Genomic DNA, 54,924 nt, shown 5'->3' with positions numbered 1-54,924 from the left:
GAGCTACCGACAACCAAGGGACTGTCACCACCAGCGCCCCGGTGAGCGTCACAGTTGTCAATACGCCCCCCACAGTCAGTTTGACCGCGCCAACCGAAGGAGCGAGTTTCACAAGCCCGGCGACCGTGGCCCTTGCAGCGACAGCCGCAGACTCCGATGGCGCCATCGCAAGCGTCAGGTTCTACAGAGGCACGACGCTGTTGGCCACGGACACCACGGCGCCTTACAGCTACAGCTGGACCAACGCAGCGCCGGGCACGTACAGCATCACCGCTCAGGCCACCGACAACTTGGGGGTCGTCACCACCAGCGCCCCGGTGAGTGTCACCGTTGTCAATACGCCACCCACAGTCAGCCTGACCTCGCCCGTCGCTGGAACCATTTTTACCGCTCATTCCACGGTGGCCATTGCAGCCAACGCGGTGGATGCCAATGGAACTGTCACTCAAGTGCAGTTCTTTAACGGCACGACCCTGCTGGGTACCGACACGACGGCCCCGTACAGCTACAGCTGGACAAACGTCGCCGCAGGCACCTACATCGTCACTGCGCAGGCGACCGACAACCAAGGTGCAGTCGCTACCAGTGGCGGGGTATCAATTCAAGTTGGTTCTGGATCAGGAGATGGTCCCAAGCTAAGTCTGACCGCTCAAGGCGGTACTTTAAGTTTTCACGAGTCAGTTGGGCTCAAGACCTTAGGGGTCATGTTTGAAATAGGTGTGCTTGACGCAAGTGTTCAGAATATTCAACAGGTCGAGGTATTGAAGAATGGCTCGCTGCAGGGCGTTGCCACGCGTCCGTATTCGTTACTAAACCGTTGGGACTATCGATGGGCTGATGTTCGGCCGCCGGGAAGTTATGTCTTTATCGCTCGAGGAACGGATTCTGAAGGCCGGATTTTCTACAGCGCACCTGTGACCATCACGGTATTGCCAGCTGTTGAGGTTGATTTTAAGCTGCGGCTTCCTGCCAATCTTGCTGCCAGTGGTCAACCGATGGTATCCAATGCCGGTGCTCCAATTGCATTTGCGATTGAAGCCTATCCAGGGGATGATCGGATTTCAAGCGTTCTGCTGGAGCTTAATGATCAACCAATGGGGAGCATGCGGAAAGATGCTGCACCATTGGCCAATGGTGCGGGCATGTGGCGGTTTGATTGGGCCTCGCCAGCAGCAGGTTCCTATCAGGTTCATGCGTCTTTCACGAAAAGCAATGGTGTGGTTGAGCGGTATTGGCTTGGTCGCATCAATGTGTTTGCCCCTTCATCGGTACCGGAGATACAGTTCATTTCGCCTGAATCAGGCAATGTGTCCAGTGCTGTAAATCTTCCCATTGTGTTTGAGCTACAGGGTACCGCTGCAGCTCAAATTCAAGGCAACACTACTCTGATCATTGATGGATCTGTTTATTCGGGAAATGTTCCGTGTCGGGGGAAGTTGTATCCGGAAGATCGAGTGCGCCTGTGCAGTGTCGATTACCGCATGCCTGCTGTTGGTGCTCACTCCCTTGAGGTGACAGCCAATTACTTTGATGTGATTGAAGGCGTCGTCAAGACCTTGCAGAAGACGCTGAGCATCAATGTCGTTCAGGCGCCGACCCCTTTGGAGATTTCGTCACCTTCTTTCGGAAGTCGCCATTTCGCGGGCACCGTGGTTCCTGTCACAGTGCGGGCTCCTGCGGGGCAATCGTTCAGTCGTGTGGAGATTTTCAACAAGGGCAGGACGAAGCTGGGCGATGCAGTGCAGCTGGCTCCGGGGTCACCGGATTGGCAGCTCAATTGGCGCGCGCCTGCACGGGGAGAATTCGTACTGGTGGCTATTGCAACCGATTCACAGGGCGCTACTCTTGTCTCTGCTCCGGTCGGTGTCATTGTCGATTCTCAATACGGAGGGTTGATCTCTGACTTAACGCTTGATGTTCAGCCTGGAGATTATTCTCAAGGGTACTACTCTCGCCAGGCTTTCGTTCGATTTCAGATTCAGACTGGCTACGGATCGGAAGCTCCTTCCAGCGTTCGCTACTTTGCGGACGGAGTATTGATTGGATCTGTCATCCCGACAGACGGGTACATTCCGCCCTTCGAGTGGACGCTTCCGAGCGCAAGCAACCCTCCGATGGTTTGGGTAGAGGCCACTGATTCTTCTGGGTTTGTGCATTTTTCTGCTTTCTCAGAGTTGCCTCGGCAGTGGCTTGGTCTTTCGTGGCCTGTTCGCATTGTCCAGCCGACGGGTACGCAAGGTCGTCCCCCGGGCATGCTTGATGTTGTGCTCGATATTTCAGAAGAGCTGGGAAGGGTTGTTCGAACTTCCGTCGGCCTTAGGCATGCCGATTATTGGAGTCAGAGTCAAAATTATTCGGTCACTTTTCCAGGCAAAAACACGCTGACGGAAATTCCATTGACGCCCGGTTCGGGTCCGTGGCTTTTGGGTGCTGGCGTGGAGACAGAGTACGGTGACTCATATTCTGCTATGGAGGATGTGAGAGTCAGCGTTGCATACCCCTACGCCAGATGGCTTTTGCCTGCCAACTACAGTGCCTTCGCGGTTGGACAGTCTGTGGATATGCAATGGCAATTGGAGAACTGCAACCGCTGTACGGTTGAGAGTGTCAATTATCTTAGCGAGCATGTGGATGGGTATGAGTACCTGATCGCTCCCGACCTTGTGTCCGGCGACCCGTTTCGGGCAACTTGGAACAATCCCTCCATCGGCAGGCATATCCTCAAGGTGCGCCCTACGGTCATGGGGCGTCCGGTGCTTCCGTTGGGTGAGAGCCCAACCATCAGCGTTGCCAACAACCCTCCGAGTGTGAGCATCACCTCTCCTGTTGCAGGAGCCACTTTTGCACCGGGAAGTACGCTGTCTATCGCTGCTACCGCTGTTGATCCAGACGGGGGGGGCAGAATCGCCAATGTGAGCTTCTTTGCCAGCGGCCGCCTGCTCGGTACACGCTCCATCGCGCCCTATGTTTTCAACTGGTTCAACGCACCAGAAGGTAGCCATGTGTTGACGGCGGTGGCTACCGACGAGCTCGGTGCCTCCGGTACCAGTGCCCCTGTGGCCGTTGCCATTGTGGGCAACCCCCGCGAGTCCATCACCTACATCCACACCGACATCAGCGGCAGTCCGCTCGTGGGCACCAACGCCGCGGGCAATGTCTTGTGGAAAGAGAACTACAGCGCTTTCGGCTCAAGACAGATGCAGTTGCCCGGCACCGAAGGGCAGCGCCAGTGGTTCCACGGCAAGGAAGTGGATGCGGAGACCGGGCTGCAGAACTTCGGCGCGCGCCACTACGACGCCGTGCTCGGGCGTTTCATCAGCATCGACCCGGTGGGCTTCCAGGAAGACAACCTGCACAGCTTCAACCGCTATGCGTATGGGAACAACAATCCGGTGAGGTATCTGGATCCGGATGGGATGGAGCCGGTTGCAAATGCTGTGAGTTTTTACAATCCCAATGACGTTCGGGGAGGCTTCACGAGCGATGGCAACAGCTTGGTGTATCACCCTAACGGGTATAACCCGAGTGAGGCATCGCGCCTTTTGGTGTTGGGCGGGTTTGAAATTGCGTCAACGGTCAGTGGGATTTCTTCGATAACAAAGTCAGTCCAGGTTGCAAAGGGGGCATTTGCTACGGAAGCAAAGCTGCTGAGCCACTTCAAGAGTCACGGGTCTGAGTTTGGCGCAAAGAATGCGGGTGAGTACCTGCAGGTGGGGCGCAACATCATGCAGAACGGAACGAAGGTGCAGTATCTGTACAAGGGAGAGGCCAGAACTGGGTACGTCCAGTTCATGGGCAACACAAGCAAAGGCAACGCAAAATTTGGCTTTGTTGGGACGAATGCCGATGGGGCCATCACCACAATCCACACCGAAAGCGGGAAGAGTTTTTGGAAGATGCTGAATGGCAACTCTTCTGTTCGGACTATTACACCAGCGCCATGATTTACCAAGCACGTGTCCTTGCACTGAGCGATGATGTTGAGGAGGAAGTGAATCTCCAGATCAACGATGTGCGGCTTAACTGTTTTGCAGGTGTTTGCCCTTATCCAATTCAAGAAGGCGGAACCTATCCCGTTTGCTTGGAATTGGTTGTCTTTGATGACTACGAGGTGGCGGAGTCATCTGGTAATGCGCTCCCGGCCTTCTCAAAAATGGGGAATAGCTTTGGCTATCTTGTTCATGGAAGGCTCAATGGCACATGCTTGGAGGCGGGCGGCTTGGTCTTTGAAGACGAAGTACTGCAAAGGGACTTCGGATACCTTGATGGAAGATGTGTCACCATGAAAGTAGACCGCATAGATGTCGAGTTTTTGACCCGGTGACCTGCTCCCCTGTAGACGTACCAATCGGAAGTGGAAGCTCGGACTCGACTTTCGATGGTCCATCTAAAACCGCTCCGATTTGTTCCCGTTCGGCCCGATTCTTGAGAGGTAAGAAGTTGAATTGCATCTTCGAATACTGATGGCAGTCAATGCGTGTATCTGTGTGGTAGCGTCAGACTGAGTTTTAAAAGGGGGGGTCATGAATTTTCAGAAAAAGGTGGTTTGGAAAATGACGGCGGCGTTTCGCCCTTGTGTCCGCAGTATTTGGTTAGTAGCGTTGTCGATGCTGGTGACACAATGGGCTGTTGCACAAAACGACACCTCCAGCCTGCCCAGCATTCCGGACGCCTTTCAGGAGGGTGGCATCTCCCGGGTGAAAAGCTACGAAAGCCAGTCGCACAATGAAGTGATCGACACCTTCACCGGCAAGCTGCAGTACCACTTCACGGATCTGGTCATTCCTGGCAACGGTGGCATGGATCTGGCCATCCGGCGCAGTTACAACAGCATCGATGACCCGCTGGTGACTTTCACACCGTGGAATACATTTGAGCAAAATCCTCTCGGGCTGGGGTGGACGATGCACATGGGGCGGGTGTTGCGCGGTGCCGCGCAAGGCATCTGCTCCAGTTCCTGGGCAACCTCCAGCAACAACCCGGTGCTGGAACTGCCGGACGGGCAGCGCCAGGTGCTGTACGAGCGCGGTGACGGCACCTGGTGGACCAAGGACTTCTGGCGAGCCTCCTGCCCCAATGGCTTTCCTGTGGTGCAGTCCCCCGACGGAACGAGTTATGAGATGTCCGCGCAGGGGGGCATCTTTGGCGAAACGGGCAAGCAACAGATCGCCTACTACGCAGGGCGCATCGTGGACCGCAACGGCAACTGGTTCAACCTGACCTACCAGTTTCTGCCCAACGGGGTGTATGCCTTGCAGCAGATCACCACCAACGATGGCCGTGGGGTCACTTTTGCCTACAACGGTTCCAGCCTTTCCACCATCACCGACAACACGGGCCGAGTCTGGCGGTACACGGTGACCGCCGGGGTCGGGGGGCACAACTACCTGGATCAGGTCCAGCGGCCCGATGGGCGTTCATGGAGATACGCCTACCAAGCGGCGTCGCCGGGCACTGGCTCAATGCGCAGAATTGAATATCCCACTGGGGGCAGCATCGACTATGAGTATGGTCATGTGAACTTCCTGATCGGTATCTTGATTGGCACCGCCAATGGCAGGGAAAGCACTGTGGTGGTGCGTAAAACGGCCGCCACCAACACGCCGGATGGTTCGAACGGTGTGTGGACGTTTTCGTACACGGTGGCTTCCCAGGCTTTGCCGTATGAGATGACCAACCATTGCGTCTATTACCAATACTCCATCCCCCCCAATCCCAATCAAGTCAACACCACCACGGTGCTGGATCCACTTGGCCACACCACCAAACACTACCATCTGGGAGTCCACTCGGCGAGGGACTATCCCATCCACGTGGGCCGCAAGATCGGGCGTGAAGTGGTGGGCCATGAACGGGAGATGTTTACCTATCGCGACGTTCGCATTTCAGGACAAACCGATGTTCCGGCCTTGTATCTTTCGCCCTTGCCGCGTGGGGTTGAAGCGCCGGTGCTAGAGATACATTTCCGTAAACGGTTGGATGAAAGAAGCACTGAGGATGAAATATACGAGGTTGCAAGATTGGATTTGGATGGTTTCGGAAACCCGGCCATCGTCGTTGAAAATGCAATTGGTGGTGGATTGACCCACACCAGGCAGCGGAATCTGACCTATGCCATTGATCGGAGCAAATGGTTGCTTCGGAATGTGGCGTCCGAGGTGGTCAGCATCGGTGGGCCAAACAACACCATTGCTGAAAGCTATTCGATTGCGCGTACTTTTGATGGGTCCGGGAATATGCGAACCCAGACAGACGCCGGCGTGCAAACCAGCTTCACCTATCATCCGACTGGCGATGTGGCTTCCACCACCGACCCCAACGGCAATGTGACGAGCTTCAGCAACTACAAGCGGGGTGTGGCGCAGACTGAGAGTCAACCAGAAGGTGTGTCGATCACACGCACGGTGGACGATGCCGGGAACGTGGCTTCGGAAACCAACGGGAGAGGTTTCACCACACATTTTTCGTACGACGCCTTGGGGCGCGTCACTCGGATCGACAAGCTGGCCTCGAACAGCGTCACCGTTGAGTATGGAGACAACACGAAAACCGCGTCGCGTGGGGGCATGACGGAGGTGTTGACCACCGACGGATTGGGGCGCCCTGTCAGGCGACTCGTCACGGGAAGTGCAGGAGAGTCCATTGCGGTGGACTATGGTCACGACGCGCTGGGACGGAAAGTCTTCGAGTCCTATCCCAACAGTTCAAAGGGCACAGGGACTAAGTACGATGCCTTGGGAAGAGTTATTGGTCTGCTTCATGCGTCATCCCCTGATCTCTTGAATTCAGAAGCCGATGAGGGTGTCACGTACTCTGGCTTGATGGAGTACCGCACAGATGCCAACAGGAACGTACATGTTCTCAGGTATCGGATGTTTGGGATTTCTGAGCAGAAAGAGCTTATTGGGAAAGTGGTTCGTTCGCCTGTGGGAGACACATTACTCAGCGCGACCATTGCGAGAAACGCAAAAGGCCAAATGGTCAGGGCCACCATGGGGGGGCTGACCAGGGAGTACGGTTATGACTCACGGTATTACCTGACATCCATTTCAGAACCAGAGGTGGGCTCAGCTTCAGGTGAGTCGGGTGCATTGCGGCCAACGATTTTCGGGCGCGATGCCAATGGGAACATGATCTCCAGGCAGGTGGGTACACAACCGGCTGTGACATTCACCTACGACGGAAGAAATCGTGTGAGGACCATAGGCTATCCAGCCTCAGAGAACCCCGCGGTGCCTCGTGCTGCAGACGTGGTGAATACCTACAACAGAAATGACCAGATTGAGTCCGTGGTGGCGGGGGATGTGTCGAGGACATACGAATACGACAACGAGGACCGATTGGTGAGGGAGTCGATGACGGTTGATGGCAGGGAGTTCGCCATTGCATACGGCTACAACGAGAACGATGCACTGACCCGGATCACCTATCCCTCGGGGCGTGAGGTTTCTTATCAACCAGATTCCCTGGGTCGGGCGGGCGCCGTCCTCCCATACGCTACCCAGGTTACTTACCACGCCAGTGGGGTCCCGGAAGCGGTTCACTATGCCAATGGAACCGTCGCGTCAACGACGCTCAATAACAGACAGTTCCCTTCTCGTTTGCGTCTTTCCAGATCGACCGGGTCTGACGTTTCTGACAGTTCGTTTTCATATGACGGCCTTGGCAACCTGAAAAGCATTCTTGATTCGATCGATCCTGCCTATTCGAGAAGCTATGTGTATGACAGCGCATCCCGAATTGAGCGCGAGCAACTTTCTACTGGTGTGGTCAAGGAATTTAAATACAGCAGTCGCGGTGATTTGACGGAAGTCAGGAGTGCGGCGAATTCGACGGACTCAATCGAGTTTCTGTTTGAAGATTCGACTGGTCGGATGACTTCGGTCAGAACTGCCGGCAACGCGATTCGCAGCTTGAGCTACGATCAGTCTGGAAACATGATTGGAGGGTGGGGGCGTCCCCTGGGGTTTGATCGTTCCAACCGAATCCGTTGTGTGGATTGCGGTGTGGCCGGGCAACAGGTTGACTATCTTTATGATGGGATTGGAAGCCGGGTGAAGTCGGTCGTTGGTGGGCAGACAACCTATTCTGTGTATGCGAAATCCGGAAACCTGCTGGTTCGAGAGACGCCTGGGCAGCAACGGAGGGAATATGTCTATCTGGGGCGTAGACAAGTTGCCGAGCACATGCTGCGACTGGACTGAGTTATGCGGCTTTTGAGGGTTTGACCTATTGCCTTTGATGCCAGCGCTCGGGTTCGCGTCCGGGGGCCGTGTGTGCAGTTGGACCGATGGTCATGCGATGCAAGAGTTGCATACACGGACAAGCTGAGCCGCTCCGCATAAACTGGACACTGTTCGGTGTTGTTCGACTCAACGGTGTCCCGGCTCTTGCGTTGAGTTCGACCATTTCCTCCTCTAAAGACACCCATTGATGTTGCAATGCACCTGCTGAAACCATCCGACATACCGGATGGTTTTTCGGCCTCCGAAGCCAAGGGTCGTGGGTTCGATCCCCGCCAGCCGCGCCACCTCCATGACTTGCGTGGGTTCTTCATGACCCGCGGCCCGATGAGTGGCCTTCCCACATGAGCCAGCTCAGTTTCGAATTCGAGCCGCCGCAGGGGCGCAACGCCCCGCCCGCCGTGGCCGACGCGGCCCGGCTGCTCACCCCCGAAGACATGGCCCGGCAGCTGGAGCAGCACCCCGACTTCAAGGTGCTGCGCCGTCTGGTGCCGGTGCTGGACCACGGACCGCTTGATCCAGCGGGAATCGACGCCGCTGCGCACGCCACTGTGCGAGTGCTCGTCCTTGACACCGAAACCACCGGCCTGTCGCACGCCAGCGACCGGATCATCGAACTGGCCCTGCTGCTGGTGCAGGTGGACGCAGCCACCGGCCGGCCCTTTGGTCCGGTGGAGACCTTCGAGGGTTTTGAAGATCCGGGCATGCCCATTCCGGAGGTGGCAAAACAGGTCACGGGCATCGACGACGACATGGTGCGCGGCCAGCGCCTGGACGACGACCGCGTGCAGGCACTGATCGACAGCGCCGACCTGGTGATCGCCCACAACGCCGGTTTCGACCGGCCCTTTGTCGAGGCCCGCTTTCCGGGTTTTGCCCACAAGCCCTGGGCCTGCTCATTCGCCGACATCGACTGGAAGGCGCTGGGCGCCGAATCGGCCAAGCTCAGCGCGCTGGCGCAGGACCGGGGCTGGTTTTACGACGCGCACCGGGCCCTGGTGGACTGCCACGCGCTGCTGCAGGTGCTTGCCAGCCCGCAGGCCGATGGTGGCGGCACGGGACTGGGTCGTCTGATCGCTGCCGCCGGGCAACCGAGCTACCGGCTGCGGGCCGTGGCTGCACCGTTCGAGAGCAAGGATCTGCTCAAGGCCCGCAACTACCGCTGGGACGCGGCGGCGCGGGTGTGGTCTTGTACCTTGCGGAGCGACGAGGCGCTGGAGGCGGAACAGTCGTGGCTGCAGGCGGAAGTCTATGGGTCGAGGCGTGCGAAGGCGGAGGTGGAGGTGCTGGACGCGCTGACGCGCTACTCGCTGCGACCTGGGCGGTTGGAGAGCCGCACGCTCTTGAGCGGCTGACAACCAGACCAACCAATCATTTCCGGCAGGCAACAGGCCGGGGTCGTGTAGGGAAATCTCGCTGCGCGCTGGGCCGAATTCGTGACACCATCGTTGGGTGTTATTCCTCACTTGCACCAGCGCATTTCTGCGCGCGGCAGCCGTCCATGCGCTTTGAACGATTCGATTTGAACCTGCTGGTCATCCTGGACACCCTGCTGGAGGAGCGAAACGTCACCAAGGCCAGCGAACGGCTGCACATTGGCCAGTCCGGTGCCAGCGCGGCGCTCAAGCGCCTGCGGGAACACTTTGGCGATGAGTTGCTGGTGCCGGTCGGACGGCGGATGACGCTGACCCCGCTGGCGCAGACCCTGGTCGAGCCCGTGCGCGAGGCCCTCCTGCAGGTGCGCGCAGCGCTCTCACGCCGGCCGGCGTTCGACCCACAGACCGAACACCGAAGGTTCACGCTGTGTGCCTCGGACTACGTGACCACGGTGCTCATGGCGGACGTGATTCGGCACATCGCCGAACAGGCGCCCCATGTGTCGATCGAGTTGCGCAGACCTCCCAGGGACTTCGCCGAGGTGTTCGATCGTGGGGAGCTTGACCTGATCGTGATGCCGGAGCCGTATCTGACCCAGTTCACCCATCCCAGCACACCGCTGTTCAGGGACACCCATGTCTGCCTGGTGTGGTCCGGTCATCCCTCGGTGGGTGAGTCGCTCACGTTCGAACAGTACATGGCGCTGGGGCATGTGGTCGTGCGACTGGGGGAGGACGCCAGAGCCGTGATGTTCGAGGAGTGGTTCCAGCCTCGCTATGGCCGACAGCGCCGCATCGAATGCTCGGTCGACAACTTCAGCACGTTGCCGCTGCTGGTGGTGGGAACCCAGCGCGTGGCCACTTTGCACCGGCGGCTGGCGGAGCACGCGGTGCGGCACCTGCCGCTGCGCATGCTGGAGGTGCCGGTGGATGTTCCTCCGCTGGTCGAGACCATGGCCTGGCCGCGCCACCTGCAGAACGACCCTGCGCACGCGTGGTTGCGTGAACAGGTTCAGATGGTGGCCGCGCGGCTGGACCACCGCTCAATCCCGGACGGTTCCTTCACGGGCTGAGCTGGCTTCACGGGCTGAGCTGGCGCGCCCGGGTCAGCCGGGTTGCAGTCCCGCCGATGTGACACCCGCCATGCAGATTTCCTCGTCTTCGTCGCCGGTCCCACCGCTGGCGCCGACCGCACCGAGCACTGCACCGTTGTCGTCCTTGATCAGCACCGCGCCGGTTTGCGGGATGAATTTGCCCTGGCCGGTGGCAGCCAAGGCACCGAAGAAGGCGGGCATGTCGGTCGCGCGCTTGGTGAGCACGCGGGAAGAGGCGCCCATGGCCACGGCCGCCCAGGCCTTGCCAGTGGCGATGTCCACACGGAACATGCTGGCACCGTCCTGCCGCTGAGCCGCCTTGAGGTGACCGCTGTCGTCCAGAACGACCACGGCCATCGGCCGGTAGCCTTTCTGCGCAGAGAGTGCCAGTGCGGCGTGAATGATCTGGTTGGTCTGGTTCAGGGTCAGGGGCATGGTGCGTGCTCGTTGGTCAGGTAGAAAAAGGCGGTGTCATTCGGGCAGGACGCCGATCTCCTTGGCGAGCGCGCCCCAGCGGGCATGCTCCTCCTGCAGGAAGGTCCCGAGTTGGTCCGGCGACCAGCCCGGCACGGCGACAGGGCCCAGCGCCGCCATGCGCTGAACCACGTCGGTGTCGCTCAGGACCACGTTCAGGTCCTTGCCCACCCGTTCGATGACCGGTCGGGGCGTGCCTGCGGGCGCCACCAGCGCAAACCAGCCCACCAGATCAAGCCCCGGGTACTGGCTGGCCAGCATGGGGACCGATTCGAAACCGGGGACCGGCTGGGGAGAGGTGACCGCAAGCATGCGCAGCCGTCCCTGCTTCACCAGCGCTGCGGTGGACGCCACATCGGCCACGATGGCCTGCACATGGCCACCCAGCAGGTCCTGAACGGACGCGCCGTTGGAGGCGTACGAGACCAGGTTGGCGCCGGCCTTGGAGCGCGCGTTGAAAAGCCGGGCGATCATGCCGCCGAAGGTGCGGGCGCCTTCGTTGCCCAGGGTGTACTGACCGCCCATGTCCCTGGAGCGGGCCACCAGTTCATCGACCGTGCGCACCGGTGAATCCGACCTCACCAGAATCGCGAACGGACTGCGTGCGACGAAGGTCACTGGCACAAAGTCCTTCTGCGGGTCGTAGGGCAGCTGCTTGAACAGGTAGCTGTTGGTGACCAGCGCAGCGGTGGTGGCGAAGTAGAAGTTGTGCCCGTCGGCGGGCGCCTTGGCGGCGGCCTGCGCACCGATGGTGTTCTGACCGCCCGGCTTGTTGTCGATGACGACGGACTGTCCCCATTGTTTGCCCAGGCGTTCGCCCAGCAGTCTCGCCACGTTGTCGGGGCCCGATCCCGCCGGCTGCGACAGGATGAACTTCACGGGTTTGTCGGGCCAGGGGCTTTGTGCCCACGCCGCCGGCGTGGCGAGCAGGACCATCAATGAGGCGAGGAAGGTTCTTTTCAGCATGGTGTTTGTCTCCGAGTCGTTGTTCAGTCATTCCAGGCAAAGGGGGATGGTCAGAAAGCGCTATGTCAGTCGTGCCCTCCATTCGTTCAGCAGGCTGTCGAGTTGCGCTGCGTCTTTCGCGGCGCCGAAGACGCAGTGGTCGGGCCGCACCAGAACGGCTGCGCACTGGTGACGCTGCATCCAGTCCTGGAGCACGCCCTCGGTTTCCTTCAGGCCGTCGTCCACGCGGATGAGCGTGAGTCCATGGTGAGCGGCCGGCGGAGGCACATCGGCCCGCAGCGCAAGGCGCCAGCCGGTGCCGGTGATGTGATCGAGCAGCACCGGCTGCCCGTCGCGCAACACCCGGGGCTGCGGAAACAGCGTGCCGACCACCGGGTGAGGCGTGCCCGACAGCAGGCCGCCAGCGAGTGGGGGGATCACGTCCTGGCGCGGGGTGTCCTTGACCATGCCGCCGGCATCGGCCAGCAGCTTCGCGTCGCGCTGTCGCGCCCGCTCCAGGTCGCGTTCGCAGATCACAGCGCCGATGCCTTTGATGCGTGAGGTCAGTTCCCTCACATGGGCCTTGCGTTCTTCGCCGTAGCTGTCCAGCAGCGCTTCAGCGGCCTGACCTTTCACATCGCCCCGGAGCACCGCGGCCAGCTTCCAGCAGAGGTTGGCCACATCGCGCACGCCCTGGCACATGCCCTGTCCCAGGAAGGGGGGTTGCTGGTGCGCAGCGTCCCCGGCAACGAACACGCGCCCCACGCGCCAGCGCTCGGCGACCAGCGCGTGAAAGCGGTAGCTTGCCTGGCGCCACAGCTCGCCGTCCTGCGGACCGATCCAGGGCGCGAGCAGCCGCCAGGTGCCCTCTGGGGTGGCGACCTCCCTGGGGTCCTCGCCCGGTTTGAGCGAGATCTCCCAGCGCCGGTGGTTGTGGGGGCCGATGACCAGAGACGTGGGACGCTCGGGGTTGCAGTACTGGACACTGGTCGTGGGCAACTTCTTGAGCCCAGACTCGTTGACGAGCACATCGACCACCAGCCAGGGTTCGTCGAACACCAGGTCTTCCAGGGCGATGTCGACCAGCCGGCGCACCGTGCTGGAGGCGCCGTCGCAGCCAATGACACAGCGGGCACGAACGCCCGCGGACGAGCCATCCTCCCGCTGAAGCTGCAGCGTGACACCGTCGCTGTCCTGCGCGAGGTCGTTCACCTCCACGCCCAGCTCCACGACGACGTTGGACAGGCTGGCCACTCGCTCGCGCAGCGCGGCCTCCACCGGAGGCTGTGTGAACACGTTCGACGGCGTGTAGCCCAGCGGATAGGGTGGGTCGATCATGGTCATGCGCTTGATGAGCTGGCCGTCCACGCCGTAGTACTCGGAGGGCGTGAAGGGCTCCACGTGCGGCATGACCGCGTCCACCACGCCGATCTGCTGGAACACGCGCAGGATCTCGTGGTCCAGCGCGATGGCGCGTGGCTTGTCGTACACCCCGTGCAGCCGGTCGCCCACCCACACACGCAGCCCCATGCCGCCGAGCAGGGCCGCAGCCACCGCACCCGTCGGGCCGAAGCCCACCAGCGCGACGTCGTACACGTCGCGTTGCTCCATTGCGCCCGCCATGTCAGACCTCGTCGACGATGGGGTTGGTCAGGGTGCCTAGGCTGTCGATCTCCACCTCGAACACGTCACCAGCCTTCATCCACACCGGCGGTGTCCGGCTCTGACCCACCCCGGCCGGGGTGCCCATCACGATCACGTCGCCGGGCTCCAGCGTCAGGCACTCGGTCAGCAGGGCAATGGTCTCGGCCACGCCCCAGATCATGTCGCGCGTGTTCGCGTCCTGCATGACACGCCCGTTCAACCGGCCCTGGATGTGCAGGCCTTCGGCGCCGGGCGGCAGCTCGTCGGCCGTCACCAGCATGGGGCCGAAGCCGCCCGTGGCGTCGAAGTTCTTGCCAATGGTCCACTGTGGCGTGCGCTTCTGGTAGTCGCGCACGGAGACGTCGTTGAAGCAAGCGTAGCCGAACACCAGGTCGAGCGCCTTGTCTTTGGGAACATGTTTGCCGCGGCGACCGATCACCACCGCCAGCTCGGCTTCGTAGTCCAGCTTCTCGGACACGCGCGGCTTCAGGGCGGGGGCGCCGTGGGCGAGCAGCGAGCTGGCACCGCGGAAGAAAAACCAGGGGTATTCCGGCTTCTCTCGCCCACCTTCTTTGGCGTGGTCGAAATAGTTCAGACCCAGGCAAACGATCTTGCCCGGTTCGGGCACCAGCGGCGCCAGCGTGAGCGAGGCCAGGGGCATGCGGGGTGCGGACGATGCGAGGATCGCCGGGGCCAGCGCGATCAGGTCGTGACCGGCCAGCAGCGCCTGGCGCAGGTCGCTGGGCACCTGGGGCTGTGCGTCCTGCACATCGATGACGGATGCGCCGTCGATCAGGCCGAGCCGGGCTTGCCCGTCGCGAAGGTAGGTGGTGAGTTTCATGTCTGGTTCTCCTGGATGAAATGAATGCTGCGCTGGGCCTGCTTCAGGCTTGCACTGGGGGGCGCCGAGATGCCCCACCGGTCGATCCGGCCCGGCGGCCAGACCCAGTCGGACGGGCTGCCGACCCGGTAGCTGTCGTCGATCTGTTCGACCTCGGCGGTGTATTCGATGACCACGCCGTCGGGGCCGATGAAGTAGTTGAAGGCGTTGTTGCCGGGGCCGTGCCGGCCCGGACCCCACTCGATGGCGTAGCCGGCGTCCCGCATGCGGCCGCCGCCGCGCATCACCGAATCGATGTCCGGCATCAGGAAGGCGATGTGGTTGAGCGCGTTGTTGTCGGCGTCGCCCAGTGCGATGCTGTGGTGATCGCGGTTGACGTTCATGAAGGCCATGATCCGGGTGCGGTCGGACAACTGGCACCCGAGCGCTCGTTCGAAGAACGCCTGACTGGATGGCACATCACGGCTGTTCAGCACCACGTGGGCCAGGCGGATCGGGTGGTCTGTCTCCTCGCGCGCGTCGGTGTGGCGGGCGTCGCCGTGCACCACACGCAGCACGCGGCCGTCCGGGTCGCGCACCGTCACGCCCACGCCGCCTCCGGGTTCGTCCACCGGCGCAAAGGCTCGCAGCACCGTGCCGCCGGCGTCCACAGCGGCCTGGGCGATGTGTCGCAAAGCGTCTTCGCTGCGCGCGCGGAACGTCACGTCCCGCAGCCCGGCCTGCGCACCACGGTGCAGGGACAGCACATGGTGCGCGTCACCTGTGGCGCGCAGATAGACCGCGTCGTCGCGGGCTTCGACCACGTCCAGGCGCCAGACCTCGGTGTAGAAACGCGTGGCCTTGACCAGGTCGGGTGTGAACAGCGCCACGCTGCGCAAGGACTCGATGAAGGAGGTGTTCATGGGGTGTCTCTCAGACCGAGGAAGCGCTCGGCGTTGCGGTGGATCAGCGCCTGCGCCGTTTCGGTGTCGAAGCCGGCGGCTTCGATCCGTTGAACGGGATGGCGGTCGTGGAAGTTGAAGGGGTAGTCGGTGCCCACCATCAGTTGCGATGCGCCAAACACCTGAACCAGATGCGCCAGCGTGGGCGTGTCGAACACCAGGGTGTCGTAGTGCAGCCGCCTAGCCTGGTCGACGGGAGACGTTTCGATCGCTTCCTTCAGCTTGGGGAACACCTGCCAGCCTTGTTGCAGGCGGGGCAGCAGCGACGGCAGGGTGCCGCCGCCGTGGCTGAATGCCAGCCGCAGGCGGGGGTGGCGTTCGATCAGGTTGCTGGTGATGCAGGAGGCGGCCGCCAGTCCGACGTCGGTCGGGTAGGCCAGTACCTGCTGCAGCGGCGCCGGGCCGACGAGGCGGTCCATGCCGGCCGGCTTGATGGCGTGCACGAACACGGCGGCGCCCAGTGATTCGCAGGCGGCAAAGAACGGGTCGAAGCGGCGGTCGCCGATCACCACGCCGTTGATGTTGCTGCCGATCTCGACGCCGGCAAAACCGAGTGTCTGCACCACGTGGTGCAGTTCGGCGATGGCCAGGTCCAGGTCCTGCAGCGGCACCGCGCCCAGGCCCACCAGCCGCCGGCCCGAGCGCGCCACCATCTCGGCGATCTGTTCGTTCAGGTAACGCAACAGCAACTGCGCGTCGGGTGCCTCCATCCAGTAGGACAGCAACTCCGGCATCGGCGAGATGGCCTGGGTCGCCAGGCCCATGGCCTGCATGTCGTCCAGCCGTTTTGGCACGCTCCAGCATTTGTCCGACACGGTGCGGTAGACGCTGCCGGCGATCATCACGTGGCGGTGGCATTCGTGGGCGGGCGCCATGGACGGCCAACTGGCCGGCGCCACCTTGTTTTTCAGGTAGTGCGGCAGGTGCTCCGGCACGATGTGCGCGTGCACGTCGACGCCGCAGGAAGAGCAGGGTGAAAGGTGGCTCATGAGGCCGCGAAGTCTCCCGGGATGTTTGACATCCATCAAGGCGATTCCACAAATACCTAGAATCCATGGCATGGATTTGCGTGGTTTCGACCTCAACCTCCTGATCGTTTTCAGCGCCCTGGCGCAGCACCGCAGCGTGACCCGCGCGGGGGAGTCGATCGGGCTGAGCCAGCCGGCGATGAGCGCCGCCCTGGCCCGGTTGCGTCTGCTGCTGGGCGACCCGCTGTTTGTGAAGACCGGGGCCGAAATGCGGCCGACGCCACGTGCCGCGCAGCTGGTGGCGCCAGTGCGCCAGGCGCTGGAGATCGTCCAGGGCGAGGTGCTGCTGACCCAGGCGTTCGACCCGGCCACGTCGACCCGGACGTTCTGCATCCTCACCCCGGACATCGGCGAGAGCAACAACATCCCGCGCCTGCTCTCACTTCTGGCGGCGGAGGCACCCGGGGTGAACATCCGGGTGCTGTCCATGCCGCGCCACGCAGCCTACGAGGCCCTGGAGACTGGCGCGGTGGACCTGGCCGTGGGCTACTTTCCCGATCTGCAGCGGGAGGGGCTGTTTGTCCAGCGCCTGTTTCGCAACGATCACGTGTGCATGGTCAGGCGCGACCACCCGGTGATTGGTGAGCGGCTTTCGCTCAAGCAGTTCATGGCGGCCGACCATGCAACCGTGCGGCCCGAGGGACGCGAGCACGTGTTTGAGCAGTACCTGCAGGCCAGGGGCATTCACCGCCGCGTGCGGCTGGAAGTGGCCCACTTCATGAGTCTGTTGCCCATCATCTCCACCAGCGACCTGATCGCCACCGTGCCGCGCGACCTGGCGGACGTGTGTGTGCGCTACGGCCACATCCGCGTGCTCCCAACGCCACTGAAGGTGCCGGCCATCGAGATTCACCAGTTCTGGCACCGCCGGGTGCACAAGGACATTGCGCACCAGTGGCTGCGTGGCGCCTTTCGCAGGCTGTTTCCCGCGCACTCCGGGGAGTCGACCCCGGCGTAGCGCTGTCCTGCGCGACGGCCCGTGGCCGGCCATCACCAAGGGGTTTCCCTAGGTATTGCTTCGGTTGATGTAGATCATGACCAGAAACTGTTTTTTGATGTAGCTGCGCGTCCCTACAGTGCGCTCCCTGTTCATTCATCAGACCAGGAGACAGCGCTTTGCACGCTTCATTGACGCCAGAACGCATCGCACCGATGACCCCCGTGGGTGCTGCGCTCATGGTGAAAGTCAGCGCCGTCACGGACGAGGCGCAGGGCATCCGCAGCTTTGAGCTGGTCGATGCGAATGGCGGCTCTCTGCCCGCCTTCACTGCCGGAGCCCACATCGACGTGACGCCGCCCGGTGGTCCTGTGCGCCAGTACTCCCTGTGCAACAACCCGTCGGAGCGGCATCGCTACCTCATCGCGGTGCAGCGCGAGCCTGCCAGCCGGGGTGGATCGGCCTCCATGCACGAACGGGTGAAGACCGGCGACCTGCTGAGCATCAGTGCGCCCAGGAACCACTTCCCACTCGCGTCAGCGGGAGGCCGCAGCCTTCTGCTGGCCGCGGGGATCGGCGTCACGCCGGTCCTGTCCATGACCGAGCATCTGCACGCGGTCGGGGCCGAGTTCGAGATGCACTACTGCGCCCGCTCCAGGCAGCGGACCGCTTTCTTCCACCGCATCTCGACCGCACCCTACGCCACAAAGGTGCGCTTCCACTTCGACGACGGCGAGCCGGCCCAGCGGTTCGACGTGACCACACAACTGCAGGGGCCTCAGCCCGGCACGCACCTGTATGTGTGCGGTCCCAGCGGGTTCATGGACGCGGTGCTCGGCGCCGCGCGGGCGCGCGATTGGCCCGAATCGCATCTGCACCGCGAGTACTTCGGCGCGTCCGTCCAGCCATGCGGGCCCAACGGTGGGTTCGAGGTGGTCGCTGCCCGCCACGGGGCGATCGTCACCGTGCCGCCGGACAAGACCGTGTTGCAGGCACTGGCGGAAGCAGGCATCGAGGTGCCCTTTTCGTGTGAGCAAGGCGTCTGTGGCGCGTGCGTCACGCGTGTGATCGAAGGCATCCCCGAACACCGGGACATGTACCTCACGCCCGACGAGCAGGCGGCGAACGACCGGTTCACGCCGTGCTGCTCTCGCAGTGTGTCGGGTCGCCTGGTGCTGGATCTGTAGGTGGTCGCCGTTTGAAGAGCGGCCTTCTCGAATCGGATTTTCAAAGGAGACAACAGTGTCAAATCCCATCGGCGTCGGCGGCAAGGCCGCTTTGACGATTGGCCACATGGCCGGAATGATCGACATGGTGGCGCTGCCGCTGTGGATCGGCGGACTGATGCAGCACTACCGGTTCAGTCCGCAGCACGCGGGCATCACGGTGACGCTGTTCCTGCTCGGTGTGGTGATCGCCAGTGCGGTGCTCGCCCCCCTGTTCAACCGGATTCCACGGCGTCTCGTCACTGTGGCTGGCTTCACAGTCGCCGCTGTCTGTTTCCTGCTCATGGCCTTGCAGCCCATTGACGGTGCGAGCTTCGGCATGCTTGCGCCCTTGCACGCGATGGCCGGACTTGGGGCCGGGTGTGGGCTTTCGCTGGTGCACGGCGCCATCGGTCGCACCGACAACCCCCATCGGCTGTTCGGCATGGTCAATCTGGCCGTGGCGGTTCTGGGCATCGCGGTGTTCGCTGCCGTGCCCGGCATGGTGGTTCTGCACGGTGCCTCGGTGCTGTTTCTCGTGTTCGCCGCCGCGATGGGCCTGGGAGCCCTGGCGTGTCTGGTCGGGTTTCCTGACGTCGGTGATGCGGAGCAGCCGCTGTCTGCGGACGCCGGCCAAGGGCGCCGCAGCGGGTTGATCTGGATGCCGATCGCCGTGGTGATCTGCCTCACCTTGAACCAGTCGATGGTGTTTGCCTTTGTCGAGCGCATCGGTGCGGCGCGTGGCTTTGGCGCCGGCGACGTCCAGGCCGTGCTGGTGACGCTCGGCTTTGTCAACCTGCTGCCCGGTCCGCTGGCGGCCTGGATGCAGCACCGTGTTTCACCCCTGGCGGTGGGCCTTGCAGGGCCTGTCGGGCAGGCGCTGCTGGCGATCACCCTGTCGAGCGCTCTGGCGTTCCCACCGTACGCGTTGGCCGTGGTGCTGTACGTCTCCATGGTGATCTTCACTCACACCTTCCTGTTCGGCCTGCTCTCCCGGCTGGACCCCAGCGGCCGGGCCACCAGCGCGACGCCCGCGATGATGATGATGGGCTCGTGTCTGGGGCCGGCCGTGGGCGGCTTCATCGTGTCGGGTTTCGGCTACCAGGGCCTGGGCTGGGCGGCCGGCGCCGTGTCCTCGGTGGCGGTGGTGCTCATGCTGCGGCTGCGCGCGCAGCTGCGCGGGCACGCCGACGCCGACCAGGCCGCCTTCGCGTAAGGGGGGCCCCATGGACTACCTGATGAACTGCTGGTACGTCGCGGCCTGGGACCACGAAATCAGCGCCGAGCGACCGCTGGGCCGCGTGCTGCTGGATCAGCGCGTGGTGCTGTACCGCGGGGCCGGCGGATCGGTCCATGCGCTGGAGGACCGCTGCCCGCACCGTTTCGCCCCGTTGCACATGGGGACGGTGTGCGGCGAAGCGATCCGCTGTGCCTACCACGGCCTCGAATTCGGCACCGATGGCAAGTGCATGCACAACCCCCATGGCAACGGGTCGATTCCCTCCGCAGCAAGGGTGCGGGCCTACCCGGTGGTGGAGCGCGACAGCCTGGTGTGGATCTGGATGGGCGACAGCGAACGTGCCGACCCGAAGGACATCCCCCGCTTCGAGTCCATGGACCCGGCCACACACCATGTGGGCAAGGACTACCTGCTCGCCCGGGCGCACTACCAGCTCGAGGTGGACAACATCATGGACCTCAGCCACATCGACTACCTCCACCCGGGCACCTTGGGCGGCGGGACGGACAAGAACGCCGAGACGAGTGTGATTCAGGAGGGGCGCCGTGTGTGGTCGTACCGGCTGGCCCGCGACGAACGACTGTCGCCGGAGCTGGAGGCGCGCAACCGCCTGGATCCCGGCACCCGCGTCGACCGCTGGCTGGATGTGCGCTGGGACCCGCCGGGCGTGATGGAACTGCAGGTGGGTTTCGCGCCCGCCGGCACCCCCGAACCACGGACCCAGGGCAAGGTGCGGCTGTTCCAGCACATCTTCACACCGGAGACGCAGCGGACCACCCACTACTGGTTCGGTACCAGCGTGCCACACGCTGCTGGCCCCGAAGGGGCGCAGATCGTGGCCGAGATGGTGCGGTTTCTGCGACTGCCCTTCGAGACCGAAGACCTGCCCATGCTGGAGGCGCAGCAGCGTGTGATGGGCGATGCCGAATTCTGGGACCTCAAGCCCATCCTGCTGCCCGGAGACGCAGCCGCTGTGCGATCGCGCCGTGTGCTCGACCAGCTTGTTCAACAGGAGCGTCAGGCCGGTGGCGCTTCCAGGAGACCCACATGATCACTCTCTATGGCGACCTCCGGTCGCGCGCCCACCGCGTGGCGTGGATGCTCAAGGAGCTGGAAATGCCCTTCGAGCATGTGCCGACGCACTTTCTGGACGGCAGCACCCGCACGCCCGAGTACCTGCGCATCAACCCCAATGGCCGGGTGCCGGCCTTGAAGGATGGTGACCTGGTGTTGTTCGAGTCGTTGGCCATCAACCTGTACCTGGCGCGCAAGTACGGCGGGCCGCTGGCGCCGTCCGATCTGCGGGAGGACGCGCTGGCGACGCAATGGACCCTCTGGGTGCTGACCGAGATCGAAAAACCCCTGCTGCTGACCGCGGCCAACCTGTTCCTCTTCGCGGAGGGCGAGCGCAATGCGCAGGAGGCGGAGGCGATGAAGCGCAAGCTCGGTCGTCCGTTCAAGGTGCTCGACGCCCATCTGCGCGAGCAGCCGTTCCTGCTTGGTGACCGGTTCACGGTCGCCGATCTCAACGTCTCTTCCGTCATGACGCTGGTGCCGCTGTCGGGCATGACGCTGGACGAATGGCCCGCGCTGAACGCATGGCTGACCCAGTGCCTGGAGCGTCCCGCGGCGGCCGACTGGAAGCCGATCAGGTTCCGCATTCCGCGTCCGCCGACGCCGCTGGCGATGCTGGAGTCGTTCGTTTGATTTTTTCAACCAAGCCGGCGCTGGCCGGCATCCAGGAGACAACAACCATGAGTCAACGACTTGCACTGGCGACACTGGTCGCCGTCGGCTTCATGAATGCGACCGCCCAGGCCCAGACGACACCGCTGTCGTTCTACGGCACGATGGACCTCGCCGTCGGCAAGCTGTCGTCGCAGCCACCCGGTCCACCCAATGCGCCCGTCACCAGTGTGAATGGCGTGCACAACGGCGGCGTGCAGACCAGCTACTTCGGCTTGCGTGGCACGGAAGATCTGGGGGACGGGCTGAAGGCCAAGTTCCAGCTGGAGTCGTTCCTGCGCGCCGACACCGGTGCGTCGGGGCGCTTCAATCCCCCGGGACCTCCGCAGGATCCGCTCTGGTCGCGTGCGGCCTGGGTGGGCCTCGAAGGCGGCTTCGGTGAACTGCGCCTGGGCAACAACACCAACCCGTCCTGGCTTGCCAACGTGTTCACCAGCGCCATGGGCAGCAACTCGCTGTTTTCGCCCTCGTTCCGCCAGCAGTACAACGGCAGCACCCGCGGCTACATGGCACAGGACACGGGGCTGAGCAACTCGCTGAGCTACTCGTCGCCGATGCTGGCCGGCACGGTGGTCACGGTCAACGTGCAGGCGTCCGAAGGGACCGGCTCGGGCAACAACCTCAACGGCAGCGTCGTCCACCGGGCCGGTCCGCTGCTGCTCGCTTTGGCCGGCGCCCGCGTGCAGCACGTGCCGTCGCCCGATCCGGCCGGCGCGCTGGATGAACAGTTTGTGATGCTGGGTGCGCACTACGACCTGAAGGTGGTGACGCTGTTTGCACAGTACACCGACTTCAAGGACAAGCTGGGCAACATCAAGATCAGGACGCCTCACATCGGGCTGACGGCGCCCGTGGGGACAGGGCAGGTGCAGCTGGCCTGGGCCGAGGGCAAGACCTCCGGTGCGGCAAGTGGCAAACGCACCACCACCAGCGCGGGCTATCTGCATCCGCTCTCGCGCCGCACGCAGCTGTACCTGATGGTCGGCACCGACAAGGTGTCGACTGGAACGGCCAAGAGCTACGTCACGGGCATCCGGCACACGTTCTGATCGCAGGAGACTGACCATGACCACTCCCTCTCAACCCTTGAATCGGCGCGGTGTGATGACCGCCGCCGCGGCGGCCACCCTGGGGCTGGCGTTTCCGCCGCTGCGCGCGCAGGCCTTGCCACCACTGGCCCGAATCATCGTCGGCTTCCCTCCCGGCGGATCACCCGACTATGTGGCACGGCGCCTCGCCGAAGGCCTCACCGGCAAACTGGCGGCGGCCGTCGTCGTCGAGAACCGGCCCGGCGCGGGCAGCCGCATTGCCCTGGACGCCGCACGTCAGCTGCCGCCCGATGGCCTGACATTGCTGCTGTCGCCGGCGGGCATGGTGGCCACCAATCCCCACACCTATCGCAAGCTCAACTACGACCCGGTCAAGGACCTCACGCCCATCACGATGACCCACTCGGTGACCTTCGGCTTCGCCGTCGGACCGGCCGTGCCCTCACAGGTGCGCGACATCGCCGGGTTTGCAGCCTGGGCCAAGGGCCAATCAGGCACCATCGCCTTCGGATCACCCGCTGCGGGCGCGCCGCCGCACTTCATCGGCGACTGGCTCGGCCGCAGCCTCAACCTCGGTCTGACCCATGTGGCCTACCGGGGCGGAGCGCCGGCGCTGAACGATTTGTTCGGTGGGGCCATCGCCTCGCTGTCGCTGACGCTCGGTGACCTGGTCAAACCGGCCGAGGCACAGCGGCTGCGCATCCTTGCGGTTTCAGGAAGCAAGCGCTCCGTGTTCGCTCCGTCGGTGCCCACCTTCGTGGAGCAGGGCATCAAGGGGCTGGATCGCGACGACTGGTTTGGTCTTTATGTGGCCGGTCAGGCCGCGCCCGAGGTCGTGCAGCGGCTCTCCGCGATCACCAAGGAAGTGCAGGAAGGAGCGGTCTACCAGAAGGCCATGCGCAGCAACTTCCTGGAACCGACCTGGACCACGCCCCAGGAACTGGCCCAGCGGGGACAGGACGATCTCGCGCACTGGGGTCCCATCATCAAGGCCTCCGGTTTCACAGCCGACTCCTGACCCATCGGTGATCCCTCCCGTGTCGCCACGACCCTTGCACGCCCGCAAGCCCGGCGGTCAATTTCTGTTCCACCCATTCCCATGAAACCTGTCCACCTTCTGATTGACGGCAAAGCGTTGCCCGCGACCGGCGGCGCCTGCTTCCACCGCCACAACCCCCTGGACCCCACCGAGACCACGGTGGCCGCAGCCGCGACCCCTGCCGACTGCGTGGCCGCCGTGGATGCCGCCGCGCGCGCGTTTCCTGCCTGGTCGGCCACCGGGCCAGGCCAGCGCCGCGCGCTGCTCATCGCCGCGGCCCACGAACTCGAAGCCCGCGGCGACGAATTCGCCGAGGCGATGGCGCGAGAGACCGGAGCGTCGCGTCTGTGGGCCGGTTTCAATGTGCACCTCGCCGCAGGCATGCTGCTCGAAGCGGCTGCCCTGACGACGCAGGTGGGGGGCGAGGTCATCCCGTCCGACATCCCGGGCAGCCTGGCCATGGCCATGCGCGTGCCCGCTGGCGTGGTGCTCGGCATTGCGCCCTGGAACGCACCGGTGATCCTGGGGGTGCGTGCGCTGGCGGTGCCGCTCGCCTGCGGCAACACCGTGGTGATGAAGGGGTCCGAGCTGTGCCCCGCGACGCACCAGCTCATCGTGGAGGCGTTGCAGGCCGCAGGCCTGCCACCGGGGGTGGTCAACTTCATCTCGAACGCGCCGGAAGACGCGGCCACCGTGGTCGAAACCCTGATCGCCCATCCGGCGGTGCGCCGCGTCAACTTCACCGGATCGACCCACGTCGGTCGCATCATCGGCATGCTGTGTGCACAGCATCTCAAGCCTGCTGTGCTCGAACTCGGTGGCAAGGCACCGTTCGTGGTGCTGGACGATGCAGACCTCGATGCCGCCGTGGCCGCAGCAGCCTTTGGTGCATTCATGAATTCGGGCCAGATCTGCATGTCCACCGAGCGCATCGTTGTCGATGAGCGGGTGGCCGACGACTTTGTGGCCCGTCTGGCGAAGAAGGCGGGCAGCCTGTCGGTCGGGGACCCGCGCGACACGTCCGGTGGTCCTCGGCCGATGGGTGCGGTGGTGGGCCAGGCCACGGTGGATCGCTGCAACGCGCTGATCGACGATGCGCTGGCCAGGGGGGCGCGGATTGTCTGCGGTGGCAAGGCCGAGTCGCTGATGATGCGGGCCACCCTGCTCGACAACGTCACACCGGCGATGCGCATCTATTCCGAAGAGTGCTTCGGACCAGTGAAACCGGTGGTGCGCGTGAGCGGTGAAGAGGCCGCCATCGCCTGTGCGAACGACAACGCTTATGGCCTCTCGGCGGCGGTCTTCAGCCGCGACCTGGCACGTGCCTGGCGCGTGGCGCAGCGCATCGAGTCGGGCATCTGCCACATCAACGGACCCACGGTGCACGACGAGGCCCAGATGCCGTTCGGCGGTGTCAAGGGTTCTGGCTACGGCCGCTTCGGTGGCAAGGCTGGCATCGAGGCGTTCACCGAGCTGCGCTGGCTGACTGTGCAGACACAGCCGCGCCACTACCCCTTCTGAGCCAACGCATTCTTCATTCACATCCATTCCATACAGGTTGAACAGCATGAACGACATGACAATTCCTTTTGCGACAGCGACGGGCCTGAGGTTCCCGGACGACATCGTGTTCCGCGGTTACGCGGCGCCCTCGCGCGTGGAAGGCGAGGTGCACGATCTGGAGGTCGAAGGGCAGATTCCGAACGAACTCAATGGCGCCTTCTACCGCAACAGCGCCGACCACGCCTACCCGCCGCTGCTGGGCAAGGACATCTTCCTCAACGGTGACGGCATGGTCCACATGGTGCGTTTCGAGAACGGGCACGCCGACCTGAAGACCCGCTACGTCCGCACACGCAAGTTCGAGCTGGAGCGCAAGGCCCGACGCGCGCTGTTCGGCGCCTACCGCAACCCTTTCACCGACCTTGCCGAAGTGGCGGGTGAAGACAACAACACCGCCAACACCTCGGTGCTGTGGCACCACGGCAAGCTCTACGCGCTCAAGGAGTCCGGTCTGCCGTACGAGCTGGACCCGAACACCCTGGAGACGCTGGGCGAGCGCAACTTCGGTGGCAAGCTCAACCGCACCTTCACCGCCCACCCCAAGCTCGATCCGGAAACGGGCGAGTGCATCGCCTTTGCCTACAACGCGCCGGGGCAGCCCACCCGTGACATCGAGCTGTACGTGATCTCCCCGAGCGGCGAGATCACCTCCCACGAGACTTTCCAGGCACCCTACAGCTCCATGGTCCACGACTGCCTGGTCTCGCGCAACTACATCGCCTTCCTGGTATGCCCCATGACCTGTGACTGGGAACGGGTGAAGAAAGGCGAGCCGTACTGGCATTGGGACAGCCACTTGAAGACGCACGTGGCGATCATCCCTCGCAAGGAGGGTGTCAAGGCCATCCGCTGGTACACCTGCCCCAAAGTCGCCCAGCAGACCCACACCTTCAATGCGTGGGAAGAGCAGACCGAGGCGGGGACGACGCTGCATCTGGACCAGTTCATCACCGAATCGGGCTGGCTCAGCCAGTTTCCCGACATACGCGATCCCAATGCACGTGAGAAGCCGCCGTTCGGTGAGCGCTGGTCCTTCGACCTCGACAGCGCTTCACCTGAATTCCGCATGCAGCGCCTGATCAACCAGATCGGCGAGATGCCGGCGATTGATCCGCGCTACGCGATGAAGCGCGCGAACCACTTCTGGTTCGGCACCAACAACCCGGCGATCGGCCCCATGCTGCCGTGGGGACCGAAAGGCCCACCGTTCACCTGCGTGGGGCATTTCGACGAAGCGGCCAACAAGCTGAACTTCTGGTATGCCGGCCCCGACTCTGCGCCGGAGGAACCCCACTTTGTTCCCCGTGGTCCCGATGCCGCGGAAGGCGACGGCTGGATCCTCACCATGGTGGGGCGGCGCGCGGAGAACCGCACCGACCTGGTGATCCTGGATGCGCTGCACCTGGACCGCGGTCCGGTCGCCGTGGTGAAGTTCCCTTACCGTGTGCACGAAGGTTTCCACGGCATCTGGGTCGGCGCGCAGGCGCTGGGCTGGTGAACGCTCAAGGGGCCGCGATGTTCAGCGTGGGTCGGAGAACGCTTCACCTCTGGTGGCTGGTACTGGCGGTGATGACCTCGCTGCCGTCGGCCGCTCTCGCGCAGGCCATCAGGCTGGCGCACATCGGTCCGTTCACCGGCCCCGCGGCCAACGATGCGCGGGACCTCAACGCTGGCATGCAGGCCTATCTCGCTCAGGCGAACGCACAGGGGGGCGTGGGTGGGCGCAAGCTGGAACTGTTGACGCTGGATGACCGCTACGACCGGGCGGTGTTTTCGCAGCAGTTTGCCCAGGCGCAGGCTCAAGGAGCGGTGGCGCTGCTTTCTCCGCTGGGGCTTGGCGCCCTGAGAGCCTTGCTGGAGGACCAGCTTCTGGATCGCAGCGACATGGTGGTGGTGAACGCCGTGCCAGGGGCCACACCCTTTCGTTCACCGGGTCATTCACGGCTGTTTCACCTGCGAGCCAGTGATCGGCAGCAGATTGAAATCGTTCTGCGCCAAGCAGCCTCCATCGGTGTGCGCCGCATGACGGTGCTGGTGCAGGACTTGCGGGCAGGCGAGGCCGACGTGAAGGGTGCGCATGCAAGCAGGAGCGACACTGGGAGCCTGGCGCTGACCCTGCACGAGACCCCCGAGAACCCGGATGAACTCGCGAAGCTCGCGCAGCGCATTTCAGACAGCGACACCGAGGCGGCACTGGTCATCGGTTCGCCACCGAACATGGCCAGAGCAGTGACCGCGCTGAGAAAAGCGGGCATGCGGCGACATCTCTACGCCTTGTCTTACCTGCCGCCCGCGCTGCTCACGCAGATGGGTGGATCAGACGCGGCTCGGGGTGTGGCGATCGCACAGACCTACCCGAACCCCATGGGCAGAACCATGCCGCTGCACCGCGAATTTCAAGCCGCCATGCGGGCTTCCGCCCCCGCCATCGCGGCGTATTCATCCTTTCATCTGGAGGGGTACCTGAGTGCGCGCGTGGCGGTCGAGAGCCTGCGCCGTGCTCAGGGTGGAGCCCAGTCCGCCGCCATGGAAGCAGCCCTGCGCCGGATGAGCCCGCTGGACTTGGGCGGCTTCCGGGTGGACTTCAGCCGGAGCAACGCGGGTAGCCCGTACGTGGACATCGGTGTGGTCGACGCGCGGGGGCGGCTCATCTACTGAACAACAGACTTTGCTCAGGCGCCGTAGCGCGTGAACAGCACGTTGTTCTCCAGGTGGATGTGGCTGATCAGGTCGTTGGTCAGCTGCGCCGTGCCGGCGTAGAGCGCGCGCCAGGTGTTGCAGGCGCCCTGGGGCGGGGTGTGGTCGTGGGTCAGCGCGGCCAGCCGTTCCAGGTGTTCACCATGGCCGGTGTGCTCGTCGCGCATCACGGTGATCGGGCCTTCCAGTCCGGCACCGCCGTCCTCGATGGCCGGGAACAGCACCTGCTCTTCCTTCTCCATGTGCTCCAGCAGCTCGACCTCCATCAGCTCCAGGTGCTCGGCCAGACCGTGCGGGGCGTCGGGGTGGTCGCGGTGCACCGCCTCGACGCGGCGGGCCATGCGCACCAGCTCGGGCAACTGTTCGCGGTGCACCGCGTGGTAGCGGGTGAGGATGTGGTCGATCAGCGCCGCGGCGTCCGGCGACTCCGGCGCGGTGTCGTTGCGCTGCAAACCCGCCAGCTCGGCCACCACACGGATGGTGTCCAGGCCCTTGCGCTCGCAAGCCTCGTCCAGGCTGATCTGGCCGCCGCAGCAGAAGTCCAGCTTGAGTCGGCGGAAGATGGCGGTGGCGCCGGGCAGGTCGACGGCGATCTGGCCGATGGCCTGCTGCTCGATGGGGTGGTCGGTGGTGAGGGTACTCATGGGTGTCCTTTAAATGTTCATAGTAGATGCATGTATTGAGCCATAAAACGCCTCACGGCTGCATATTTCCTTCGGACGAGTCCGGGCTTCCGGAAGAACGAGCCCGGGCCTGCTTCAGCGCGGAACGATGAAGGCGGCGTCGACGCGCACCGGCGGTCCGTCCCCGTCGTCCGCCCCCTCGGGGATCACCGACACCGTGGCGTGCAGTGTCTGGCCCGCGTGTGGTTGCGCCGCCTCGGCCGGCAGCACCAGGCGCAGCGGCACCGAGGCGCTGGCGGCGGCCTCCACCGAAAGCGTCGTGGCCGAGTCGATGCGCAGGCCGGGCGCGCCCTCCACCGCCAGCCGGAAGCGGCGCACCCGCTCCTGGCTGTTGGTCACCTGCAGGCGGTAGGTGTTCTCGATCGCGCCGCGGTCCACCATGCGGGCCAGCGCCCCACGGTCCTTGATCAGCACGGCGGCGACGTCGCTGCGGTGGGCCAGGCTCCAGAGCCAGGCCCCGGTGAGGCCGGCGAGCAGGGTGCCGTAGATCAGCACGCGCGGGCGCCAGACCCGGCGCAGCATCTGGCGCGCGCTCCAGCCCCGGGCCACCGCGTTGCCGGTGGTGTAGCGGATCAGGCCTTGCGGGTAACCCATCTTGTCCATCACGTCGTCGCACACGTCGATGCAGGCCGCGCAGGCGATGCACTCGTTCTGCAGGCCGTTGCGGATGTCGATGCCGGTGGGACAGACCTGCACGCACAGCGTGCAGTCGACGCAGTCGCCCAGGCCGGCGGGGCGCTCTTCGGCCTTGCGCGAGCGCGGGCCGCGGCTTTCGCCGCGCGCGCTGTCGTAGGCGATGACCAGCGAGTCCATGTCGATCAGCGCGCTCTGGAAGCGGGCGTAAGGGCACATGTACTTGCACATCTGCTCGCGCAGGTAGCCGGCGTTGCCGTAGGTGGCGGCGGCATAGAACAGCACCCAGAACCACAGCCAGGGCGCCTGTGCCGGGTACAGCAGGGCAGGGGCCAGTTCGCGGATGGGGTGGAAGAAGCCGACGAAGGTGAAGCCGGTGAGCAGCGCCAGGCCGATCCAGCCGGCCTGCTTGGCGCCTTTGCGCGAGAGCTTGTGCAGCGACCAGGGCTGGGCGTCCAAGCGCATGCGGGCCGAGCGGTCGCCCTCGGTCTTGCGCTCGATCCACAGGAACATCTCGGTGTAGACCGTCTGCGGGCAGCTGTAGCCGCACCACAGGCGCCCGGCGATGGCGGTGAAGAAGAACAGCGCCAGCGCGCTGATCACCAGCAGGGCGGCCAGGTAGATGAAGTCCTGTGGCTGCAGCACCAGGCCCAGCACGTAGAAGCGGCGCTGCTCCAGGTCGAACAGCAGGGCCTGGCGCCCGTTCCACTGCAGCCAGGGCATGCCGTAGAAGAAGAGCTGCGTCACCCATACCATGACCCAGCGCCAGCGAGCGAACACGCCGGTGACCGAGCGCGGGTAGATCTTGATGCGGCTCTCGTACAGCGAACCGCCGGGGTGCGCGTTGGCTGCGGATGGTGTGGTGCTCATGAGGTGTTCGTGGGGTCGGGCGCGCGCTGGTCCAGCTCGTCGGCCTTGTCCTGCACGCAGGCCCAGTCGTCGGCGTCGGGCAGCGGCGCCACGCTGCGGGTGATGACAGGCCAGCGCTCGCTGAGTTCGGCGTTGATGGGGATGAAGCGCTGCTGGCTTGACGGCACGTCGGCGTCGAAGAAAATGGCCTCCACCGGGCACTCGGGCACGCAGACGGCGCAGTCGATGCAGTCGTCGGGGCTGATGACCAGCATGTTCCGGCCGGCACGGAAGGCGTCGGTCGGGCAGACATCGACGCAGTCCGTGTAGCGGCACCGGATGCAGGCCTCGGTGACGACGTGGGTCATGGTGAATCGCTTTAAAGGTTCACATTCTATGAATGTTTTTATGATCGAGCCCCATGCCCCTGATGCCGCCGGGGCCCGAACAGGTACAGTGCCCTGGCCTTCTTGCGACCTGCTGAACCCATGACCCACAACGCCTCGCTCTCCACCAAACTGATCCGCATCGGTGCGGCGCTGCTGGTGCTGGCCCTGGCGTCCATCGGGCTGACGCTGTGGGTGACCTGGCAGCTGGAGGGCGGCGCGGCCGCGGTCAACGAGGCCGGCCGCATGCGCATGCAGACCTGGCGCCTGACCAGCGCGGTGCAGGCCCAGCGGCCGCCCGCGGAGGTGCAGGCGCTGGTGCAGCAGTTCGACCAGAGCCTGGGTGTGCTGCGCGAGGGTGACCCGGCCCGTCCGCTGTTCGTGCCCTGGGACCCGGACGTGACGCGCGAGTTCGCCGCGGTGGAGCGGCTCTGGCAGGTCCAGCGCGCTCTCTGGACCTCGCCGCTGCAGCCGGGCGACCCGGTGCTGCTGCGCTCGGCCGACGAGTTCGTCATGGCCATCGACCGGCTGGTGCTGGCCATCGAGCACCAGCTCGCCGGCTTCACCGCGCTGCTCAACCTGTTCCAGTTCGCCATGATGGCACTGGCCATCGCCGGCGCGGTGGTCATGCTCTACACCGGCTACCTCTATGTGATCAACCCGCTGGCGCACCTGCGGCGCGGGCTGGCGCAGGTGGAGGGCGGGCAGTTCGGCACCCGCATCGATGTGGACACGCAGGACGAGTTCGGCCAGGTCGCTGCCGGCTTCAACCGCATGGCCGCGACGCTCCAGTCGCTCTACCAGGGGCTGGAGGCCAAGGTCCAGGCCAAGACGCAGCGCATCGAGGCGCAGCGCGCGCGGCTGGAGTCGCTCTACGAGGTCAGCGCCTTCCTGGCCAAGGCCAACACCATCGAAGAGCTGTCCAAGGGCTTCTCGCAGCGCGTGCGCACGGTCATGAAAGCCGATGCGGTGGCGGTGCGCTGGTCCGACGAGGCCAACCAGCGCTATCTGATGCTGGCTTCCGACTGCTTCCCGCAGGAAATGCAGGCCGAAGAGCGCAGCCTGATCGCGGGCGCCTGTGCTTGCGGCAGCCTGCAGCCCGATGCGCGCACCCGCGTCATCCCCATCCACAGCCACGAGGCCGCGCCCATGCGGCACTGTGCGAAGGTGGGCTACCAGAACCTGGTGAGCGTGCCGGTGCGCCTGCAGCAGCGGCTGATCGGGGAGATCGACCTGTTCTTCCGCAGCGAGGTGCATCTCAACGCCGACGAGACCGAGCTGCTGGACGCGCTGGCCAGCCACCTGGCCAGCGCGCTCGAAGGCCTGCGCGCCGCAGCGCTGGAGCGCGAGGCCGCGGTGGGCGAGGAGCGGGCCTTGCTGGCGCGCGAGCTGCACGACTCCATCGCCCAGTCGCTGGCCTTCCTCAAGATCCAGACCGGACTGCTGCGCGGTGCGGTGCAGAAGCAGCAGCCCGAGAAGGTGCAGTCCACGCTGGACGAACTGGACGCGGGTCTGAAGGAAAGCATCAACGACGTGCGCGAGCTGCTGGTGCACTTCCGCACCCGCACCAACAACGTCGACATCGAGGCCGCGCTGCAGGAGACCCTGCAGAAGTTCCAGCACCAGACCGGTCTGCCCACGCGACTGCAGATCGATGGCGAGGGCCTGCCGCTGCCGGCCGATGTGCAGGTGCAGGTGCTGCACGTGGTGCAGGAGGCGCTGTCCAACGTGCGCAAGCACGCCGATGCCAGCCATGTGAGTCTGGATGTGCACAAGGGCGAGCAATGGCGCTTCGTGGTACGGGACAACGGCAGCGGCTTCGACACGGCGCAGCAGCACGGCGAGACCCACGTCGGCATCAAGATCATGCGCGAGCGGGCCGCACGCATCGGCGCCACGGTGCTGATCGAATCCCTCCACAACCAGGGCACCGCCGTCACACTCACGCTGCCCAGAAACCCCGTGACCGCCGTCGGCGCAGGCACGGCGGGCCTGGACTTCTCCGAATCCGTACTGACCACCCCATGACCTCTTCCATCGAGCTGCTGCTGGTCGACGACCACACCCTGTTCCGCCGCGGCCTCAAGGCGCTGCTGGAGCAGGACGAGCGCTTCACCGTCACCGCCGAAGCCGGCGACGTGGGCGAAGCCCTGCGTTGCCTGCAGCGCCGGCCGCCGCAGGTGATCCTGCTGGACAACCACCTGCCCGGCGTGCGCGGGGTGGACGCCATCCCCGCGCTGAAGGAAGCCGCTCCCGAGGCGCGCGTGTTGATGCTCACCGTGAGCGAGGACGAGAACGACCTGGCCGCCGCCCTGCAGGCCGGTGCCGACGGCTACCTGCTCAAGACGGTGGAGTCCGACCAGCTGTGCGAAACCATCGTCAAGGTGCTGGACGGGGAGTCGGTCATCAGCCCCGAGATGATGACCAAGCTGGTGGCGGTGTTCCGCTCGCGGCCTTCAGCGGCGTCCACGGCAGGGCCCGTGATGGCACCGGTCAGTGCGCCGGTGCCGCTGGAGGCGCCGCGCGAGGCCGCCTCCGGTGCCGACCTGCTGTCACCGCGCGAGCGCGAAATCCTCTTGCTGATCGCGCGCGGTGATTCCAACAAGCTGATCGCGCGCGAACTGGACATTGCCGAGACCACGGTGAAGATCCACGTGCAGCACATCCTGCGCAAGCTGGGCCTCTCCTCGCGCGTGCAGGCCGCGGTGTTCGCGACCAGCCAGGGCCTGGCCTGACACAGGCCGATTCCGGGCTTGATCCAGCGCAAACCCGCCTGAAAAACCAAAGGAAGTAGTTCTTCCGGACGATGCCGCCGTGTGGCCGCATCGTCCTTCTGCCTTGGCCGCGTGTGCCTCCGGCGGATGTTCAGCCCTGCTCCGAAAAAGGACATTCATGCCATGTCTTTCGGAGAGAAAACATGGCATCTGAACTGAGAAATGAAAGAAAGGCCTGGTCGGTCCTGATCGTCAGCACGCTGGCGTTCACGGTCTGCTTCATGGTCTGGATGATGTTCGGCGTGATCGGCATCCCGATCAAGAAGATGCTGAACCTGAACGCGACCGAATTCGGTCTGCTCACCGCCACGCCGGTGCTCACCGGCTCGCTGATCCGCGTGCCCCTGGGCATCTGGACCGACCGTTACGGCGGCCGCATCGTGATGACCATCCTGATGGCGATCACCGTGCCGGCGATCTGGTTGATGAGCTACGCCACCGAGTACTGGCACTTCCTGGTCATCGGCCTGTTCGTGGGCCTGGCCGGTGGTTCCTTCTCGGTCGGCACGCCCTATGTCGCGCGCTGGTTCCCCAAGAGCCGCCAGGGCATGGCCATGGGCGTGTACGGGGCCGGCAACTCCGGCTCGGCGGTCAACAAGTTCGTCGCGCCGGTGCTGCTGGTGGCCTTCGGCTGGACCATGGTGCCGCAGGTGTACGCCGCCATCATGCTCGGCACCGTGGTGCTGTTCTGGCTGTTCAGCCACAGCGACCCGGCGCACCTGGTGCCCAGCAACGTCAAGTTCAGCGACCAGCTCCAGGCGCTGAAGGACCCCAAGGTGCTCAAGTACTGCCAGTACTACAGCATCGTGTTCGGCGGCTACGTGGCGCTGGCGCTGTGGATGGTGCAGTACTACGTGGGCGAATACGGCCTGGACATCCGCGTGGCCGCGCTGCTGGCCGCCTGCTTCTCGCTGCCCGGCGGCGTGCTGCGCGCCATCGGTGGTGTGCTCTCCGACAAGTACGGTGCGCACAAGGTCACCTGGTGGGTGATGTGGGTGAGCTGGATCTGCCTGTTTCTGCTGAGCTACCCGCAGACCGACTTCACGGTGCAGACCGTCAACGGTCCGACCACCTTCCACATCGGCCTGAACGTCTACACCTTCACCACGCTGATGGCCATCCTGGGTGTGGCCTGGGCCTTCGGCAAGGCCAGCGTCTTCAAGTACATCAGCGACGACTACCCCAAGAACATCGGTGCCATCAGCGGCATCGTCGGCCTGGCCGGCGGCCTGGGCGGCTTCGTCCTGCCCATCCTGTTCGGCGTGCTGATGGACCTCACCGGCATCCGTTCCAGCGCCTTCATGTTGATGTACGGCGTGGTCTGGGTCTCGCTGATCTGGATGTACTGGACCGAGGTCCGCCAGACCGAGGTCATGGGCGCCAACGCCAAGTCCTTCTCCCTGCAGAACTGATCACCTCGGGTCATCCCCATGAACACCCACACCAAATCCATCGCCACCTCCAGTGCGTCCACGGGCGCCGATGTGCAGGACTGGCGTCCAGAAGACGAGCGCTTCTGGGCCACCACCGGCAGCCGCATCGCCTACCGCAACCTCTGGATCTCGATTCCCGCCCTGCTGTGCGGCTTCGCGGTCTGGGGCATGTGGGGGATCATCACCGTGCAGATGCTCAACCTGGGTTTCCCCTTCACCCAGGCCGAGCTGTTCACGCTGACAGCCATCGCGGGCATCTCCGGCGCCACCATGCGCATCCCGGCCTCGTTCCTGATCCGCCTGGCCGGTGGACGCAACACCATCTTCCTGACCACATCGATGCTGCTGGCCCCGGCCATCGGCACCGGCATCGTGCTGCAGCACCCCGAGTGGCCGCTGTGGTCTTTCCAGCTCATGGCGCTGTGGTCCGGCGTGGGCGGCGGCAACTTCGCCAGCTCGATGTCCAACATCAGCACCTTCTTCCCCAAGCGCCTGCAGGGCACGGCGCTGGGCCTGAACGCCGGTCTGGGAAACTTCGGCGTGACCACGATGCAGATCGTGATCCCGCTGGTGATGACGCTGCCGCTGCTCGGCGCCTTCGGCGGTGAGCCGATGACGCTGGTGAAGGACAGCGGCTGGATCCTGGGCAAGATCGCTGCGGGCACGCCGACCTGGATCCAGAACGCCGGCTTCGCCTGGGTCTTCTCGCTGGTGCCGCTGGGCGCGCTGTGCTGGTTCGGCATGAACAACCTCAAGACGGTCTCGCCCAACACCGGCAACGCGCTCACCGCGTTCGCCAAGATCACCTACCTCTACACCCTGGCCTTCGTGCCCACGGTGTTCATGCTCTGGCTCTACCTGCCCAAGCCCACCGGCCTGGGTGTGCTGAGCATGTGGGTCGCGATTCCGCTGGACATCGTGATGGCGCTGGCCGTGATGCGTCTGGCCGCCTTCGGCGAGATGAAGGAAGGCGTGAAGAAGCAGTTCGCCATCTTTGGCAACAAGCACACCTGGTCGCTGACTGCGCTCTACATCGTCACCTTCGGCTCCTTCATCGGCTTCTCGATGGCGCTGCCGCTGGCCATCACCGTGATCTTCGGCTTCCAGCACATCCCCGACGCCGCCGGCGTCATGCAGCACACGCTGAAGAACCCCAACGCACCCTCGGCCCTGACCTACGCCTGGATCGGCCCCTTCGTCGGTGCCGCCGTGCGCCCCATCGGCGGCTGGATCAGCGACAAGATCGGCGGCTCCATCGTGACCCAGGTGATCACCGCGGTGATGGCCGCTGCCGCCGTGGCCGTGGGCTACGTGATGATGCAGGCCTACGGCTCGGCCACGCCCGAGCAGTACTTCCCGATGTTCCTGGGCCTGTTCATGGTGCTGTTCTTCGCCAGCGGCATCGGCAACGGCTCCACCTTCCGCACCATCGGCGTGATCTTCGACCGCGCCCAGGCCGGCCCCGTGCTGGGCTGGACCTCGGCGGTCGCCGCCTACGGCGCCTTCATCGCGCCGGTGCTGATCGGCCAGTACATCAAGGCCGGCACCCCGCAGCTGGCCTTCTACGGCTTCGCCGTCTTCTACGCCCTGTGCCTGGTGCTGAACTGGTGGTTCTACCTGCGCAAGGGCGCCGAGATCCGCAACCCCTGAGCGCCCCCAGACACGTTTTTCGGAGACCCCACGATGAGTCATTTCCTCGACCGCCTGAGCCACTTCTCGGCCCCCACTGAAAGCTTTTCCGGCGCGCACGGCATCACCACCGGCGAAGACCGCACCTGGGAAGACGCCTACCGCGACCGCTGGGCCCACGACAAGATCGTGCGCTCCACCCACGGCGTGAACTGCACGGGTTCCTGCTCGTGGAAGATCTACGTCAAGGGCGGCATCGTCACCTGGGAAACCCAGCAGACCGACTACCCGCGCACCCGCGCCGACCTGCCCAACCACGAGCCGCGCGGCTGCGCCCGTGGCGCCTCTTACAGCTGGTACCTGTACAGCGCCAACCGCGTGAAGTACCCCATGGTGCGCGGCAAGCTGCTGCAGCACTGGCGCGCCGCGCTGGCCGTGGCCAGGAGCCCGGTCGACGCCTGGGCCGCCATCGTCGAGAACCAGGAGGCACGCCGCCAGTGGCAGCAGCAGCGTGGCCTGGGCGGCATGGTGCGCAGCACCTGGGACGAGGTGAACCAGCTGGTGGCCGCGGCCAACGTCTACACCGCCAAGAAGTACGGCCCCGACCGCGTGATCGGCTTCTCGCCCATCCCGGCCATGTCCATGGTCAGCTACGCCGCCGGCTCGCGCTACCTCTCGCTCATCGGCGGCGTGTGCATGAGCTTCTACGACTGGTACTGCGACCTGCCGCCGGCCAGCCCGCAGGTCTGGGGCGAACAGACCGACGTGCCCGAATCGGCCGACTGGTACAACTCGACCTACATCATCGCCTGGGGCTCCAACGTGCCCCAGACCCGCACGCCCGATGCCCACTTCTTCACCGAGGTGCGCTACAAGGGCGCGAAGACCGTGGCGATCACGCCCGACTACGCCGAGATCAGCAAGCTCTGCGACCTGTGGATGCACCCCAAGCAGGGCACCGACGCGGCGATCGCCATGGCCATGGGCCACGTGATCCTCAAGGAGTTCTACTTCGACAAGCGCTCGTCGTACTTCGACGACTACGTGCGCCGCTACACCGACATGCCGAATCTGGTGCAGCTCGAAGAGCGCACCCTGCCCGACGGTCGCCAGGTGGTGGTGCCCGGCCGCTACCTGCGCGCCAGCGACTTCAACGGCAAGCTCGGTCAGGCCAACAACCCCGAGTGGAAGACGGTCGCCATCGACCAGGACGACAAGATCGTGCTGCCCAACGGCTCCATCGGCTTCCGCTGGGGCGCCGAAGGCCGCGCCGACGCGGGCAAGTGGAACCTGGAAGACAAGGAAGCGCGCGGCGACGAGCACGTCAAGCTCAAGCTCAGCCTGATGGAAGGTGAGGGCAGCGAGTACGAGGTGGGCTCGGTGGCCTTCCCGTACTTCGGTGGCATCGACACCCCCAACTTCACCGCCAACAAGCAGGCCAGCGCCATCGACGACGTGCTGGTGCGCCAGGTGCCGGTGCGCCGCGTCAAGCTCGGCAAGGCCGGTGAAGAGCGCTACGCCCTGGTCGCCACCGTGTTCGACCTGACGGTCGCCAACTACGGCGTGAACCGTGGCCTGCCGGGCGACACCGGTGCCACCAGCTACGACCAGGACGTGCCCTACACGCCGGCCTGGCAGGAAAAGATCACCGGCGTCAAGCGCGACCAGGTGATCGCCGTGGCGCGCCAGTTCGCCGACAACGCCGACAAGACCAAGGGCAAGTCCATGGTCATCATCGGCGCGGCCATGAACCACTGGTACCACAGCGACATGAACTACCGCGGCATCATCAACATGCTGATGATGTGCGGCTGCATCGGCCAGAGCGGTGGCGGCTGGGCGCACTACGTGGGCCAGGAAAAACTCCGCCCCCAGACCGGCTGGACCGCGCTGGCCTTCGCGCTCGACTGGGTGCGCCCGCCGCGCCAGATGAACTCCACCAGCTTCTTCTACGCCCACACCGACCAGTGGCGTTACGAGAAGCTGGGCGTGGACGAGATCCTCTCGCCGCTGGCCGACAAATCCAAGTTCGGCGGCAGCCTGATCGACTACAACGTGCGCGCCGAGCGCATGGGCTGGCTGCCCAGCGCACCGCAGCTGCAGACCAACCCGATGCAGGTTGTCAGGGACGCCACCGCCGCCGGCATGGACCCCAAGGACTACGCGGTCAAGGCGCTGAAGGGCGGCTCGCTGCGCATGAGCTGCGAAGACCCGGACAACCCGCTGAACTGGCCGCGCAACCTGTTCGTGTGGCGCTCCAACATCCTGGGCTCCAGCGGCAAGGGCCACGAGTACTTCCTCAAGCACCTGCTGGGCACCACCCACGGCGTGCAGGGCAAGGACCTGGGCGCCGACGAAGCCAAGCCCACCGAAGTCAAGTGGCACGACAAGGCGCCCGAAGGCAAGCTGGACCTGGTGGTCACGCTGGACTTCCGCATGAGCACGACCTGCCTGTATTCGGACGTCGTGCTGCCCACGGCGACGTGGTACGAGAAGAACGACCTCAACACCAGCGACATGCACCCCTTCATCCACCCGCTGTCCACCGCGGTGGACCCGGCCTGGCAATCGAAGAGCGACTGGGAGATCTACAAAGGCTTCGCCAAGGCCTACAGCGAGGTCTGCGTCGGCCACCTGGGCGTGGAGAAGGAGCTCATGCTCACGCCGTTGATGCACGACAGCCCGGCCGAACTGGCCCAGCCCTTCGAGGTGAAGGAGTGGAAGAAGGGCGAGTGCGACCTGATCCCGGGCAAGACCGCGCCACAGATCACGGTGGTCGAGCGCGACTATCCCAACACCTACGCCCGCTTCACCGCTCTCGGCCCACTGATGGACAAGGTCGGCAACGGCGGCAAGGGCATCGCCTGGAACACGCAGACCGAGGTCGGCCAGCTCAAGGAGCTCAACGGCCAGGTGCACACCGAAGGCGTGACCAAGGGCATGGCGAAGATCGACAGCGACATCGACGCCTGCGAGGTGGTGCTGCAGCTCGCGCCCGAGACCAACGGCCACGTGGCCGTGAAAGCCTGGGAAGCCCTGAGCAAGATCACCGGCCGCGACCACACCCACCTGGCCCTGCACCGCGAGGACGAGAAGATCCGCTTCCGCGACATCCAGGCCCAGCCGCGCAAGATCATCTCCTCGCCCACCTGGTCCGGTCTGGAGTCCGAGAAGGTCTCGTACAACGCCGGTTACACCAACGTGCACGAACTGATCCCATGGCGCACCCTCACCGGCCGCCAGCAGTTCTACCTGGACCACCCCTGGATGCTCGCCTTCGGTGAAGGTCTCTCCAGCTACCGCCCGCCGGTGGACCTCAAGACCGTGGGCGACATGATCGACCGCCGTCCCAACGGCAACAAGGAGATCAGCCTCAACTTCATCACGCCGCACCAGAAGTGGGGCATCCACAGCACGTACAGCGACAACCTGCACATGCTCACGCTCAACCGTGGCGGTCCGGTGATCTGGCTCAGCGAGGACGACGCCAGGAGCGCCGGCATCGCCGACAACGACTGGGTCGAGCTGTTCAACACCAACGGCGCCATCGCGGCGCGCGCGGTGGTCAGCCAGCGCGTGAACCCGGGCATGGTGCTCATGTACCACGCGCAGGAAAAGATCATCAACACCCCTGGTTCCGAGATCACCAACACCCGCGGCGGCATCCACAACTCGGTCACCCGCATCGTGACCAAACCGACCCACATGATCGGCGGCTACGCGCAGTTCAGCTACGGCTTCAACTACTACGGAACCATCGGCACCAACCGCGACGAGTTCGTCATCGTGCGCAAGATGCGCAAGATCGACTGGCTCGACGGTGAGGGCAAGGACACGGTCCAGGCTTGATCAGCACAGGAGAACAAAGATGAAAGTACGTGCCCAAATCGCGATGGTGCTGAACCTGGACAAGTGCATCGGTTGCCACACCTGTTCGGTCACCTGCAAGAACGTCTGGACCAGCCGCCCCGGCGTGGAATACGCCTGGTTCAACAACGTCGAGACCAAGCCCGGCATCGGTTACCCCAAGGAGTGGGAGAACCAGGACAAGTGGAACGGTGGCTGGGTCCGCAAGGCCGACGGTTCCATCGTGCCCAAGCAGGGTGGCAAGTGGTCGTTGCTGATGAAAGTCTTCAGCAACCCCAACCTGCCGCAGATCGACGACTACTACGAGCCCTTCACCTTCGACTACGACCACCTGCAGTCGGCGCCCGAAGTGAAGGCCGCGCCCACCGCCCGCCCGCGCAGCCTGATCACCGGCCAGCGCATGGAGAAGATCGAGTGGGGCCCGAACTGGGAAGAGATCCTGGGCGGCGAGTTCAGCAAGCGCAGCGCGGACGCCAACCTCGCGAACTTCGACCAGGTCCAGAAGGACATGGTCGGCCAGTTTGAGAACACCTTCATGATGTACCTGCCGCGCCTGTGCGAGCACTGCCTGAACCCGGCGTGCGTGGCGTCCTGCCCCTCGGGCTCGATCTACAAGCGCGAGGACGACGGCATCGTGCTGATCGACCAGGACAAATGCCGTGGCTGGCGCATGTGTGTCAGCGGCTGCCCCTACAAGAAGATCTACTACAACTGGCAGACCGGCAAGGCCGAGAAGTGCATCTTCTGCTACCCGCGCATCGAGGCCGGCCAGCCCACCGTGTGCAGCGAGACCTGCGTGGGCCGCATCCGGTATCTCGGCGTGGTGCTGTACGACGCCGACCGCATCGCCGAGGCCGCCAGCGTGCCTGACGAGAAGGACCTCTACCAGGCCCAGCTCGACCTCTTCCTCGACCCCAACGACCCGGCCGTGATCGAGCAGGCCCGTGCCGACGGCATCCCCGAGAGTTGGCTCGAAGGCGCGCGCAAGAGCCCGGTCTACAAGATGGCCATCGACTGGAAGATCGCGCTACCGCTGCACCCCGAGTACCGCACCCTGCCCATGGTCTGGTACGTGCCGCCGCTCTCGCCGATTTCCGCCGCCGCCAACGCCGGCCACATCGGCGCCCACGGCGAGCTGCCCGACTTCAGCCAGATGCGCATTCCGCTGCAGTACCTGGCCAACCTGCTGACAGCGGGCGACACCGGTCCGGTGGTGCGTGCGCTCGAACGCATGCTGGCCATGCGCTCGTTCCAGCGCGGCAAGCACGTGGACGGCGTGGAGAACCTCAAGGTGCTGGAGCAGGTCGGCCTGACCCGCGCCGAGGTCGAAGAGATGTACCAGATCATGGCGATTGCCAACTACGAAGACCGTTTCGTCATTCCCAGCTCGCACCGCGAGTACGCCGAAAACGCCTTCGACCTGCGCGGCGGCTGCGGCTTCTCGTTCGGCAACGGCTGCTCGGACGGTGCCTCGGAAACCAGCCTGTTCGGCGGCGACAAACGCCGCACCATCCCGATCCAGTCGGTGGTCTGAAAGGAAACGCCATGAAGAACACCCGCTATTCCCTGCGCGCGCTGGCGCGCCTGCTGTCCTATCCCGACGCGCAGTTGCGCAGCGAGCTCGCCCCGCTGATCGCCGCCATCGACGAAGAGGCTGCGGTGCCCGCTGCGCGCCGCGCCGAGCTGCGATCCCTGGCCGCCGAGCTGGTGCGGCTGGACCCGCTGGAGGTGGAGGCCCGCTACGTCGAGACCTTCGACCGCGGCCGCGTCACCTCGCTGCATCTGTTCGAGCATGTGCACGGCGACTCGCGCGACCGTGGCCCGGCCATGATCGACCTGGTGCAGACCTACGAGAAGGCCGGCCTGTATCTGGCCCCCGAGGAGCTGCCCGACCACCTGGGCGTGGTGCTGGAGTTCGCCTCCACCCAGCCGCCCGCGCTGGCCAAGGCCTTCCTCGGCGAGATGGCCCACATCCTCAACGCCATCTTCAGCGCCCTGCTCAAGCGCGAGAGCCCCTACGCCGCCGTCGTGGCCGCCGTGCTGGAACTGGCCGGCCAGAAGGCCCAGGCCGTGCCGTTCAAGGCCGACGAGGCGCTGGACGAAGCCTGGGCCGAGCCCGAGGCCTTCGACGGCTGCGCCACCCGCGGCCAGAACCGGCCCGACCAGGCGCAGCCCATCCACATCGTCCGCAAGAACACCACACCTTCTCAAGGAGTCGCAGCATGAACGGCTTCCACCACTTCGTCTTCGGCATCTATCCGTACATCGCGCTCACCATCTTCCTGCTGGGCAGCCTGATCCGCTTCGACCGCGACCAGTACAGCTGGAAGAGCGATTCCTCGCAGTTGCTGCGCAAGGGCCAGCTGCGCTGGGGCAGCAACCTGTTCCACGTCGGCATCCTGTTCCTGTTCTTCGGCCACACCGTGGGCATGCTCACGCCGCACGCGGTGTACGAGCCTTTCATGACCGCGGGCGCCAAGCAGCTCATGGCCATGGTCTCGGGCGGCCTGTTCGGCCTGTTCGGTTTCGTCGGCGTCAGCATCCTGCTGCACCGGCGCCTGAGCGACGCGCGCATCCGCGCCACCAGCAAGACCAGCGACATCGTGCTGCTGTGGCTGCTGTGGGCGCAGTTCGCGCTGGGCCTGGCCACCATCCCGCTGTCGGCCCAGCACCTGGACGGCGGCATGATGATGCTGCTGGCCGAGTGGGCGCAGCGCATCGTCACCTTCCGCGGTGGCGCGGCCGAGCTGATCGCCGACGCCAGCTGGGTGTTCAAGGCCCACATGTTCCTGGGCATGAGCATCTTCCTGGTCTTCCCGTTCACCCGCCTGGTGCACGTGTGGAGCGGCATCGGCACGCTGGCCTACATCACGCGCCCCTACCAGGTGGTGCGCAGCCGCCGCGTCGGCATGACGCCCCGGCAGCCCCTGAGCCAGCGGGGTCGCTGAACATGCAGCAAGGAATCACCATGAGCGACAGCACCTCCCACGGCTGCGGCAGCGCGCACTGCGCCTGCTCGGGCCAGATGCAGATCGTGCCCGCCAGCATCAACGGTATCGCCCTGCACGAACCCGGCGAGGCACTGGACGGCGAGACCCTGCGCGAGCGCGCCTACACCGAGCTGCTGCGCCAGCGCGCCGTGCACCTGGGCCTGCTGCCGCGCTTCAATGGCCTGGTGGCGCCCCAGCTCGACGAGGCCGAGCGCCACGTGATCGAGGCCATGACCGACGACGAAGTCACATCGCCGCAACCGACCGACGAGGAGTGCCGCCGCTACTACGAAGCGAACAAGGGTCGCCTGATCGTCGGCCAGGCGCTGCACGTGCGGCACATCCTGTTCGCCGTGACGCCGGGCGTGAACGTGCATGCGCTCACCCAGCGCGCTGAGGCCGCCCTGCTGGAACTGATCCGCAAGGACGCGCCGCCCGGCCGCTTCGAGCAGCTGGCGGCCGAGCTGTCCAACTGCCCGTCCAGCGCCGAAGGCGGCGACCTGGGCTGGGTCACGCCCGAAGACTGCGCGCCCGAGCTGGCCAACGAACTGTTCTTCCAGACGGACTCGCGCTGGGGCATGGGCGTGCACCCGCGCCTGGTGCACACGCGCTTCGGCCTGCACATCATCGAGGTGATCAGCCGCAAGAAGGGCACGCTGCCGCCCTACGAAGAAGTCCAGGCCTCGATCCGCCAGCGCCTGCAGCACCAGTCGCGCGCCACCGCACTGCGCCAGTACATGCGGCTGCTGGTGGGGCAGGCCAAGGTCGAGGGCATCGAACTCGAAGGCGCGGACTCGCCCCTGGTGCAGTGAGGCGCTGAGCCGGAGACCGCCATGCCCGACGACCTCCTGCTGCGCCTGCGCGACTTCCACGAGGACTACTTCCCGCGCCACCAGCAGCGCTTCCAGGACCTGGTGGCACAGGGCCAACACCCCAAGACCCTGTTCATCGGCTGCAGCGACTCGCGCCTGGTGCCCTACCTGCTGACCGGGGCCGCACCCGGCGAGCTGTTCCTGGTGCGCAACGTGGGCGCCTTCGTGCCACCGTATGACCAGTCGCACGGGCTTCATGGAACGATGGCGGCGATCGAGTTCGCGGTGCTCGGCCTCAAGGTCGAACGCATCATCGTCTGCGGCCACAGCCACTGCGGTGCCATCCGCACCGCCTACGAAGGCGCGCCCGACGAAGCTGTGGCCCTCAAGGCCTGGCTGCGGCTGGCCGACGAGGCGCTTCTACCTGTCCAGCCCAGCCCCGAGGCGCTGTGCCGCACCGAACAGCGCGCCGTGGTGCTGCAGCTGATGCGCCTGATGGACTACCCCATGGTGCGCCGCGCCGTCGAGGCCGGCCACCTCACGCTGCACGGCTGGCACTACGTGATCGAACAGGGCGAGGTGCACGTGTTCGACGCGGCCAGTGGCGCCTTCGTGCCCGCCTCGGAATCCGACCACAGCGGCACCGGCCCCTACCTGCCCTACGTGGAACACGACGGACAGGTGATCGAATGAGTCCGCTGCTGGAGCTGATGCAGACCCGGCGCACCACGCTGCCCAAGCGCCTGGTCGAACCCGGGCCGTCGGAAGAGCAGCTGCGCCAGTGCCTGGCCGCCGCCGCCACCGCGCCCGACCACAACCAGCTGCTGCCCTGGCGCTTCGTGCGCATCCCGAAAGACCAGCGCGGGCGGCTGGGCGACGCGCTGGCGCAGGCCCTGATCGAACGCGACTCCGGCGCCACCGCCGAACAGCAGGCGCAGGCACGCGAGAAGGCCGCCCGCGCGCCCGAGCTCTTGCTGCTGGTGGTGGACGACGACCGCGGCGACCCCGAGGTGGACGTGCTGGAGCGCACCCTCTCGGCCGGCTGCGCGGTGCAGAACCTGCTGCTGATGGCCACCGCGCAGGGCTATGGCTCGGCGTTGACCTCGGGCAAGGGCTTGAAGTCCCGGGCGGTGCGCGAACTGTTCGGTCTGGGTCCGGGGGAGCATGCGGTCTGCTTCGTGAGCCTGGGCACGCCGACGCGGGCACCGCAGGGGCGGGCGCGGCCGGGGGCGGAGGAGTTCACGGGGGTGCTGGGGGCACCGGAGACGTGAGATGCCGGATACGCGGCTGCATGGAACCTATAGGGAGACTTCCTCCACATAGGTTGGCTCGCCGCGCAGGACGACTTCGGCGCCATTGCCCGAGACTCGGATGACTTGTTCCGAGAACATGAGCTCCAGAGTGAGGGAAACCGGGCCTGGCGCTTTCATGGGAAGTTCCAACAGGTTGTGATACGGCCCTCCCTCCGATTCCACTCGACCGTTCGCCAAGTCAGCGGGGAGCTCGGCTCCAGCGAGATCCACCTGGGCGTCCCCTATCAGAATGTCTGCGTCCTGAGTCCAGCCCTTGCCCGAGCGATGGATGTACGCGGGTCGCAGCTGAACGATTGCCGTGTTTTCTTTCACCAGCACAGAAGCCAACGTGGAGTCATGCAGCTCAATTGAATGCGGGAGGTGTGCCATGGTGCCGCGTGGAGAATGAAAGGGATTGGCTAGCTGGAGGCGCGCTGAGCCAAGCGACGGCGCAGGACCAACAGCAGGCCGAGGAGCGCCGCGTACACGGCCAGGTAGCACCAGGCAGCGGGCCCCGAGTGACCCAGTGCCTCGACCCCGATGACAGACTCGAACCAGCCCCAAAATGGCCAGACGAGAACCGTGACTGCGATCGCAATGGGCGCACAAAGCACGGCCCAGGCAAGCAGGCGGATGGCGTCGCGAGATGGCATGCGAATGCCGCCTAACGATCAGCCGCCGCGGTCGATGCCTCTCTCGCCTTGACGGCGGCTTCAAGGTCCTGTTTGAGTTGGGCCGCCTGCGCCTGGGCGCGTTCTGCGCTGTCGGCCTGCAGCTTGGCAGCGGTGGCCGCCGCCCCCACCGTGTCGGGCCCGCAACCGGCGAGGCCCACGCATAGACCAAGCGCCCACAACCAATGGGCGGACATGTGGCAAAGAGAGGGCAGACGCTTCATGGGGGTTGGGATGATGCAGGAGGACACGAGGGCTAATCATGTGAGGGTAGTTGGAATCTTGCTTGACGCTGGCCCGTTGAGCGCCAACGAGTCGACGGCCTGTGGCACTTTGCGGCCTGAACGGGATGGATCGACCGCCGTGGCCAACCTGATTGCTCTCACTTCACGCTGTGGCGCAAGTTCTTCCGATTCGGAGGCAGTCCCGGCGCATCCTTTCGAGGCGGAGTGAATGTGTGAAGGGTCAAGCTTCTTTTCGCGGTCGGCGCCAAGGAAGACGGACGCCCATTGAGAAGCCAACCGCCATGACTGCATGCAGGCCTACCATGAGAGCAGCACCCTTGGCGATGCGAGCTGTGGGCGCTGTGCTCAACAGAACCAGCATGCCGACAACACCAAGCGAGACGGGCACGGATGCCGCAACGACCAGTGGGACGGTTGCCGAGCGCCGCTTCGCCAGCAGCGTGACGATCGGCACCCCAAACGCTGCGCAGCCCAGAAGAGAAAGGTAGCTGAGGAGAACAGAAAGCGTGGCGAACTCTCGCCAGATGGCCGACCAGTAGTTCTCCGGTGCAACCCCAAACCTAAGAGCGACTTCGGGTGATACGTAAGAGCCCGCACCGGCCACCGCGAGTGAGACCGCAAACACCGAAAGAAAGCCAGCGAACAGGCGACCGCGGCTCAGTCGCTGATAGGGCTCAGTCTCCTTGGCGCCAAGACACACGGCCCCGAAGATGGCGAGCGCAAGGATCGCAAGGGCTCCAGGGTGGAGCATGACCGACGCCAACATCATTGATTCCATGAGGTCTACCGAATTAAGGGGACTTCCCTGTCTCGGGTGATAGGCACATCTGCGGGGAATGGAAGCAGGGGGTAATGACGGAAAGCGCTCATTCTCATCAACTCACCGCTCCTCTATCAATCAGTTGTCTGGGGTTTCTTCGGAGCCGCCATGCGCTCCACCAATGGCTTGCAGAGCGAGGTAGCCAAACGACTTGCCAGTTCCGGGCACATGGGACGACACGACGGTGGATCGAGTGACGTTGCGAAAGTGCTCGATTTCCAGGATTGCGCCACTCTCCCTAGAGACAACGATGGCGAACTCCCAGAACTCTCTCTCACGAGTGAGCCACGTACCAAAGAACTGTTCCCCGTCCTGCTCGGTCACGGAGTCAAGCGCAACCAGCAGGCCATCGTTGCAGTTCAGACCTTGCTGGCCAAGGAGACCTGGTAGCCAGCTGACCAACGCGCTGCCTGACGACAGCAAGGCTGCCACTTGCTGAATCTTCGCGAGGGTGGATTCATTCTGCTGGGCAACGCTACGCTGCAGGGACATGGCGGCTAGCGTAGCAATGATCAGTGGACAGTAGGCGAGCGGCAGCCAGCCGATTAGACGTCCTTGTCGACTGCCTGTCATGTCGCATCAGCGCTCGCTCCCTTCCACCCAATTCCATTTCCCTGGACCTCCGACCACCTCGGCAGCCGGGAACGGCGCAATGCACGCCCCAGCAAGTGGACCAGCATCACAAGGTGGTGTGTACACCAAATTCACGAGACTCGGGACGGCCTCAGGGCAGCGATAGTCCTCTGAAACGACAGCCAACGCTTCTCCGCGCCGGGGCTTCAAAGACTGCAGCGGAATGCCTCTGAGAGAACCATCCCCGTTGAACGAGGCCGCGCGCCGTACCGTGCCCGTAAGCAAGGTGAGGCGGGCCGACGCGCCGGTTGCATAGCGCATCCCATCGGGCGAATCGTGGGTCGGCGCCAGGAACGTCACGACCTGACAGGATCGCAGGTCAAGCTCCACCCACGTGCCCAACGCGGGAGGCGCCGCGTACGTCGTCGCGCCCACAAAGAAAAACAGCGCGGAACAGAAGGCCTGTGCGACATGACGACCAGCGCTGATCAGCCGCGAAGTGACGTGTGAATTGAGCATGGAAGTGACCAGCGTGGTTTGACGTCCCGACTACGATCTGCCACAGAAATTTGCCATCCGTGGATGGTCTACATGCGCACGAGCTGTTGGCGCGGGCAAGACCGGAACCGAGTAGAAGGGGGCGTGGCCTTCATAGGCGACTTGAATGGTTGCTCCAACGGCTGCCGGTGCGCTCTGGGCTCCTTCATACGATTCTGTCTTCCGCACAGGCGTGGTATGACCGTCGGGTGTGAACTCGTAGGTCAGGTTCCACCCTTCGGCGTCTCGCCAAACCTCAAGCACATGGCCTTGCGCACGTTTACCTTCTCGTCCCAGGCGCTCTCGATCAGCCAGTGCCGTGCGGCGCCGCACAAATACGAACGGCAGGGCCAATACGCCGCAGGCCAAACCAAGCACCAGCTGGAGCGCAAAGTCGGACAGGAACTCGTTCATCTGGGAGGGCGTTTGGGCAGGTGGCTTTTGCGATGAGTTGCTTCAAGCTGGCCCACCGTTGCCAAGCAGGGGAAGGAGAATCGCAGCCAGGACGCCGAGTGCGAAGACCATTCCAAAGGCGATGGCTGAGATGAGTGCTCCGCCCTTGAACGCGACCGCTTTTCCGTTTTCCGAGAGGGCTCTTGGCCCAAGAAACCAACCGCCCAGCGCGAGCTGAAGCGCAAGGCTCAGGACAACGCCCATTAGTGGGCCGAGTGGAAGGCCAGAGGCTTGGTTGAGCCACGCGCCTGCTCCACCGAGAAGCATGACAAGCGCGCCGAATGCAAATGCGTGCTTCCAAGACAGGCGCGAACCTCTGTACAGCCGCGCCGCGAGCTTGATGAACAAGGCATAGAACACACAGATCAAGAGGAGCGGAAGAAGCGAGAGGAGTTCGTACATGACGGATGAGGTGGAGTCTGCTCGTGGGGTATTTGTGCGGCCTCGTTAGACCCCTTGCTCATACTGTGCCACGAGCTTGTCTAGGACCGCTCTCTCTTCGCTGCTAGCGAACGACGAGAAATCTGCCAGCACCCCAGCGATGATGTAGTACTCCGTCTCAGTCTTGATGTTGCCGCGCTTCAGGATGCGTTTGTACGACGAAGCGTATCGGCGTCGAACCTCAGAGAACGTAACGATTCCGCGCTCCCGGAGTTCTGCGTCGAGGCGCTGAATGTACTCAAGGGGTTGATCGCGGAGCTGTTCCACAGTGTCATTGACTGCTTGCTTCAAACCTTCAAGCGCCTTTGAGCGACCGTACTCTTCAACGATGCGTCTCCCAACGGTTGTTGGGTGAGTGGGGCTGGCAGGATCAATGCCGGCAACGTGGGTGGAATAGAAATCGAGGTACGCGTGAAGCACAGCGTATTCGCGTTCTCGCTCGGGGGACATCTGGCGTGGCATTGGTAGGCGCCTCACTTGCTATCTATTCCGCAAATCGGCGGATGACATTTTCGGCAGTTGGCAAAAAAGTCGCATGCCCTCCGAAAGCGTTTTGAAACCAATCCTGTAGCGCAGTCAGCTGGATGCACGGGCAGGAACAACAGAATCGATAAACCTGACGGGCAATGCTCGCGATCAGCGAAGCACTCTAGCGGCAACGGGTCGAAAGCAGGCTCCAAACGTCTCAGTCAAATCTCTTCACTACAACCACCGCCGTCACGGGCGAATCGGGTGGCTTACACCACCTCCCCAAACCGGAAACTCGACGCCGCCACCACACCCATGAACAAATCCTCGTGGTAGACGCAGGCGCCGGCCTCGTCGTGCGCCGCGCCCACCGCCACCATCAGCGGGATCAGGTGGTCTTCGCGAGCATGCGCGATGCGGGCCGACGGCGCTTGCTCCCACTGCAGCAGCTGCGCCTCTCGCTCGTCGGGTGAGGCCGCGGTCAGTGTCTGCTGCAGCCAGGCGTCGAACTGCTGGGACGGCACGGTGCCGGCGGCGTTGAGCAGGCGCAGGTTGTGGTAGCTCAGGCCGCTGCCGATGATGAGCACGCCTTCGTCGCGCAGCGGTGCCAGCAGGCGGCCGGCGGCGATGTGGGCGGCGGGGTCGAAGCTTTGCAGCACCGAGAGCTGCACCACCGGAATCTGCGCCTCGGGGTAGGCGGCCTGCAGGGCCGAGAAGGTGCCGTGGTCGAAGCCGCGTTCGGGGTCCAGGCGGGCCGTCACGCCGCCGGCCTGTAGCAGGTCGAGTGCGCGCTGGGCCAGTTCGGGCGAGCCGGGGGCGCGGTAGTGGACCTGGTAGGTGTGGGGCGGGAAGCCGTAGTAGTCGTAGAGCATGCCCGGCTGGGGCGACGACGACAGCGTGAAGTCGGGCGTCTCCCAGTGCGCGGTGACCATCAGGATGGCGCGCACCTGGCCGTGGTGGGCCTGGGCCATGGCCTGCAGCGAGGCCTCGAGCCGGTCGTAGCGGCCGCCGGTCTGCTCGCGCATCCAGGGCCAGGGGCCGCCGCCGTGCGAGACGTAGTAGGTGGGCAGACGGGACATGGTGCAGCTCCTTGTGTTCGGGGCCGATCCAGCCGTCGGCCAGCACCGATGCTACCGGGCCGTCGCGGTCAACGGGTCAGCGCTGCGGCATGTCCTTGGCGCCGTAACCCAGGCTGACCGTGGCGTCGGCCGGAATCGGCGGCAGGCTGGCGTCCCAGTCCAGCCAGCGCTTGCGCATGTCGGCCAGGCGCTGTGGTTCCAGCGGCGCGCGGTTGGCGCGCTCGCGCGCGTCGGCGGCGATGTTGAACAGGTACTCGTGGCCATCGACCATCAGGTACTTCCAGTCGCCCTCGCGCAGCGCGCGCTGGCCGCGGTGGTTCATGCGCCAGGCCATGGGCCGCTCGAAGCGGTGCGACGGGTCGTGCAGCAGCGCGGCCAGCGACACGCCGTCCAGCGGGTAGTCCGGGTGGGGCTGGCCGCCACCGAGTTCGAGCATGGTGGCGGACCAGTCCATGGTGAGGCAGTGTTGTCCGCTCACCGAGCCGGGCGGGATCACCGCCGGCCAGTGCGCGATCCAGGGCACGCGGATGCCGCCTTCGGTCAGGTCCATCTTGCCGCCCACCAGCGGCCAGTTGTCGGAAAAGCGCTCGCCGCCGTTGTCACTGGTGAAGACGATCAGCGTGTTCTCCAGCAGGCCCTCTTCGCGCAGCGCCGCGACCAGCCAGCCGATGCCTTCGTCCATGTGGTGGATCATGCAGCGGTAGGCCTCGACGCTGCCGCCGTGCAGGTGGAACAGGTTCTTCGCCACCTCGGGCGCCACGTGCGCGTCGTCGCGCGTTTCCCAGGGCCAGTGCGGCGCGGTGTAGTGCAGGCTGAGGAAGAACGGCGTGCCGTTGCGCGCCTCGGCGGCGCGCGCCTTCACATGCTCCACCGCCTTGTTCGAGAACACGTCGGTCAGGTAGCCGACCTCCTTGTGGGTGTCGTCGCCGATGTAGAGGTCGTGGTCGCCATTCGACGAGCAGTGGGTGAAGTAGTCCACCCCGCCGGCCATGATGCCGAAGAACTCTTCATAGCCCGAGCGCAGCGGACCGAAGTGCGGCGGGTAGCCCAGGTGCCACTTGCCGATCAGCGCGGTGCGGTAGCCGGCCTCTTTCAGCAGCGAGGGCAGGGTGGGGATCTCGGGCGGCAGGCCCAGGGTGTCGCTGCCCTTGCTGCGGCTGTTGATGGGCTCTTCCAGCGCACCGCGCAGGCGGTACTGCCAGCGCATGGTGGCCATCGCAAAGCGCGTGGGTGAACACACGGGCGAGTTGCTGTAGCCCTCGGTCAGGCGCAGGCCACCGGCCGCAAGCGCGTCGATGTTCGGCGACACCGCGCCGAAGCCGGCGGGCCGGCCGCCGTAGCAGCCCAGGTCGGCGTAGCCCAGGTCGTCGCTGACGATGTAGATGATGTTGGGGCGGGTCATGGTGCGTGTGCTGGATCAGTCGACGGTGAGCTTGATGCGCCGCACCACCTCGCCCCACTTCTTGGAACTGGCCTCGATCGACCGCGCGGCCTCGGCTTCGGTGCTGGCCACCACGACCTGGTCGTTGGCCTTGAGCTTTTCGACCACTTCCGGGGATTTGAGCGCCTCGACAAAGGCCTGGCGGAAGCGGGAGACGATCGCCTCAGGCGTTCCCTTGGGGGCGAGCAGTGCCAGGCCGAAGTCGGCCTGGTAGCCCTTGACGCCCGCCTCGTCCAGGGTGGGCACATCGGGCAGGACGGGCGAACGCTTGACGCCGGACACAGCCAGCGCCAGCAGCCTTCCGCTGCCCACGTGGGGCAGCACCGTGGGGCCTGCCAGCAAGCCGCAATCCACCTGGCCGCCCAGCACATCCTGCATGGCCGGTGCCGGTCCCTTGTAGGGCACGTGCGACATGTCGAAGCCGGCCATGGTCTGCAACAGCTCCATCGACAGGTGACCCGGCACACCGGCCCCGCCCGACGCGTAGGACATCTTGCTGGTCTTGGCTTTGGCCACCAGCTCCTGCAGCGTCTTGACGCCCACTTTCGGATGGCACACCAGGGTGGAGCTGAACGTCGTGGCCATGCTCACGGCCACGAAGTCCTCGGCCTTGAAGCCGGTCTGCTTGTACACGTGCGGGTTGACGGTGAGGACCGTGTCCGGGGTCCACAGCCATGTGTAGCCGTCCGGTGCCGCACGGGCCACCATCGTGGCGCCGATGTTTCCGCCCGCGCCGGGTTTGTTGTCGACCACGACGGGTTGCTTGAGGCTGGCGAGCAGCTTGTCCGTCAGCACCCGGATGACCATGTCACTGGGGCCGCCGGGTGGGAACGGCAGGACCACCCGGATGGGCTTGTCCGGCCAGGTGGACTGGGCCAGCGCCGGGGAGAGGGTGGCGGCGCCCAGCGCCGCAGCGGCGAGGGCACGGAAAAGAAGCGAGCGGTTCATGGCGGGATCTCTTTCAGAAAAAGCGAGCGGGTGCGTTCAGCACACCTTGTAAAAACTCAGGTGCACGGCGTCGGGCTGGCGCAGGCCGGTACCGATGAACTGGTGTGCGGCCAGCCAGGCCCAATTGGGCGAGGTGGGTTCGAAACGGGGCTGGCAGCGGAAGTACACGCGGCTGGGGTCCACCGCCACGCCCGCCCGGATGCGGGCGGAGTCTTCGGCAGAGGCCACGCGCAAGGCCGTGTTCTGCACAAACACCCGCGAGCCATCGTCGAGTTCCAGCACGTAGCGGGCGTCCAGCTGGGCCTGGGTGCCGTCGCCCACGATGAGCTGAAAATCGGCGCCCCCCGGCAGTACCCGGCCGTTCAGGGCGGCACCGGTCACCGTGCCGCCGGTGATGGGGATGAGCCGCCGGAACCCGGCTGGTGTGGCCCCCACTTCCATGGGGGTGGCGATGGTCACGGCCACATCGCACAGGTGTTCAAGGGTCGGTGCAGGCAGTCGCATGGTGGCTCAGTCCAGTTGCACGCCGGTGGCCTTGATCGGGCCTTCCCAGCGCTTGAGGTCGGCGGCCTGGGCGGCGGCGAGTTCTGCCGGGGTCGAGCCCACCGGCTCATAGCCCTGCTCGATGAGCTTGGCGCGCAGCGCGGGGGTGCGCACCGCCTTGGCCACGGCGCCGCTGATCATGTCGCGCACCTCGGGCTTGAGCCCGGCCGGGCCGTACATGGCGAACCAGGCGGTGGCCACCATGTCCACGCCCTGTTCCTTGAGCGTCGGCACCTCGGGCACCTGCGGGTCGCGCTGGGCGCCGGTCACGGCGATGATGCGTACCTTGCCCGCGCGGTGCAGCTCGGCGGTCTCGGTGACGACGTCGAACTTGTAGTGGATGTGGCCGCCCAGCAGGGCAGTGTTGGCCGGCCCGCCGCCCTGGAAGGGCACGTGCGTCAGTTCGGCGCCGGCCTTCTGGCCGAACATCACGCCCATGAAGTGCGGCAGCGAACCGGAGCCGGGTGTGCCGTAGGTGGCGCTGCCGGGTGCCGCCTTGGCTTTGGCCAGCATCTCGGCCACGCTCTTGGCGCCCGCGGCCGGACCGGCCACCACGCTGAATTGGAAGTGCGCGATCTGCGAGATGGGCGTGAAGTCGGTCACTGCGTCGTAGTCGAGCTTCTTGTAGACGTGCGGGAACAGCACCATCGGCCCGCTGGGCAGCAGAACCACGGTCTGGCCGTCGGCCGGGGCCCGCTTGACCAGCGAGAGCGCGATGCGGCCCGCCGCGCCGGGCTTGTTTTCCACGATCACCGACGAGAAGTCGTTCTTCAGGCCCTCGGCCATCAGACGTGCGAGCAGGTCCGCCGAGCCGCCAGGCGGAAAACCCACCACGATTTTCAAAGGCGGTTTGTCCTGTGCCAGCGTGGGCAGGGGCAGGGCGCCGAGGGTGGCGAGCGCGACGGCGGCACCCAGCAGGTGTCGTTTGTTCATGGCGTGTCTCCGGTTTGTCGTGTGTCCAACGGGTTTGCCCCGCTGCAGGGCCGGATGCTAGGCAGGGACAATCAATTGCAGAAATCAATCGTTCCCGGTGTTTTCCCTGAGGCCCCCGATCCGATGACCGACGACGACCCGTTCCAGCACCCGCAACAGCTGAACGACCTGCTGCTCTTTCGCCTGCACCGCATCAACGCCACGGCCGGGCCGCTGGTGATGCGCATGTGCGAGCGCGACTACGGCATCACGCGGCGGGAGTGGCGCGTGCTGTCCAGCCTGGCGGACGTGGAGGGCGTGCAGTCGTCCGAGCTGGCGGTGCGCGCCATGCTCGACCGCGCCCGCACCTCGCGCGCCATCAC

46 protein-coding genes and 1 pseudogene (1 of these 47 running past the window's edge) are annotated in these 54,924 nt (G+C 64.8%); 26 read left to right on the top strand and 21 right to left on the bottom strand.

Going from position 1 to position 54,924, the window contains the following annotated elements; translation table 11 throughout:
* The first annotated feature begins 200 nt into the window (after positions 1-200).
* From ACFOPI_RS13975 to ACFOPI_RS13955, 5 genes are all read left to right on the top strand, one after another.
* A complete protein-coding gene (locus ACFOPI_RS13975) occupies positions 201-3,944 on the top strand; it encodes an Ig-like domain-containing protein (protein ID WP_382174759.1) in 3,744 nt (1,247 codons plus the stop codon).
* Positions 3,941-4,324, top strand: a complete 384-nt coding sequence (locus ACFOPI_RS13970) for a hypothetical protein (protein WP_382174758.1) — start codon at positions 3,941-3,943, stop codon at positions 4,322-4,324. The genes ACFOPI_RS13975 and ACFOPI_RS13970 overlap by 4 nt, the downstream gene beginning before the upstream one ends.
* A gap of 199 nt (positions 4,325-4,523) precedes the next feature.
* On the top strand, positions 4,524-8,204 hold the full coding sequence (locus tag ACFOPI_RS13965; RefSeq protein WP_382174756.1) for a DUF6531 domain-containing protein: 3,681 nt from the start codon (positions 4,524-4,526) through the stop codon (positions 8,202-8,204).
* A gap of 383 nt (positions 8,205-8,587) precedes the next feature.
* Positions 8,588-9,598, top strand: coding sequence for a 3'-5' exonuclease (locus ACFOPI_RS13960; RefSeq protein WP_382174755.1), 1,011 nt, complete (start codon positions 8,588-8,590; stop codon positions 9,596-9,598).
* 146 nt (positions 9,599-9,744) lie between these two features.
* Complete coding sequence (locus ACFOPI_RS13955; protein ID WP_382174754.1) at positions 9,745-10,692, top strand: LysR family transcriptional regulator; 948 nt, start codon at positions 9,745-9,747, stop codon at positions 10,690-10,692.
* A 33-nt stretch (positions 10,693-10,725) separates the two neighbouring features.
* On the opposite strand, the gene ACFOPI_RS13950 is transcribed toward ACFOPI_RS13955, so the two are convergent.
* The 6 genes from ACFOPI_RS13950 to ACFOPI_RS13925 are packed head-to-tail and all read right to left on the bottom strand — an operon-like array spanning position 10,726 to position 16,547.
* Positions 10,726-11,148, bottom strand: a complete 423-nt coding sequence (locus tag ACFOPI_RS13950) for a GlcG/HbpS family heme-binding protein (protein ID WP_382174752.1) — start codon at positions 11,146-11,148, stop codon at positions 10,726-10,728.
* Positions 11,149-11,184: 36 nt separating this feature from the next.
* Positions 11,185-12,153, bottom strand: a complete 969-nt coding sequence (locus tag ACFOPI_RS13945; protein WP_382174750.1) for a Bug family tripartite tricarboxylate transporter substrate binding protein — start codon at positions 12,151-12,153, stop codon at positions 11,185-11,187.
* Positions 12,154-12,213: 60 nt separating this feature from the next.
* Positions 12,214-13,755, bottom strand: coding sequence for a bifunctional 3-(3-hydroxy-phenyl)propionate/3-hydroxycinnamic acid hydroxylase MhpA (mhpA, locus tag ACFOPI_RS13940; protein ID WP_382174749.1), 1,542 nt, complete (start codon positions 13,753-13,755; stop codon positions 12,214-12,216).
* 1 nt (position 13,756) lies between these two features.
* A complete protein-coding gene (locus tag ACFOPI_RS13935; protein ID WP_382174747.1) occupies positions 13,757-14,617 on the bottom strand; it encodes a fumarylacetoacetate hydrolase family protein in 861 nt (286 codons plus the stop codon).
* Complete coding sequence (locus ACFOPI_RS13930) at positions 14,614-15,519, bottom strand: VOC family protein (protein ID WP_382174745.1); 906 nt, start codon at positions 15,517-15,519, stop codon at positions 14,614-14,616. Before ACFOPI_RS13930 ends, ACFOPI_RS13935 begins: the two co-directional genes overlap by 4 nt.
* Positions 15,516-16,547 carry an amidohydrolase family protein gene (locus ACFOPI_RS13925; RefSeq protein WP_382174743.1) on the bottom strand — a complete coding sequence of 344 codons (1,032 nt, stop codon included), beginning with the start codon at positions 16,545-16,547 and terminating at the stop codon, positions 15,516-15,518. The genes ACFOPI_RS13930 and ACFOPI_RS13925 overlap by 4 nt, the downstream gene beginning before the upstream one ends.
* Before the next feature lie 70 nt (positions 16,548-16,617).
* On the opposite strand from ACFOPI_RS13925, the gene ACFOPI_RS13920 reads away from it, so the two are divergent.
* From ACFOPI_RS13920 to ACFOPI_RS13875, 10 genes are all read left to right on the top strand, one after another.
* Entirely contained in the window at positions 16,618-17,544 is a 927-nt protein-coding gene (locus tag ACFOPI_RS13920) for a LysR family transcriptional regulator (protein WP_382174741.1), read from the top strand.
* A 194-nt stretch (positions 17,545-17,738) separates the two neighbouring features.
* Positions 17,739-18,710 carry a PDR/VanB family oxidoreductase gene (locus tag ACFOPI_RS13915; RefSeq protein ID WP_382174960.1) on the top strand — a complete coding sequence of 324 codons (972 nt, stop codon included), beginning with the start codon at positions 17,739-17,741 and terminating at the stop codon, positions 18,708-18,710.
* A 55-nt stretch (positions 18,711-18,765) separates the two neighbouring features.
* The gene (locus ACFOPI_RS13910) at positions 18,766-19,944 is read left to right on the top strand and encodes an MFS transporter (protein ID WP_382174739.1); all 1,179 of its coding nucleotides are present in this window, start codon (positions 18,766-18,768) and stop codon (positions 19,942-19,944) included.
* A gap of 10 nt (positions 19,945-19,954) precedes the next feature.
* Complete coding sequence (locus ACFOPI_RS13905; protein WP_382174737.1) at positions 19,955-21,019, top strand: Rieske 2Fe-2S domain-containing protein; 1,065 nt, start codon at positions 19,955-19,957, stop codon at positions 21,017-21,019.
* The gene (locus ACFOPI_RS13900) at positions 21,016-21,675 is read left to right on the top strand and encodes a glutathione S-transferase family protein (RefSeq protein ID WP_382174736.1); all 660 of its coding nucleotides are present in this window, start codon (positions 21,016-21,018) and stop codon (positions 21,673-21,675) included. The genes ACFOPI_RS13905 and ACFOPI_RS13900 overlap by 4 nt, the downstream gene beginning before the upstream one ends.
* Before the next feature lie 47 nt (positions 21,676-21,722).
* A complete protein-coding gene (locus tag ACFOPI_RS13895; RefSeq protein ID WP_382174735.1) occupies positions 21,723-22,763 on the top strand; it encodes a porin in 1,041 nt (346 codons plus the stop codon).
* Positions 22,764-22,779: 16 nt separating this feature from the next.
* Positions 22,780-23,781: a tripartite tricarboxylate transporter substrate-binding protein gene (locus ACFOPI_RS13890; protein ID WP_382174734.1), complete on the top strand. Its 1,002-nt coding sequence runs from the start codon at positions 22,780-22,782 to the stop codon at positions 23,779-23,781.
* A gap of 81 nt (positions 23,782-23,862) precedes the next feature.
* Entirely contained in the window at positions 23,863-25,323 is a 1,461-nt protein-coding gene (locus ACFOPI_RS13885) for an aldehyde dehydrogenase (protein ID WP_382174733.1), read from the top strand.
* A 46-nt stretch (positions 25,324-25,369) separates the two neighbouring features.
* On the top strand, positions 25,370-26,863 hold the full coding sequence (locus ACFOPI_RS13880) for a carotenoid oxygenase family protein (RefSeq protein ID WP_382174731.1): 1,494 nt from the start codon (positions 25,370-25,372) through the stop codon (positions 26,861-26,863).
* 71 nt (positions 26,864-26,934) lie between these two features.
* Positions 26,935-28,023: an ABC transporter substrate-binding protein gene (locus ACFOPI_RS13875; protein WP_382174730.1), complete on the top strand. Its 1,089-nt coding sequence runs from the start codon at positions 26,935-26,937 to the stop codon at positions 28,021-28,023.
* A gap of 14 nt (positions 28,024-28,037) precedes the next feature.
* On the opposite strand, the gene ytfE is transcribed toward ACFOPI_RS13875, so the two are convergent.
* From ytfE to fdxA, 3 genes are all read right to left on the bottom strand, one after another.
* Entirely contained in the window at positions 28,038-28,706 is a 669-nt protein-coding gene (ytfE, locus tag ACFOPI_RS13870) for an iron-sulfur cluster repair protein YtfE (RefSeq protein WP_382174728.1), read from the bottom strand.
* 114 nt (positions 28,707-28,820) lie between these two features.
* A complete protein-coding gene (gene ccoG, locus ACFOPI_RS13865; RefSeq protein WP_382174726.1) occupies positions 28,821-30,248 on the bottom strand; it encodes a cytochrome c oxidase accessory protein CcoG in 1,428 nt (475 codons plus the stop codon).
* On the bottom strand, positions 30,245-30,595 hold the full coding sequence (gene fdxA, locus ACFOPI_RS13860; protein ID WP_382174725.1) for a ferredoxin FdxA: 351 nt from the start codon (positions 30,593-30,595) through the stop codon (positions 30,245-30,247). Before fdxA ends, ccoG begins: the two co-directional genes overlap by 4 nt.
* Before the next feature lie 120 nt (positions 30,596-30,715).
* Between fdxA and ACFOPI_RS13855 the strand changes: the two genes are divergently transcribed.
* From ACFOPI_RS13855 to ACFOPI_RS13810, 10 genes and pseudogenes are all read left to right on the top strand, one after another.
* Complete coding sequence (locus ACFOPI_RS13855; protein ID WP_382174723.1) at positions 30,716-32,641, top strand: type IV pili methyl-accepting chemotaxis transducer N-terminal domain-containing protein; 1,926 nt, start codon at positions 30,716-30,718, stop codon at positions 32,639-32,641.
* On the top strand, positions 32,638-33,348 hold the full coding sequence (locus ACFOPI_RS13850) for a response regulator (RefSeq protein WP_382174721.1): 711 nt from the start codon (positions 32,638-32,640) through the stop codon (positions 33,346-33,348). The genes ACFOPI_RS13855 and ACFOPI_RS13850 overlap by 4 nt, the downstream gene beginning before the upstream one ends.
* A gap of 71 nt (positions 33,349-33,419) precedes the next feature.
* Positions 33,420-36,470 (top strand): annotated as a pseudogene (locus ACFOPI_RS13845) (nitrate/nitrite transporter).
* Between the two features lie 33 nt (positions 36,471-36,503).
* Positions 36,504-40,298, top strand: a complete 3,795-nt coding sequence (locus ACFOPI_RS13840) for a nitrate reductase subunit alpha (RefSeq protein ID WP_382174720.1) — start codon at positions 36,504-36,506, stop codon at positions 40,296-40,298.
* 19 nt (positions 40,299-40,317) lie between these two features.
* A complete protein-coding gene (gene narH / locus ACFOPI_RS13835; protein ID WP_382174718.1) occupies positions 40,318-41,850 on the top strand; it encodes a nitrate reductase subunit beta in 1,533 nt (510 codons plus the stop codon).
* 11 nt (positions 41,851-41,861) lie between these two features.
* Positions 41,862-42,542, top strand: a complete 681-nt coding sequence (gene narJ / locus ACFOPI_RS13830; protein ID WP_382174716.1) for a nitrate reductase molybdenum cofactor assembly chaperone — start codon at positions 41,862-41,864, stop codon at positions 42,540-42,542.
* On the top strand, positions 42,539-43,264 hold the full coding sequence (narI, locus tag ACFOPI_RS13825; RefSeq protein WP_382174714.1) for a respiratory nitrate reductase subunit gamma: 726 nt from the start codon (positions 42,539-42,541) through the stop codon (positions 43,262-43,264). The genes narJ and narI overlap by 4 nt, the downstream gene beginning before the upstream one ends.
* Positions 43,265-43,284: 20 nt before the next feature.
* Positions 43,285-44,118 (top strand): peptidylprolyl isomerase, encoded by an 834-nt coding sequence (locus tag ACFOPI_RS13820; RefSeq protein ID WP_382174712.1) that lies wholly within the window; start codon positions 43,285-43,287, stop codon positions 44,116-44,118.
* Between the two features lie 21 nt (positions 44,119-44,139).
* The gene (locus ACFOPI_RS13815; RefSeq protein ID WP_382174710.1) at positions 44,140-44,811 is read left to right on the top strand and encodes a carbonic anhydrase; all 672 of its coding nucleotides are present in this window, start codon (positions 44,140-44,142) and stop codon (positions 44,809-44,811) included.
* Positions 44,808-45,389, top strand: a complete 582-nt coding sequence (locus ACFOPI_RS13810) for a nitroreductase family protein (RefSeq protein WP_382174708.1) — start codon at positions 44,808-44,810, stop codon at positions 45,387-45,389. The genes ACFOPI_RS13815 and ACFOPI_RS13810 overlap by 4 nt, the downstream gene beginning before the upstream one ends.
* A 27-nt stretch (positions 45,390-45,416) precedes the next feature.
* Here the strand turns inward: ACFOPI_RS13810 and ACFOPI_RS13805 are convergent, their stop codons facing one another.
* The 12 genes from ACFOPI_RS13805 to ACFOPI_RS13750 all read right to left on the bottom strand — a co-directional run bounded on the left by ACFOPI_RS13805 (position 45,417) and on the right by ACFOPI_RS13750 (position 54,562).
* A complete protein-coding gene (locus ACFOPI_RS13805; protein ID WP_382174706.1) occupies positions 45,417-45,800 on the bottom strand; it encodes a hypothetical protein in 384 nt (127 codons plus the stop codon).
* A 274-nt stretch (positions 45,801-46,074) separates the two neighbouring features.
* The gene (locus ACFOPI_RS13800; RefSeq protein ID WP_382174705.1) at positions 46,075-46,305 is read right to left on the bottom strand and encodes a hypothetical protein; all 231 of its coding nucleotides are present in this window, start codon (positions 46,303-46,305) and stop codon (positions 46,075-46,077) included.
* Positions 46,306-46,546: 241 nt separating this feature from the next.
* Entirely contained in the window at positions 46,547-47,104 is a 558-nt protein-coding gene (locus tag ACFOPI_RS13795; RefSeq protein WP_382174703.1) for a hypothetical protein, read from the bottom strand.
* 120 nt (positions 47,105-47,224) lie between these two features.
* Positions 47,225-47,638, bottom strand: a complete 414-nt coding sequence (locus ACFOPI_RS13790) for a hypothetical protein (RefSeq protein ID WP_382174701.1) — start codon at positions 47,636-47,638, stop codon at positions 47,225-47,227.
* 630 nt (positions 47,639-48,268) lie between these two features.
* Complete coding sequence (locus tag ACFOPI_RS13785) at positions 48,269-48,670, bottom strand: hypothetical protein (RefSeq protein WP_382174699.1); 402 nt, start codon at positions 48,668-48,670, stop codon at positions 48,269-48,271.
* Between the two features lie 42 nt (positions 48,671-48,712).
* Positions 48,713-49,111: a hypothetical protein gene (locus tag ACFOPI_RS13780; protein ID WP_382174698.1), complete on the bottom strand. Its 399-nt coding sequence runs from the start codon at positions 49,109-49,111 to the stop codon at positions 48,713-48,715.
* A 45-nt stretch (positions 49,112-49,156) separates the two neighbouring features.
* Positions 49,157-49,612, bottom strand: a complete 456-nt coding sequence (locus tag ACFOPI_RS13775; RefSeq protein ID WP_382174696.1) for a hypothetical protein — start codon at positions 49,610-49,612, stop codon at positions 49,157-49,159.
* Between the two features lie 275 nt (positions 49,613-49,887).
* Positions 49,888-50,697, bottom strand: coding sequence for a DODA-type extradiol aromatic ring-opening family dioxygenase (locus ACFOPI_RS13770; protein ID WP_382174694.1), 810 nt, complete (start codon positions 50,695-50,697; stop codon positions 49,888-49,890).
* A gap of 76 nt (positions 50,698-50,773) precedes the next feature.
* On the bottom strand, positions 50,774-52,099 hold the full coding sequence (locus ACFOPI_RS13765) for a sulfatase family protein (RefSeq protein WP_382174692.1): 1,326 nt from the start codon (positions 52,097-52,099) through the stop codon (positions 50,774-50,776).
* A gap of 15 nt (positions 52,100-52,114) precedes the next feature.
* Positions 52,115-53,086 carry a Bug family tripartite tricarboxylate transporter substrate binding protein gene (locus ACFOPI_RS13760; protein WP_382174690.1) on the bottom strand — a complete coding sequence of 324 codons (972 nt, stop codon included), beginning with the start codon at positions 53,084-53,086 and terminating at the stop codon, positions 52,115-52,117.
* A gap of 36 nt (positions 53,087-53,122) precedes the next feature.
* The gene (locus ACFOPI_RS13755; protein WP_382174688.1) at positions 53,123-53,590 is read right to left on the bottom strand and encodes a DUF3237 domain-containing protein; all 468 of its coding nucleotides are present in this window, start codon (positions 53,588-53,590) and stop codon (positions 53,123-53,125) included.
* A gap of 6 nt (positions 53,591-53,596) precedes the next feature.
* The gene (locus ACFOPI_RS13750) at positions 53,597-54,562 is read right to left on the bottom strand and encodes a Bug family tripartite tricarboxylate transporter substrate binding protein (protein WP_382174687.1); all 966 of its coding nucleotides are present in this window, start codon (positions 54,560-54,562) and stop codon (positions 53,597-53,599) included.
* Positions 54,563-54,685: 123 nt separating this feature from the next.
* Between ACFOPI_RS13750 and ACFOPI_RS13745 the strand changes: the two genes are divergently transcribed.
* Positions 54,686-54,924 carry the 5' portion of a MarR family winged helix-turn-helix transcriptional regulator gene (locus ACFOPI_RS13745; RefSeq protein ID WP_382174686.1) on the top strand. Its footprint extends 265 nt past the window's final position, so 239 of the gene's 504 nt are visible here — the first part of the coding sequence; it begins with the start codon at positions 54,686-54,688; its stop codon lies beyond the right edge, outside the window.

This window comes from Hydrogenophaga luteola, from assembly GCF_042648585.1.
Taxonomy (GTDB): domain Bacteria; phylum Pseudomonadota; class Gammaproteobacteria; order Burkholderiales; family Burkholderiaceae_C; genus Hydrogenophaga; species Hydrogenophaga luteola.
The sequence above is the reverse complement of the archived record's forward strand: the minus strand, read 5'-3'. Positions and strand labels throughout refer to the sequence as shown.

Coding starts and splice junctions, on each gene's coding strand:
- ACFOPI_RS13915 (WP_382174960.1), top strand. CDS start 17,739: ATGACCCCCGTGGGTGCTGCGCTCATGGTGAAAGTCAGCGCCGTCACG.
- ACFOPI_RS13820 (WP_382174712.1), top strand. CDS start 43,285: ATGAGCGACAGCACCTCCCACGGCTGCGGCAGCGCGCACTGCGCCTGC.
- ACFOPI_RS13760 (WP_382174690.1), bottom strand. CDS start 53,086: ATGAACCGCTCGCTTCTTTTCCGTGCCCTCGCCGCTGCGGCGCTGGGC.
- ACFOPI_RS13905 (WP_382174737.1), top strand. CDS start 19,955: ATGGACTACCTGATGAACTGCTGGTACGTCGCGGCCTGGGACCACGAA.
- ACFOPI_RS13805 (WP_382174706.1), bottom strand. CDS start 45,800: ATGGCACACCTCCCGCATTCAATTGAGCTGCATGACTCCACGTTGGCT.
- ACFOPI_RS13790 (WP_382174701.1), bottom strand. CDS start 47,638: ATGTCCCTGCAGCGTAGCGTTGCCCAGCAGAATGAATCCACCCTCGCG.
- ACFOPI_RS13925 (WP_382174743.1), bottom strand. CDS start 16,547: ATGAGCCACCTTTCACCCTGCTCTTCCTGCGGCGTCGACGTGCACGCG.
- ACFOPI_RS13765 (WP_382174692.1), bottom strand. CDS start 52,099: ATGACCCGCCCCAACATCATCTACATCGTCAGCGACGACCTGGGCTAC.
- ACFOPI_RS13750 (WP_382174687.1), bottom strand. CDS start 54,562: ATGAACAAACGACACCTGCTGGGTGCCGCCGTCGCGCTCGCCACCCTC.
- ACFOPI_RS13785 (WP_382174699.1), bottom strand. CDS start 48,670: ATGAACGAGTTCCTGTCCGACTTTGCGCTCCAGCTGGTGCTTGGTTTG.
- ACFOPI_RS13965 (WP_382174756.1), top strand. CDS start 4,524: ATGAATTTTCAGAAAAAGGTGGTTTGGAAAATGACGGCGGCGTTTCGC.
- mhpA (WP_382174749.1), bottom strand. CDS start 13,755: ATGGCGGGCGCAATGGAGCAACGCGACGTGTACGACGTCGCGCTGGTG.
- ACFOPI_RS13895 (WP_382174735.1), top strand. CDS start 21,723: ATGAGTCAACGACTTGCACTGGCGACACTGGTCGCCGTCGGCTTCATG.
- ACFOPI_RS13960 (WP_382174755.1), top strand. CDS start 8,588: ATGAGCCAGCTCAGTTTCGAATTCGAGCCGCCGCAGGGGCGCAACGCC.
- ACFOPI_RS13930 (WP_382174745.1), bottom strand. CDS start 15,519: ATGAACACCTCCTTCATCGAGTCCTTGCGCAGCGTGGCGCTGTTCACA.
- ACFOPI_RS13935 (WP_382174747.1), bottom strand. CDS start 14,617: ATGAAACTCACCACCTACCTTCGCGACGGGCAAGCCCGGCTCGGCCTG.
- narI (WP_382174714.1), top strand. CDS start 42,539: ATGAACGGCTTCCACCACTTCGTCTTCGGCATCTATCCGTACATCGCG.
- ACFOPI_RS13770 (WP_382174694.1), bottom strand. CDS start 50,697: ATGTCCCGTCTGCCCACCTACTACGTCTCGCACGGCGGCGGCCCCTGG.
- ytfE (WP_382174728.1), bottom strand. CDS start 28,706: ATGAGTACCCTCACCACCGACCACCCCATCGAGCAGCAGGCCATCGGC.
- ACFOPI_RS13800 (WP_382174705.1), bottom strand. CDS start 46,305: ATGAAGCGTCTGCCCTCTCTTTGCCACATGTCCGCCCATTGGTTGTGG.
- ACFOPI_RS13950 (WP_382174752.1), bottom strand. CDS start 11,148: ATGCCCCTGACCCTGAACCAGACCAACCAGATCATTCACGCCGCACTG.
- ACFOPI_RS13955 (WP_382174754.1), top strand. CDS start 9,745: ATGCGCTTTGAACGATTCGATTTGAACCTGCTGGTCATCCTGGACACC.
- ACFOPI_RS13810 (WP_382174708.1), top strand. CDS start 44,808: ATGAGTCCGCTGCTGGAGCTGATGCAGACCCGGCGCACCACGCTGCCC.
- ACFOPI_RS13900 (WP_382174736.1), top strand. CDS start 21,016: ATGATCACTCTCTATGGCGACCTCCGGTCGCGCGCCCACCGCGTGGCG.
- ACFOPI_RS13945 (WP_382174750.1), bottom strand. CDS start 12,153: ATGCTGAAAAGAACCTTCCTCGCCTCATTGATGGTCCTGCTCGCCACG.
- ACFOPI_RS13890 (WP_382174734.1), top strand. CDS start 22,780: ATGACCACTCCCTCTCAACCCTTGAATCGGCGCGGTGTGATGACCGCC.
- ACFOPI_RS13875 (WP_382174730.1), top strand. CDS start 26,935: ATGACCTCGCTGCCGTCGGCCGCTCTCGCGCAGGCCATCAGGCTGGCG.
- ACFOPI_RS13880 (WP_382174731.1), top strand. CDS start 25,370: ATGAACGACATGACAATTCCTTTTGCGACAGCGACGGGCCTGAGGTTC.
- narH (WP_382174718.1), top strand. CDS start 40,318: ATGAAAGTACGTGCCCAAATCGCGATGGTGCTGAACCTGGACAAGTGC.
- ACFOPI_RS13885 (WP_382174733.1), top strand. CDS start 23,863: ATGAAACCTGTCCACCTTCTGATTGACGGCAAAGCGTTGCCCGCGACC.
- ACFOPI_RS13780 (WP_382174698.1), bottom strand. CDS start 49,111: ATGTACGAACTCCTCTCGCTTCTTCCGCTCCTCTTGATCTGTGTGTTC.
- ACFOPI_RS13920 (WP_382174741.1), top strand. CDS start 16,618: ATGGATTTGCGTGGTTTCGACCTCAACCTCCTGATCGTTTTCAGCGCC.
- ccoG (WP_382174726.1), bottom strand. CDS start 30,248: ATGAGCACCACACCATCCGCAGCCAACGCGCACCCCGGCGGTTCGCTG.
- ACFOPI_RS13815 (WP_382174710.1), top strand. CDS start 44,140: ATGCCCGACGACCTCCTGCTGCGCCTGCGCGACTTCCACGAGGACTAC.
- ACFOPI_RS13850 (WP_382174721.1), top strand. CDS start 32,638: ATGACCTCTTCCATCGAGCTGCTGCTGGTCGACGACCACACCCTGTTC.
- ACFOPI_RS13795 (WP_382174703.1), bottom strand. CDS start 47,104: ATGGAATCAATGATGTTGGCGTCGGTCATGCTCCACCCTGGAGCCCTT.
- ACFOPI_RS13775 (WP_382174696.1), bottom strand. CDS start 49,612: ATGCCACGCCAGATGTCCCCCGAGCGAGAACGCGAATACGCTGTGCTT.
- fdxA (WP_382174725.1), bottom strand. CDS start 30,595: ATGACCCACGTCGTCACCGAGGCCTGCATCCGGTGCCGCTACACGGAC.
- ACFOPI_RS13840 (WP_382174720.1), top strand. CDS start 36,504: ATGAGTCATTTCCTCGACCGCCTGAGCCACTTCTCGGCCCCCACTGAA.
- narJ (WP_382174716.1), top strand. CDS start 41,862: ATGAAGAACACCCGCTATTCCCTGCGCGCGCTGGCGCGCCTGCTGTCC.
- ACFOPI_RS13970 (WP_382174758.1), top strand. CDS start 3,941: ATGATTTACCAAGCACGTGTCCTTGCACTGAGCGATGATGTTGAGGAG.
- ACFOPI_RS13755 (WP_382174688.1), bottom strand. CDS start 53,590: ATGCGACTGCCTGCACCGACCCTTGAACACCTGTGCGATGTGGCCGTG.
- ACFOPI_RS13855 (WP_382174723.1), top strand. CDS start 30,716: ATGACCCACAACGCCTCGCTCTCCACCAAACTGATCCGCATCGGTGCG.